General features: G+C 67.1%; 50 protein-coding genes and 2 pseudogenes (2 of these 52 running past the window's edge). 28 read left to right on the top strand and 24 right to left on the bottom strand.

What is annotated here, in order from left to right:
- The 4 genes and pseudogenes from pqqB to pqqE all read left to right on the top strand — a co-directional run.
- A protein-coding gene (gene pqqB / locus LGN10_RS00955) for a pyrroloquinoline quinone biosynthesis protein PqqB (protein WP_059583258.1) crosses the window boundary here: on the top strand, positions 1-287 show its final stretch. The gene continues 637 nt to the left of window position 1, outside the view; only the last 287 of its 924 coding nucleotides appear in the window; its start codon lies off the left edge, out of view; the stop codon is at positions 285-287.
- A 2-nt stretch (positions 288-289) separates the two neighbouring features.
- Complete coding sequence (gene pqqC, locus LGN10_RS00950; RefSeq protein WP_059583257.1) at positions 290-1,009, top strand: pyrroloquinoline-quinone synthase PqqC; 720 nt, start codon at positions 290-292, stop codon at positions 1,007-1,009.
- On the top strand, positions 1,006-1,287 hold the full coding sequence (gene pqqD / locus LGN10_RS00945; protein WP_006480620.1) for a pyrroloquinoline quinone biosynthesis peptide chaperone PqqD: 282 nt from the start codon (positions 1,006-1,008) through the stop codon (positions 1,285-1,287). Before pqqC ends, pqqD begins: the two co-directional genes overlap by 4 nt.
- A 1-nt stretch (position 1,288) precedes the next feature.
- Positions 1,289-2,426, top strand: a pseudogene (gene pqqE, locus LGN10_RS00940) (pyrroloquinoline quinone biosynthesis protein PqqE).
- A gap of 149 nt (positions 2,427-2,575) precedes the next feature.
- On the opposite strand, the gene LGN10_RS00935 reads toward pqqE, so the two are convergent.
- A complete protein-coding gene (locus tag LGN10_RS00935; RefSeq protein WP_012339501.1) occupies positions 2,576-2,914 on the bottom strand; it encodes a helix-turn-helix domain-containing protein in 339 nt (112 codons plus the stop codon).
- Between the two features lie 78 nt (positions 2,915-2,992).
- Between LGN10_RS00935 and LGN10_RS00930 the strand changes: the two are divergent.
- Together LGN10_RS00930 and LGN10_RS00925 are read left to right on the top strand one after the other, a co-directional pair.
- Positions 2,993-3,893, top strand: a pseudogene (locus LGN10_RS00930) (hypothetical protein).
- A 207-nt stretch (positions 3,894-4,100) separates the two neighbouring features.
- A complete protein-coding gene (locus LGN10_RS00925) occupies positions 4,101-4,331 on the top strand; it encodes a hypothetical protein (protein ID WP_059583251.1) in 231 nt (76 codons plus the stop codon).
- 106 nt (positions 4,332-4,437) lie between these two features.
- Here the strand turns inward: LGN10_RS00925 and LGN10_RS00920 are convergent, their stop codons facing one another.
- The 4 genes from LGN10_RS00920 to LGN10_RS00905 form a co-directional block, all read right to left on the bottom strand.
- The gene (locus LGN10_RS00920) at positions 4,438-5,373 is read right to left on the bottom strand and encodes an alpha/beta hydrolase (protein WP_226221245.1); all 936 of its coding nucleotides are present in this window, start codon (positions 5,371-5,373) and stop codon (positions 4,438-4,440) included.
- 108 nt (positions 5,374-5,481) lie between these two features.
- Positions 5,482-6,222 (bottom strand): alpha/beta fold hydrolase, encoded by a 741-nt coding sequence (locus LGN10_RS00915; protein WP_226221243.1) that lies wholly within the window; start codon positions 6,220-6,222, stop codon positions 5,482-5,484.
- Complete coding sequence (locus LGN10_RS00910; RefSeq protein ID WP_226221241.1) at positions 6,219-7,025, bottom strand: DinB family protein; 807 nt, start codon at positions 7,023-7,025, stop codon at positions 6,219-6,221. Before LGN10_RS00910 ends, LGN10_RS00915 begins: the two co-directional genes overlap by 4 nt.
- 111 nt (positions 7,026-7,136) lie before the next feature.
- Positions 7,137-7,568 carry a YciI family protein gene (locus LGN10_RS00905; RefSeq protein WP_060011989.1) on the bottom strand — a complete coding sequence of 144 codons (432 nt, stop codon included), beginning with the start codon at positions 7,566-7,568 and terminating at the stop codon, positions 7,137-7,139.
- A gap of 313 nt (positions 7,569-7,881) precedes the next feature.
- Between LGN10_RS00905 and LGN10_RS00900 the strand changes: the two genes are divergently transcribed.
- The 3 genes from LGN10_RS00900 to LGN10_RS00890 all read left to right on the top strand — a co-directional run bounded on the left by LGN10_RS00900 (position 7,882) and on the right by LGN10_RS00890 (position 9,040).
- Positions 7,882-8,109, top strand: a complete 228-nt coding sequence (locus tag LGN10_RS00900) for a CopG family transcriptional regulator (RefSeq protein ID WP_179231791.1) — start codon at positions 7,882-7,884, stop codon at positions 8,107-8,109.
- A complete protein-coding gene (locus tag LGN10_RS00895) occupies positions 8,106-8,537 on the top strand; it encodes a TA system VapC family ribonuclease toxin (protein WP_059583245.1) in 432 nt (143 codons plus the stop codon). Before LGN10_RS00900 ends, LGN10_RS00895 begins: the two co-directional genes overlap by 4 nt.
- A gap of 272 nt (positions 8,538-8,809) precedes the next feature.
- Complete coding sequence (locus LGN10_RS00890) at positions 8,810-9,040, top strand: hypothetical protein (RefSeq protein WP_059583243.1); 231 nt, start codon at positions 8,810-8,812, stop codon at positions 9,038-9,040.
- 67 nt (positions 9,041-9,107) lie between these two features.
- On the opposite strand, the gene LGN10_RS00885 is transcribed toward LGN10_RS00890, so the two are convergent.
- The 3 genes from LGN10_RS00885 to LGN10_RS00875 form a co-directional block, all read right to left on the bottom strand.
- Entirely contained in the window at positions 9,108-10,532 is a 1,425-nt protein-coding gene (locus tag LGN10_RS00885) for an MFS transporter (RefSeq protein ID WP_226221239.1), read from the bottom strand.
- Positions 10,533-10,693: 161 nt separating this feature from the next.
- On the bottom strand, positions 10,694-11,455 hold the full coding sequence (locus LGN10_RS00880) for an ABC transporter permease (protein ID WP_059583240.1): 762 nt from the start codon (positions 11,453-11,455) through the stop codon (positions 10,694-10,696).
- A 3-nt stretch (positions 11,456-11,458) separates the two neighbouring features.
- On the bottom strand, positions 11,459-12,403 hold the full coding sequence (locus LGN10_RS00875; protein WP_059642345.1) for an ABC transporter ATP-binding protein: 945 nt from the start codon (positions 12,401-12,403) through the stop codon (positions 11,459-11,461).
- Positions 12,404-12,828: 425 nt separating this feature from the next.
- On the opposite strand from LGN10_RS00875, the gene LGN10_RS00870 reads away from it, so the two are divergent.
- From LGN10_RS00870 to LGN10_RS00845, 6 genes are all read left to right on the top strand, one after another.
- Positions 12,829-13,125 carry a cupin domain-containing protein gene (locus LGN10_RS00870; RefSeq protein WP_059583237.1) on the top strand — a complete coding sequence of 99 codons (297 nt, stop codon included), beginning with the start codon at positions 12,829-12,831 and terminating at the stop codon, positions 13,123-13,125.
- A 633-nt stretch (positions 13,126-13,758) separates the two neighbouring features.
- Positions 13,759-15,369, top strand: coding sequence for a DUF2957 domain-containing protein (locus LGN10_RS00865; protein WP_059583235.1), 1,611 nt, complete (start codon positions 13,759-13,761; stop codon positions 15,367-15,369).
- Between the two features lie 71 nt (positions 15,370-15,440).
- A complete protein-coding gene (locus LGN10_RS00860) occupies positions 15,441-16,694 on the top strand; it encodes a DUF2957 domain-containing protein (protein WP_226221237.1) in 1,254 nt (417 codons plus the stop codon).
- Between the two features lie 73 nt (positions 16,695-16,767).
- Positions 16,768-17,592: an OmpW/AlkL family protein gene (locus LGN10_RS00855; protein ID WP_059583231.1), complete on the top strand. Its 825-nt coding sequence runs from the start codon at positions 16,768-16,770 to the stop codon at positions 17,590-17,592.
- A gap of 121 nt (positions 17,593-17,713) precedes the next feature.
- Positions 17,714-18,217 (top strand): hypothetical protein, encoded by a 504-nt coding sequence (locus tag LGN10_RS00850; protein WP_059642351.1) that lies wholly within the window; start codon positions 17,714-17,716, stop codon positions 18,215-18,217.
- Positions 18,218-18,455: 238 nt separating this feature from the next.
- The gene (locus LGN10_RS00845; protein ID WP_226221236.1) at positions 18,456-19,571 is read left to right on the top strand and encodes a hypothetical protein; all 1,116 of its coding nucleotides are present in this window, start codon (positions 18,456-18,458) and stop codon (positions 19,569-19,571) included.
- Between the two features lie 74 nt (positions 19,572-19,645).
- On the opposite strand, the gene betA is transcribed toward LGN10_RS00845, so the two are convergent.
- The 3 genes from betA to betI are packed head-to-tail and all read right to left on the bottom strand — an operon-like array spanning position 19,646 to position 23,449.
- Positions 19,646-21,346: a choline dehydrogenase gene (betA, locus tag LGN10_RS00840; protein ID WP_226221234.1), complete on the bottom strand. Its 1,701-nt coding sequence runs from the start codon at positions 21,344-21,346 to the stop codon at positions 19,646-19,648.
- 16 nt (positions 21,347-21,362) lie between these two features.
- Positions 21,363-22,832 carry a betaine-aldehyde dehydrogenase gene (gene betB, locus LGN10_RS00835; protein WP_059583225.1) on the bottom strand — a complete coding sequence of 490 codons (1,470 nt, stop codon included), beginning with the start codon at positions 22,830-22,832 and terminating at the stop codon, positions 21,363-21,365.
- 32 nt (positions 22,833-22,864) lie between these two features.
- Positions 22,865-23,449: a transcriptional regulator BetI gene (gene betI, locus LGN10_RS00830; RefSeq protein WP_060968412.1), complete on the bottom strand. Its 585-nt coding sequence runs from the start codon at positions 23,447-23,449 to the stop codon at positions 22,865-22,867.
- A gap of 721 nt (positions 23,450-24,170) precedes the next feature.
- Between betI and LGN10_RS00825 the strand changes: the two genes are divergently transcribed.
- From LGN10_RS00825 to fdhA, 8 genes are all read left to right on the top strand, one after another.
- Positions 24,171-25,073 (top strand): alpha/beta fold hydrolase, encoded by a 903-nt coding sequence (locus LGN10_RS00825; protein WP_059642388.1) that lies wholly within the window; start codon positions 24,171-24,173, stop codon positions 25,071-25,073.
- 67 nt (positions 25,074-25,140) lie between these two features.
- On the top strand, positions 25,141-25,710 hold the full coding sequence (locus LGN10_RS00820) for a methyltransferase family protein (protein WP_060011980.1): 570 nt from the start codon (positions 25,141-25,143) through the stop codon (positions 25,708-25,710).
- 16 nt (positions 25,711-25,726) lie between these two features.
- The gene (locus LGN10_RS00815) at positions 25,727-27,010 is read left to right on the top strand and encodes a glycosyltransferase (protein WP_226221232.1); all 1,284 of its coding nucleotides are present in this window, start codon (positions 25,727-25,729) and stop codon (positions 27,008-27,010) included.
- On the top strand, positions 27,007-28,611 hold the full coding sequence (locus LGN10_RS00810; RefSeq protein WP_060011976.1) for a DHA2 family efflux MFS transporter permease subunit: 1,605 nt from the start codon (positions 27,007-27,009) through the stop codon (positions 28,609-28,611). The genes LGN10_RS00815 and LGN10_RS00810 overlap by 4 nt, the downstream gene beginning before the upstream one ends.
- Before the next feature lie 9 nt (positions 28,612-28,620).
- Entirely contained in the window at positions 28,621-29,559 is a 939-nt protein-coding gene (locus tag LGN10_RS00805; RefSeq protein ID WP_226221230.1) for a glycosyltransferase family 2 protein, read from the top strand.
- An 11-nt stretch (positions 29,560-29,570) separates the two neighbouring features.
- The gene (locus tag LGN10_RS00800) at positions 29,571-31,415 is read left to right on the top strand and encodes an efflux transporter outer membrane subunit (RefSeq protein ID WP_226221228.1); all 1,845 of its coding nucleotides are present in this window, start codon (positions 29,571-29,573) and stop codon (positions 31,413-31,415) included.
- 7 nt (positions 31,416-31,422) lie between these two features.
- On the top strand, positions 31,423-32,613 hold the full coding sequence (locus tag LGN10_RS00795) for an HlyD family efflux transporter periplasmic adaptor subunit (RefSeq protein ID WP_226221226.1): 1,191 nt from the start codon (positions 31,423-31,425) through the stop codon (positions 32,611-32,613).
- A 250-nt stretch (positions 32,614-32,863) separates the two neighbouring features.
- Positions 32,864-34,060, top strand: a complete 1,197-nt coding sequence (fdhA, locus tag LGN10_RS00790; protein ID WP_044844368.1) for a formaldehyde dehydrogenase, glutathione-independent — start codon at positions 32,864-32,866, stop codon at positions 34,058-34,060.
- Between the two features lie 164 nt (positions 34,061-34,224).
- Here fdhA and LGN10_RS00785 read toward each other — a convergent pair whose 3' ends face one another.
- Both LGN10_RS00785 and LGN10_RS00780 read right to left on the bottom strand, forming a co-directional pair.
- Positions 34,225-34,983, bottom strand: coding sequence for a hypothetical protein (locus LGN10_RS00785; protein ID WP_226221396.1), 759 nt, complete (start codon positions 34,981-34,983; stop codon positions 34,225-34,227).
- Positions 34,984-35,172: 189 nt separating this feature from the next.
- Positions 35,173-36,594: a PLP-dependent aminotransferase family protein gene (locus LGN10_RS00780; RefSeq protein ID WP_059583210.1), complete on the bottom strand. Its 1,422-nt coding sequence runs from the start codon at positions 36,592-36,594 to the stop codon at positions 35,173-35,175.
- A 266-nt stretch (positions 36,595-36,860) separates the two neighbouring features.
- Here LGN10_RS00780 and LGN10_RS00775 point away from each other — a divergent pair, with 266 nt between their 5' ends.
- Positions 36,861-38,270 (top strand): discoidin domain-containing protein, encoded by a 1,410-nt coding sequence (locus tag LGN10_RS00775; RefSeq protein WP_226221224.1) that lies wholly within the window; start codon positions 36,861-36,863, stop codon positions 38,268-38,270.
- Between the two features lie 124 nt (positions 38,271-38,394).
- On the opposite strand, the gene LGN10_RS00770 is transcribed toward LGN10_RS00775, so the two are convergent.
- From LGN10_RS00770 to LGN10_RS00725, 10 genes are all read right to left on the bottom strand, one after another.
- Positions 38,395-39,492, bottom strand: a complete 1,098-nt coding sequence (locus LGN10_RS00770; protein ID WP_226221223.1) for a glycosyltransferase — start codon at positions 39,490-39,492, stop codon at positions 38,395-38,397.
- Entirely contained in the window at positions 39,489-40,712 is a 1,224-nt protein-coding gene (locus tag LGN10_RS00765; protein WP_226221221.1) for an EpsG family protein, read from the bottom strand. The genes LGN10_RS00770 and LGN10_RS00765 overlap by 4 nt, the downstream gene beginning before the upstream one ends.
- Positions 40,709-41,650, bottom strand: a complete 942-nt coding sequence (locus tag LGN10_RS00760; protein WP_226221219.1) for a glycosyltransferase family 1 protein — start codon at positions 41,648-41,650, stop codon at positions 40,709-40,711. The genes LGN10_RS00765 and LGN10_RS00760 overlap by 4 nt, the downstream gene beginning before the upstream one ends.
- Complete coding sequence (locus LGN10_RS00755; protein ID WP_060968424.1) at positions 41,647-42,177, bottom strand: serine O-acetyltransferase; 531 nt, start codon at positions 42,175-42,177, stop codon at positions 41,647-41,649. Before LGN10_RS00755 ends, LGN10_RS00760 begins: the two co-directional genes overlap by 4 nt.
- A gap of 4 nt (positions 42,178-42,181) precedes the next feature.
- Entirely contained in the window at positions 42,182-43,372 is a 1,191-nt protein-coding gene (locus tag LGN10_RS00750) for a capsular biosynthesis protein (protein ID WP_226221217.1), read from the bottom strand.
- Positions 43,369-44,652: a lipopolysaccharide biosynthesis protein gene (locus LGN10_RS00745; RefSeq protein WP_226221215.1), complete on the bottom strand. Its 1,284-nt coding sequence runs from the start codon at positions 44,650-44,652 to the stop codon at positions 43,369-43,371. Before LGN10_RS00745 ends, LGN10_RS00750 begins: the two co-directional genes overlap by 4 nt.
- Positions 44,649-46,880, bottom strand: coding sequence for a GNVR domain-containing protein (locus LGN10_RS00740; RefSeq protein WP_226221213.1), 2,232 nt, complete (start codon positions 46,878-46,880; stop codon positions 44,649-44,651). The genes LGN10_RS00745 and LGN10_RS00740 overlap by 4 nt, the downstream gene beginning before the upstream one ends.
- A gap of 61 nt (positions 46,881-46,941) precedes the next feature.
- Positions 46,942-48,123, bottom strand: a complete 1,182-nt coding sequence (locus LGN10_RS00735) for a polysaccharide biosynthesis/export family protein (protein WP_226221211.1) — start codon at positions 48,121-48,123, stop codon at positions 46,942-46,944.
- Positions 48,123-49,178: a sugar transferase gene (locus LGN10_RS00730; protein WP_226221207.1), complete on the bottom strand. Its 1,056-nt coding sequence runs from the start codon at positions 49,176-49,178 to the stop codon at positions 48,123-48,125. Before LGN10_RS00730 ends, LGN10_RS00735 begins: the two co-directional genes overlap by 1 nt.
- 247 nt (positions 49,179-49,425) lie before the next feature.
- Entirely contained in the window at positions 49,426-50,316 is an 891-nt protein-coding gene (locus LGN10_RS00725; protein ID WP_226221206.1) for a helix-turn-helix domain-containing protein, read from the bottom strand.
- A 905-nt stretch (positions 50,317-51,221) separates the two neighbouring features.
- Between LGN10_RS00725 and LGN10_RS00720 the strand changes: the two genes are divergently transcribed.
- Positions 51,222-53,090 (top strand): M60 family metallopeptidase, encoded by a 1,869-nt coding sequence (locus LGN10_RS00720; protein ID WP_226221205.1) that lies wholly within the window; start codon positions 51,222-51,224, stop codon positions 53,088-53,090.
- A gap of 46 nt (positions 53,091-53,136) precedes the next feature.
- Here LGN10_RS00720 and LGN10_RS00715 read toward each other — a convergent pair whose 3' ends face one another.
- Positions 53,137-54,264 carry a GlxA family transcriptional regulator gene (locus tag LGN10_RS00715; RefSeq protein WP_226221204.1) on the bottom strand — a complete coding sequence of 376 codons (1,128 nt, stop codon included), beginning with the start codon at positions 54,262-54,264 and terminating at the stop codon, positions 53,137-53,139.
- Between the two features lie 355 nt (positions 54,265-54,619).
- On the opposite strand from LGN10_RS00715, the gene LGN10_RS00710 reads away from it, so the two are divergent.
- The 3 genes from LGN10_RS00710 to LGN10_RS00700 all read left to right on the top strand — a co-directional run.
- Positions 54,620-55,894 carry a serine hydroxymethyltransferase gene (locus LGN10_RS00710; RefSeq protein ID WP_059642373.1) on the top strand — a complete coding sequence of 425 codons (1,275 nt, stop codon included), beginning with the start codon at positions 54,620-54,622 and terminating at the stop codon, positions 55,892-55,894.
- A 38-nt stretch (positions 55,895-55,932) separates the two neighbouring features.
- Positions 55,933-56,904, top strand: coding sequence for a dipeptidase (locus LGN10_RS00705; RefSeq protein WP_034186088.1), 972 nt, complete (start codon positions 55,933-55,935; stop codon positions 56,902-56,904).
- A gap of 138 nt (positions 56,905-57,042) precedes the next feature.
- On the top strand, positions 57,043-57,070 hold the start of the coding sequence (locus LGN10_RS00700; protein ID WP_226221203.1) for a DUF5943 domain-containing protein. The gene runs 506 nt beyond the window's last position; 28 of the gene's 534 nt are visible here — the first part of the coding sequence; it begins with the start codon at positions 57,043-57,045; the stop codon falls past the right edge of the window.

Raw genomic sequence — 57,070 nt, 5'->3', positions numbered from 1 at the left:
GCGCCGATCTGGTGCTGGTGGACGGCACGTTCTGGACCGGGACCGAGATGATCGATCTCGGCCTGTCGGGCAAGCACGCGGCCGACATGGGGCATCTCGCGCAGTGCGCGGAACACGGGCGGCCCGGCATGATCGACTGGCTCGACCGGCTGCCCGCGCGCACGCGCAAGGTGCTCACGCACATCAACAACACGAACCCGATTCTCGATCCGCATTCCGTCGAGCATGCGCACCTGCGCGCGCACGGCATCGACGTCGCGCACGACGGCATGCAATTCCAGGTCTGACGATGAACGCACCGATCCCCGCTACGGCGTTGCACGCGACGCCCTGGACCGCGACCGAATTCGAGGCGCGCCTGCGTGCGCTCGAATCGCGCTATCACATCCATCACCCGTTCAACCGGCGGCTCAACAGCGGCGCCTGTTCGCCCACGCAGATCCGCGGCTGGGTCGCGAACCGCTTCTATTACCAGATCTGCATTCCGCTCAAGGATGCGGCGATCCTGTCGAACTGCCCCGACCGCGAGACGCGGCGCCGCTGGATCCAGCGGCTGATCGACCACGACGGGCAGGGCGACAACGAAGGCGGCATCGAGGCGTGGGTGCGGCTCGGCGAGGCATGCGGTCTGACGCGCGACGAGCTATGGTCGCTCGAACACGTGCTGCCCGGCGTGCGTTTCGCGGTGGATGCGTACGTGAACTTCGCGCGGCGCGCGCCGTGGCAGGAAGCCGTGTGCTCGTCGCTGACCGAGATGTTCGCGCCGCAGATCCATCTCGACCGGCTCGCGGGCTGGCCGTCGCATTACCCGTGGATCGAGCCGGCCGGGCTGCATTATTTCCGCAGCCGCGTGCCGCTCGCGCAGCGCGACGTCGAGCACGGGCTCGCGGTCACGTTGGAGCATTTCACGACACCGGACGCGCAGCAGCGCGCGCTCGGCATCCTGCAATTCAAGCTCGACATCCTGTGGTCGATGCTCGACGCCGTCGAAAAGGCCTATCCGCTATGAACGCGATCGAAGCCGCCAGCGGCGTGCCGCTGCGCCCCTGCCTCAGGGGCATGTACCGCCTCCAATGGGAGGCGGCCCAGGATGCGTACGTGCTCCTCTATCCGGAGGGCATGGTCAAGCTCAATCCGAGCGCGGGGGAGATACTCGCGCGCTGCGACGGCACGCGCGAACTGGACGACATCATCGGCGAGCTCGAGCGCCTGTTCATGCAATCCGATCTCGCGACCGACGTCTACCGCTTCCTCGATCATGCGCGACTGCGCGGCTGGCTCGACTGACATGGCGCCCGACACTTCCCGTCCGTCCGCGCCGCTGTGGCTGCTCGCGGAACTCACGTACCGCTGCCCGCTGCATTGCGCGTTCTGCTACAACCCGGTCGATTTCGCGACGCACGGCGCGGAACTGGACACCGACGCGTGGCGCACGGTCATCAGCGACGCGCGCGCTCGGCGCCGCGCAAATCGGCTTCTCGGGCGGCGAGCCGCTGCAGCGTGGCGACCTCGAGACGCTCGTCGCGCATGCGCGCGGGCTCGGTTTCTATACGAACCTGATCACGTCGGGCATCGGGCTGAACGTCGCGCGCATCGAGCGGCTCAAGGCCGCCGGGCTCGATCATATTCAGTTGTCGCTGCAGGATTCGACGCGCGAGCTGAACGATTTCCTGACCAGCACGCGTACGTTCGAACTGAAACGCGACGTGGCGCGGCTGATCAAGGCGCACGGCTACCCGATGGTGCTCAACTGCGTGCTGCATCGCTACAACCTGCCGCACGTGGGGCAGATCATCGAGATGGCGCTCGATCTCGGCGCCGATTACCTGGAGCTCGCGAACACGCAGTATTACGGCTGGGCGATGCTCAATCGCGATCAACTGATGCCGACCGTCGAGCAGGTGCGCGAGGCCGAGGACACGGTCAACCGCTATCGCAAGCTGATCGGCGAGCGCTGCAAGATCCTGTTCGTCGTGCCCGACTATTTCGAGCGCCGCCCGAAAGCGTGCATGAACGGCTGGGGCTCGGTGTTTCTCGGTGTCGCGCCGGACGGCACCGCGCTGCCGTGCCATGCCGCGCGGTCGCTGCCGGGGCTCGCGTTGCCGAACGTGCGCGACCGGTCGCTGCGGGAAATCTGGTACGACAGCGACGCGTTCAACGCGTTTCGCGGCGACGACTGGATGCGCGAGCCGTGCCGCACGTGCGACGAGCGGCATACGGATCACGGCGGCTGCCGGTGTCAGGCCTACCTGCTGGCCGGCGACCCGAAGGAGGCCGACCCGGTGTGCGCGAAGTCCGCCCATCACGGCCAGGTCGAACAGGCCGTGCAGTTCGCGCGACGTCGCGCGCCGATCGCCGAACAGCCGTTGGTGTTTCGCAGCAAGGAGAATTCGCTCGCGCAATGCGACGCGGCGTGCGAGCGCTGAGGCGCGCGGTCAGGACGAAGGCGGCGGCGCGCGACGCGGTGCTCGCGCGCCGCCGCGCCGCGCAGGGAGAAAACGGCGCGCCGCCGCCGATGCGGGCGCGCGTACCCACCGCATTCAATCTCGATGAATGACCGCGCACGCGCGCGCCATCACCCGTCATCCGCCTTCGCCTGCAAATCCTTCAGCCCCTGAATCACGACCAGCAGCGCGCGCCCGTGCTCGTCCGACCCGTCCCACGCGTCGACGATCGCGTCGCGCAGCAGGTCGTTGTACCGACGGCGCGACGGCTCCGTATCGACACCATAGAAACTGCATAGCTTATTGAATGGCGCGCTGCGGCGCAGCCGGCGCCCGTTCGACAACCGAAGGCGCGACACGGTGGGCTGGCTGACCCCGGAAAGCCTCGCGATTTCGCTGGACGAGCGTGTATCCGCCATCAGGCGGCGCAACAGGTCTTGAACGGGAAAATCTTGGTCCGGGGCTTCCATGCGATGCATTATACCTATACAGTTACGGCTGTTGAATGGGCTTGCTGTCAGCAGCGAGGCTGTATCCCGAGAAAGTTGATGACACTGAAACACCTCCCTCCCACGTTCTGCTGGACCAAGATCGGCACCGAGTCCGGCGAGGAGCTGCCGACCGTCGTACTTCGCAAGGAATGGGAGCGCCGGCTCGGAGGCGGGCGTTTTCTGTGGGGCATCAACCAGCCGCTCGGCAACAGCGCGCAAGTCGCCGCGCATCGCACCGGTTCGCTGCTCGCACTGTTCTCGCCGGTCGCGTCGCGTCCGCGCGCGGGCGAGCGCAAGGACGCATTGCTGTGGAATGCGTGGGTCGACGCAGGCGGGCAGGTGCGGCCGTTGCCGCCGCATACGTTCATCGCCAGCCGCTCGACGCTGCCGTCCGGCCGGCGTCGCGAGCAGCACTACGCGCTCGTGTGCGCGTCGTCCACGGCGCTGACGGTCGGCACGCAGTTGCGCGTGTTTCCCGATCACCTGCGCAGCGTGAGCACCGGCAAGCCGCTGGGCGCCGCCCAGGGGGGCGGCCGTGGTCGACTGCGTCGGGCGTGCGAAGGAACAGACGGGCAAGAGCTATCCGCTCGCGCTGTCGGTCGAGCTCGAAGCGCCGTATTTCGTGCGGCTGGCGCAGCCGTGCGTGCTGAAGGCGCGCGATCTCGCGGAAGTGAACAAGGCCACGCGCGCGGGCGATTTCGATCGCTTCGTCGAACTGGTCGCGCGCTTGCGCGGCCGTTCGCCGACGGACGCCGTGCGCGGCGTCACGCGCGATCTGTTCGACGTGCCGCCGCTCGAAACGGCGGCCGCGTATGTGGCGCCCACGCATGTCGCGCGCATGCGCCACCGGCCGGCGGTCGAGCATCCGCGCGATCTCACCGGCGATCTGTTCGACCTGTCGCCGGGCGAGGTGGCCGCGTTCGCGGGGCTGGCGCATCCGCGCATCGGGCGCGCGTGACGACCCACGCGAAGCCGTTCGCGCAAGAATTTGTTGCAATCTCGCCGTAGCGGTTCGGCGAGCGCGGCGCGACAATCGGCACGAAGCGCGCGGCGCGGCGGCCGATGCGTCGACATGCGACGGGTCGTGGTTCACGCCGCCGACATGCGTACCACGCACACTGGGCGTCGGCGTGCTTCACACTGCAATCCTGAGGGAGGAGTGTCGATGTCGACCCATATCCGTTCGCGGGAAGCGCGGGCCGCACAACGCTTCGTCGAAGCGACGCGCAACGTCGATCAGGCGTTTCGCGCCGTGCGCGGCGAAAGCGACGACGACGGCTCGTCGGCCCACTACGCACGCGCGATGTCGCGTCTCGATCGCGCGCTCGACGAGCTGGCGCGTGCACAGGAATTCTTCGATCGCGTCGTCGGCGCGGATACCGCGCACGGCAACTGACGGCTTCGTCGTTTCTCTTTTTCGCGCGTCGTGCGACGCGCGTTCATCTTCCTGCCGGGCGCGTTGCGCGGCATGCCGGTTCGTCACCCCGTTTCGATTCTCGACGTCAGGCCTTGCGGCCTTCGGCCGGATAGCCGCCTTGAGCGGTTGCCGTGCGTCGGCCCGCACGGGTCATGTCCGGTGCGGACGGCGCGGATGGCGCGGCGCGCGACGCGTAGCCGCGATGCTGGAACGAGGTCGCGAAGAACCGCATCTGGTAGCGGATCGCATTCGCCCAGTAATCCCACGTATGACCGCCCGGGCGCTCCGCATAGTCGTGCGGCACGCCGAGCGCGACGAGCCGTTCGTGCAGCGTGCGGTTCGAGTCGACGAAGGCATCGTCGCGGCCGCAATCGATCGTCAGGTCGAGATGCGCGCGCACGAACGCCCGCGCGTTTTCGACGATCACGTTGCGGTTCCAGAACGACGGATGGCGGCCGGGATCGCCGAACACGTGGTCGATGCCCGGCTCGTTCGCGCAGCAGCGCGGGTCGACCGCGCCGCTGATGCTGCCGACCGCGCCGAACGTGTCGGGCCGGTCGAGCGCGATGCGCAGCGCGCCGAAGCCGCCCATGCTGAGCCCGGTGATCGCGCGCGCGTGCTGGGCCGCGATCGTGCGGAAATGCAGGTCGACATAGGACACGACTTCGTCGCCGACGAAGGTTTCGTAGCGGCTGCCCGAATCGAACGGGCTGTCGATGTACCAGCTTTCGTGCCCGCCGTCGGGCATCACGAGGATCACGCGGTAGCGGTCGGCGAGCGCGGCGATGTGCGTGTTCGACGTCCAGTCGGTATGGTCGCCGCCCGAGCCGTGCAGCAGATAGACGACGGGATAGCGTTCGCCGTGGCGGTCGCGCGCGTAATCGTCGGGCAGCACGATGGTGGCCTTCAGCGTTTCGCTCATCGCGGCGCTCGGAATCGCGACGACCCGCGCATGAAATGCGAAGGCAGGGCTCGTGACGGCGAGCAGCAGGAGCAGCCAGAAGGTACGTGCCAGGTTCATCGATCCTCGCATGTGTCGATCCAGTCCGGCCGGGTGCCGGGAAAACCCTGTTCCGGCGACTCTAGCAACCGTGCCTTTCAACCATATTTCGGCGAATCCTACGGGTTGTCAGGCGGGCGGCTCGCATACGATGCGTGCGATGGCGGCGCGAAACGCGTCAGGTCGCTCGGCCGCGATCAGGTGCCCGCAGCCGGCGATGGTGTCGAAGCCGGCGCAGCGGGCGAGCGCGTGGGCGGGCACGTGCCAGCCCGCGCGCGAGCGTTCGCCGGCGATCAGCCAGACGGGATGACGCTCGAACACCTGCGCGAGCGCCGGCAGGTAGCCCGCCGCGCCCGTCGTCTCGACCACCGATCGGCCCATCGCGCGCAGCGTCGATGCCGGCTGATGCGCAAGCCAGCGGCGTGCGTCGGCGAGCTGGCCCGGCGACGGGTCGTCGATCGCGCCGCGCAGCCAGTCGAGCGGGGCCGCGCGCAGGCCGTCGAGCATCGCATCGGCTTCGTCGGGCGTCATGCGGCCGACCGAGGCCGACCAGAATGCATCGTCCAGCGTGAAATTGCCTTCGACGTTGACGATGCGCCGCACGCGTTCGGGGTGCGCGTGCGCGAACAGCATGGCGATCGCGCCGCCGACCGAATGGCCGACGACGTCGACCGGCTCCATGCCGAAGTGCGTATCGACGGTGTGCCGCACATGCTCGACCTGCGCGGCAAGCGAGATCGCGTCGGGCGGCGTGGTGCGATGCGCGCCGTAGCCGAGCAGGTCGGGGCAGAGGTGCGGGCCGCTCCAGCCGCGCACGTCGAACGTGCCGATGAAGCCGTGAATGAAGACGACGGGCGTGGGCGTGATCATGCGCCGTGTGCTGAAGGCAGGGGCGGCAATTCGAGCTCGGCGAGCAGTTCGTCGAGTTCGAGCATGTGCGTGCGGTCGTGGTCGAGCAACTCGCGCACGAGTTCGTCGAGCGACATGCGGCGGATGCCGTCGCGCAGCCCGCAGCGCGCGAGTTGCGACGGTTCCAGCGCGGCCGCGGCGACGCACAGCGCGGCACGGCCGCTGCGAAACGCCGCGACGGCGAGATCGAGCGGCTGCGCGAGATAGTCGCGTTGCGCGGCCAGCGCGGTGCCGTCGACGGATTCGATCACGGGAAGCTCGGCCGTGCGTACGGCCTCGATACGCGCGGCGAACACCGCATCGAGATCGCGCAGGTGGCACGCATGTTCGACGAGCGAGAAGCCGGTGCCGGCCGGGCGGCAGGTGGCCAGCGCCGCCGGCACATGCGCCGCGCAGGCGGCGAGTCGGGCCGGCATGCGGGCCAGCGCGGCGACGACGTCGGCGAACGGCAGCCGTTGCGGGTGCGCGCTGAACACCGCGCCATAACTGAACAGCGCACCGCCGAGCCGCCCGCGCGCCTGCACGACCTCATGGCCGCGGCGACGCATGACGTCGGCGACCATCGCGCCGCAGAACTGGCGGGCCGTCGTGTCGGCTTCGACTTCGGGGAATTTGCGCGCGATCTCGTCCTGGATCGCGCCGATCGCGGCGACGCCGACGCGCGACAGCGCCGCGAACTCGAGATAGCGTTCGGGCTGCTCGATCAGCGCTTCGAGCTGCGCGCCGAGTGCGGTCAAGCGGAAACGGTCGAAACGGGAATGCATGACGAAGCTCGGCATCGTAACGGTGCAAAACGATACGTTACTATGCCCGGCTTCGTCAACCGGCTCATTCGGGCGCATGCGAGGCTCGCCCGCACCGCCCGCCTGCTCCGCTCAGGGCTTCTGCCGCGCGTCGATGTCCGCGAGGATGCGCGCTTCCTGCTCCTGCAGCTCGGGCGTGAATGCGTCGCCGAAATCCTCGAGCTCGTACAGCGGGCGGATCTCGATGTCGGAGTCGCCGGGCATCGGGTTCGGGCAACGCTTCACCCATTCGACGGCCTCGTCCATCGATTTCACCTGCCACAGCCAGTAGCCCGCGACGAGCTCCTTCGTTTCGGCGAACGGGCCGTCGATGACCGTGCGGTTCTTGCCGGAAAAGTGCACGCGCTTGCCGTGGCTGCTCGGGCGCAACCCGTCGGCGGCGAGCAGGATGCCGGCTTTTGCCAAGTCCTCGTTGAACTGGCCCATCGCGGCCAGCATGTCGGTGTCGGGCATCCGGTCGGATTCGGAATCGGCGGTGGCTTTGACGATGACCATGACGCGCATTGTCGTATCTCCTTGAAAGGGAACGAGGGTGTCTGCCGGCCGGAGGCGGCAAACGCAGGGTTACGACAACACGACGCGCGGCGGCGACGCGAATCGACATCGCGGGAAAAAGTTTTCATCCGCGATGGAAACGGCGATGCCGGCCGCCGCTCTTGCCGCGGACGGCACGCGCACCAGGCACGCTGTGGATCCGATCGGCAAGCTCGCTGCGCGCCGTCACGTTTACAACAACACTGATGCGGGATGCTTGATGTCTGATGCGTCTGCCATATGATAGTGATGCTTGATGTTGGATGCCTATCAGGAGAGAGACATGCGCACCACTCTGGACATTGATGACGACGTCCTCGCCTTCGCACGGGAGCGCGCGAAGCCGGGCGTGAGTATCGGCAAGGTTATTTCCGATCTCGCCCGCGCGGCACTGCAGCGGACGACGAACCAGTCGAACCGCAACGGCTTGCCGTTGATACCGGTCTCCGGGACGGCACGTCCCGTCACGCCCGACATCGTTAATCAACTTCGCGACGATTCACTTGGATGACCTACCTGCTCGACGTCAACGTCCTCATCGCCTTGCTGAATCCTGCGCATGTTCAGCATGAGCCTGCACATGCATGGTTTGGACGGGTAGGTCATTCGGCATGGTCTACCTGCCCGCTCACCGAGAACGGCGTTATTCGGATCATCTGCAATCCGAAATACACGAATACGATGGGCTCGTATATGTCCGTAGCTCCGCTCGTCGCGCAACTGCGGTCGCATGCCGGCCACACTTTCTGGCCGGACGACGTGAGCTTGCTGGACGAACAGCACGTCGACGCCACCCGTTTGCTGTCGTCCGCGCAATTGACCGATACGTACCTGCTGGCGCTGGCTCGCGCGCACAAAGGCAAACTGGCGAATTTTGATCGGCGTCTGGTCGTCGACGCCGTGCCGAATGGCGCCAAGCACCTTGAACTGATTGCTTGACGCTCGATCGGAAAGGGCGCCGTGGCAGCGACGCTTGAACGGGTTGCTGTCGGTTTCTCGCGGTGCCTTCCAGCGGGACGGTCTTGTCCTCGGCGTCCTGAACAGCGCGCCTTTCGCCCGTGCCCTTGTTTGGAAAGTTCGGTAGTGAGGCCGGTGCAGGCCCGTTGCGAGCATGCACGGGCACGAGCGCGCGCGGCGGCGCATACCACTGTCACGGAGCGCCTCGGCAAAACTGGTATGCTGGTCCGCACCACGTTCACGCGGAGGGCGCCATGGCTGTCAAGGAAGTCTCGAAGAAGAAGTACCTGAAAATCCTGAACAAACGCTTGCGCGCGGAGCCGGCGGCCCCGGCCGGCGCATCGTTCGTGTTTTTCCCGCTCGGTGCGAAGGCGAAGCATGCGACGGGCGTCGTGTCCGGCGACGCACGCAGCAAGCGCGAGCTGGCCGTGATGGCGGCGGTCCAGCGCAAGGCGGCCGAAGAGTTCGTCGTCTCGGGCGCCTGACCGGCCCGGCCGGGCACGGCGCCGAACACCCGCCCGCCCCCGAACGGGCTGAAAGCCTGCGCGACGATCAGGACGCCTCGTCTGCCGCCGCCGCCGGATACCGGCCGCTGCCGCCGGCTTCGTCGCCTGCCGCCAGTTGTTCCAATGCGAGGCCCTTCGTCTCGATCCCGAGCGTCCACACGGCGATTGCCGCCGCGACGAACGACAGCGCGCCGAGCGTGAACACGCCGCCCTGGCCGAACACCGGCAGCACGACACCGACCACGTAAGGTCCGATCAGCGAGCCGATGCGGCCGATCGCCGACGCGAAGCCCGACCCCGTCGCGCGTGCGCCGGTCCCGTACAGTTCCGGCGTGTACGTGTACAGCGCCGCCCACATCCCGAACAGGAAGAACTGCATCGCGAGGCCCGTGCCGATCAGCAGCGTCGTGCTGCCGCCGTACAGCGCGCTCTGGCCGTACGCATACGCCATCGCACCGCCGCCGATCAACGACGCGATGCAGGTCGGCTTGCGTCCCCAGCGTTCGACGAGCCACGCGGCGCACAGGAAGCCCGGCACGCCGCCGAGCGAGATCAGCACCGTGTAGAACACCGATTTCGTGACTTCGAAGCCGGCCTGCTGCAGCAGCGCGCCGAGCCATGACGTGAGGCCGTAGAAGCCGAGCAGCGCGAAGAACCACAGCAGCCACACCATCACCGTGCGGCGACGGTACACGCCGCTCCAGATCTCGCGCAGCGCGCCGCGCCCGCGTGCGGCGGCGGGCTCGGCGAGCCGCGACGGCGGCGGCAGCGTCGTGACGCCTGCCGAGCGCATCACCTTCGCCTCGATCGTCTGCATCACCGCGTCGGCTTGCGCGTGCCGGCCCGCATGCTCGAGCCAGCGCGGCGATTCCGGCACGATGCGGCGCACGACCAGCACGAATACGGCCGGAATCGCGAGCAGCGCGAACACGGTGCGCCAGCCGAACTGCGGCAGCACGAAATACGCGACGATGCCGGCCGTGATGAAGCCGAGCGGCCAGAAGCCGTCCATCAGCGCGATCAGGCGGCCGCGCTTCTCGGTCGGCACGAATTCGGACAGCAGCGTCTGCGCGACCGGAAACTCCATTCCCATCCCGATGCCGAGCAGCACGCGATAGACGATCAGCGCGTCGACGCTCTGCGCGGTCGAGCACAGGTACGACGCGGCGCCCCACAGCACCATGCTCCACTGGAACACGGGCCGGCGGCCGAACCGGTCGGCGAGCAGGCCGGCCACGGCCGCGCCGAGCACCATCCCGAAGAAGCTCGCGCTCGCGACGAGGCCGGCGGCGGCCGTCGACAGCCCGAACTCCTTGCGGATCGAGCCCAGCACGAACGTCATCGTGCCGAGGTCGACCGAGTCGAAGAAGAACGCGATCGCGATGATGAAGAAGATGCGCTTGTGATAGCCGGAGAACGGCAGGCGTTCGAGCCGGGCGGCGGCGGAGGCGGGAGCGGTGGCGGCGGGCATGGCGTCCTCTGAAATGAAAAAGGGGCCGCGCAGCGCATGCTCGAGGGCCCCGATGCTTCACGTTCAGTAGACGCGACCACAAACTGCCGCATCAGAGGAAAAGCGCCGCCCGCTTGCCGAAATGCGTCATCGGCGGGCGGCGCGCGCGACGCACGCGTGCGTCAGTTCTTCAGCTTGTACCCGGTGCGGAACATCCACGCGACGACCGCGAGGAGGATCACGAGGAACAGCGCGGTCGCGGCGAGGCTGATCCACACGTGCACGTCGGCGATCCCGTAGAACGACCAGCGGAAACCGCTGATCAGGTAGACGATCGGGTTGAACAGCGTGACGACGCGCCACGCGGGCGGCAGCATGTCGACCGAGTAGAAGCTGCCGCCGAGGAACGTGAGCGGCGTGATGATCAGGAGCGGCACGAGCTGCAGCTTCTCGAAGCTGTCGGCCCAGATGCCGATCACGAAGCCGAACAGGCTGAACGTGACGGCCGTCAGCACGAGGAACAGCACCATCCAGACCGGATGCAGGATGTGCAGCGGCACGAACAGGCCGGCCGTGGCGAGGATGATCACGCCGAGCAGGATCGACTTCGATGCGGCCGCGCCGACGTACGCGATCACGATCTCCCAGTACGAAACGGGCGCGGACAGGATCTCGTAGATCGTGCCGGTGAAGCGCGGGAAGTAGATGCCGAACGACGCGTTCGAGATGCTCTGCGACAGCAGCGACAGCATCACGAGGCCCGGCACGATGAACGATCCGTAGCCGATGCCGTTCACGTCGCTGATGCGCGAGCCGATCGCGGAGCCGAACACGACGAAATACAGCGACGTCGAGATCACCGGCGCGATGATGCTCTGCATCAGCGTGCGGCGCGTGCGGGCCATTTCTGCGCGGTAGATCGCGCGGATTCCATGCCAGTTCATGCGTCAGGCTCCTTGCACGCCGTTGCGGCGGTTGTCGATCAGGCTGACAAAAATGTCCTCGAGCGAGCTCTGCGTCGTATGCAGGTCGCGAAAGCCGATGCCGGCCGAGCCGAGCGCGTTGATGAGCGTCGCGATGCTCGCGTCGTCACGCTGCGAATCGTACGTATAGACGAGCGCGGCGCCGTCTTCCGCGCGTTCGAGCCCGAACGGCGCGAGCGCGGGCGGTACCTCCGCGAGCGGGTGCTCGAGCTGCACGGTGAGCTGCTTCTTGCCGAGCTTGCGCATCAGCTCGCGCTTTTCCTCGACGAGCACGAGCTCGCCGCCGAGGATGATGCCGATCCGGTCGGCCATCTCCTCGGCTTCCTCGATGTAGTGCGTGGTCAGCAGGATCGTCACGCCGCTTTCGCGCAGCGAATCGACGAGCTTCCACATGTCGCGGCGCAGCTCGACGTCGACGCCGGCCGTCGGTTCGTCGAGGAACAGGATGCGCGGCTCGTGCGACAGCGCCTTCGCGATCATCACGCGGCGCTTCATGCCGCCCGACAGCGTCATCAGCTTGTTGTCACGCTTGTCCCACAGCGACAGCGCCTTCAGCGTCTTCTCGATGTACGCGGGATCGGGCGCCTTGCCGAACAGGCCGCGGCTGAACGACACGGTGGCCCAGACGCTTTCGAACGCGTCGGTGGTCAGCTCCTGCGGCACGAGGCCGATCATTTCGCGGGCCGCGCGGTATTGATCGCGGATGTCGTGGCCGCCGACCGTCACGCGGCCTTCGGTCGGCGTGACGATGCCGCAGATCGAGCCGATCAGCGTCGTCTTGCCGGCGCCGTTCGGCCCGAGCAGCGCGAAAATCTCGCCGGGGCGGATGTCGAGGGTCACGTGCTTCAGCGCCTGGAAGCCGGACGCGTAAGTCTTGGAGAGGTCGGAGACGGAAAGGATCGGTTGCATGCTCACGGATGGCACGGCCGCCCGGTGCGACGGCGGGCGCCGCGCGTGCCCGGCGCCGCCGCCGCTGCGCAGCGGCCGGGACCGGGAACGGCATGGCGAACGGGCGTCATGTCGAACGGCAGGGTGGTGCGGGATCGCGGGACCGCCATATTAGCAATCGGCACATCGAAATGCATTCTGATGGAAAAGTCGGGCAGCGTCGGTGCCGGATTTGCGTGGATTACGTGCGGATTTCCCAATGATTCGATGTTTTAGTTGAAAGATGCGAACAATCGGGGTTCTTTTCCGTGTATCGGGCCGCGCCCGGCGTGGCTGCCCGACATGCCGACCGACTGTGCTGCCTGCCGGCCGTCGCGCCGTACCGGGACGGCACATGCGGCGCTCGCGATAATGCGTTCCTTTCATCGTGATAGGGAGCGGCGCGCATGTCCTTGGTCGATTTCAAATCCGTGGCGGACGCACAGGCCGCCGCATGGAAATCCACGATCGTCGGCGAAGTGGGGCCGGCCCGGATCAAGGTATTGCGCATGGATGCGCAGCCTTACCAAGCGGAAGTGCACGACTACAACGAGGGGCTGCTGGTGCTCGACGGCACGCTGATGCTCGAGGTCGACGGAGAAACGGTCGTGGTCGGGGCCGGACAGATGTACCTCGCGCACGCCGGCACGCGCCACGCGGTGCTGCCCGGCAGCCACGGCACGCTCGCGATCATCGACGTGTGAGGTTGCGCCGCAGCATGCGTGCGTGCCGCCCAGGGCCGGCCGGCTTGGCTCGGCGAGGATTGGCGGCTGCCGTTCAAACGCGCGTTCCACGGGCCGGGTATTTGTCTGAGCAAATAAAATGAAGGCCGTTTGAAAATCTGTTAAATACCGTACAAACGCTAGGATTGCGCGGGTTCATTCGTTTGGAACTCTGCATCCATTTACTTGTGGGAATGGTCCGATCATAGTCTCGACGAACGACGCATCACGATAACGAATCAAGCGTACGTATGGAGACCACATCATGAGACGCCTATCCGCCGGGCCAGCCGGACTGCCGTTTCCCGATTTTTCGCCGAATGCAGGCGCGCCGCGGATCGCGTGCCTGCATCGTCGCCTCGCCGTGTAGCGGCAAAGCCGCAGCGGCCAAGCCACTTTCCGTTTCGATCGTTCCGACGGCGCCGTGCCGCATGACGGCGCCGCGGGAGCGCGCTTGTCCGCCGCCGCGGCGTGTGCCGCATGTGCGTGAACGGCATCGCGGCGGCGATGCGCTCACCCATCATGCGCCGCGCGTCCGTGCTGCGGCGCGATACCAACCGGCGGGCCATGCAGCCCGGCCGGACGAGACTTGTCGTACCTGAAAAGGAGGGGTTGATGATTTGCATTCCTGAATGGCGGAAGGCGATCCTGTCGTGTGCGGTGCTGGCGCTGCCGTTCGTCGCCGGTTGCGGCGGCGGCGACGATCCGGGGCCGATCACCGTGCCGCAGTGCTCGGGCAGCGCATGCGGGCCGAGCGGCGCCGACACGACGCCGCCCGTCGTGACGAAGTTGTGTCCGGACGCGCTCGACTACACGACGACGTACACGGGCGGCGCCGGCAGCGGCGAGTACGTGAAGGTGAAGTTCGACACGACGAAGCTCACGTATCAGATGCAGTTCATCGAATCGTCGGTGCCGACCTCGGCAGGGCAAGTCAACGACACGCGCGCGGGCCTGACGATCAGCGGCGCGTTCCACCATCCGACCAATCTTCCGACGGCCGAGCAGAACCGCTGCGCGTTCGTGCTCGACAGCGGCGCGACGAGCGACGGCGCGTATGCGGTGACGATCAACCGTGCGGATCCGCCGATGCTGTTCGTGGGCAACGGCGTGGTGGGCGGCGGGATTCCGGGGGCGACGATCGCGTTCCCGGGCATCGAGATCGTACCGGGCCTGTTCCTCGGCACCGTGCCGTCGCGCACGTTCGACTTCTATCCGTTCATCGGCTTCGTCGAAACGGAAACCGACTTCTCGAAGGTCGCGGGGAACTACAACGAGGTCGGCATTCATCTGTCGCCGCTCGGCGGCAATGGCCAGAGCTCGAGCGGGCCGGTCGGCTGGGAGCCGGACGTCGTCAACTGGAACCAGACGCTCAATGCGGACGGCTCATGCACGATTACCCAGGGCAGCGACTACTCGTGCCAGACGACCGGGTCGCCGTGGGTGCTGCGCAAGAACGCGGACGGGTCGGCCGACAACGTGTTCGTGAGCAGCGCGGTCCCGGACCAGTTCGGCACGCTCGTGTATCCGGTCGCGGGGCAGGGCGCATCGCTCGTGATTGCGCCGAGTCAGGCGAAGGGCATCATGATCGTCGGCAAGCTGAACGGCGTACGCGTGCCGATCGTGATTCGTGTCGGCTACACGCACGTCGATCCGACCAACCTGCTCGCGTCGGTCGCGGATGCCGAAGTCGGGATCTCGATGCTGTCGTCGGCCAGCGCGATCGCGGCGAATTCGCTGAAGGGCGGCTACATCGGCGCGACCAGCGCATCGGCATGCGGCATCGTGACCTCCAACGGGCAGCCGAACGCGATCGCGCTGGCGCGGCCGAGCTTCGATCCGTCCGTCCCGCACCCGGACCTTCCTGGTGCGTTCGTCAACGGCGTGTTCATGTCGGAAGCCGGAAGCTGCAACGACGGTACCGCCGTGTCGACGCTGGCCGCGAACTATACGTCCACGCTGTTCCAGGGCAATACCGCGGCGTTCATCGATCCGCAGACGTCGTCGGTCACCTCGCAGTTCGCGCTGGACTATGCGCAGGCCACGCCCGGCAAGATCAAGGTGACCGCCACGCAGGACTTCAACGCGAAGGGCGCGAACGGCAACGTGGCGATCTTCAGCAAGGGCGACACGGGCTGGCTCGTGACGGCCGGCAACGTCTACGCGATGGTCGTCAACAACAACAAGGTCAATCCGTTCTTCACGGTCGGCGCGTTCGTCCAGTAACCCCGCATTGAACACGTAGCACCGGCGGCGCACGCGTCGCCGCCGGCGAACCGAATTTCAAGAGGATTCCTATGAATTTGAAGCATTGGATGGCCGCGGCGTCGCTCGCGCCCGTGCTGGCCGCATGCGGCGGCGACGGCGACCCGCCGCCCGCGCCGGTGGTCCGGCTGTGCCCGCAGACGATCGACTACAACACGGTGTTCGTCGGCGGCTCGGGGTCGGGCGAGCTCGTGAAAGTACAGCTCGACACGACGAAGATGACGTACCGGATGACCTACCTCGCATCGCCGGTGCCGACCACCACGGGTACCGTGCAGCCGACGCGGGACACCGCACCGGCGAACGTGGTCGACGGCACGCTGGCCGACGAGACGGGGCTGCCGACGGTGAAGCTGAACCAGTGCACGTTCCGGATGCAGAACGCGAGCCTCGACCCGAGCCGGCCCGCGCGGCTGTTCCTCGGCGAAGGCGTGCTGGGCGGCGCGATCCCCGGCGCGACGATCCAGTTCGACGGCGTGATCGGCGTCGGCAAGATTCCGAAGACGACGTTCCCGTACTACCCGTTCATCAGCTTCTCGTCGCTGGAAACCGATCTGACGAAGATCGCCGGCACGTACAACCAGCTCGGCTATCACCAGGTGCCGTCGCAGAACTTCCAGCCGGTGGCGCTCGACCAGACGGTGACGATCAACGCGGACGGCAGCTATACGGAAACCGACAACTTCGGCAAGAAGAACGGCGGGCAGCCGCTTGCGTCGAGCGCGACCGTGAACCAGCCGTTCACGCTGCGCCCCGATGCGCCGGCGTTCCAGTCGTTGAACTACCAGCCGCAGATTCCGCCGACGCTCGCCGCGCTCGATCCGGCGAAGGCCGGCAAGGGGATCCTGATCGTCGGCAAGCTGCGCAACCAGCTCGTGCCGATCTTCATCCGCACCGGCGCCGCGAACGCGGACCTCACGCAGGGCCCGCCGAGCGCGGACGACGAATCGGGCATCTCGTTCCTGAGCCCGCGGACGGCGATCGCGCAGGGTTCGCAGGACGGCGAGTACACGGGCGTGGACAGCGCGTTCAACTACCGCGCGACCGCGCTCGTCGGTGCGCAGGCGACGCTGCTCGATCCGTTCAACGCGTCGCAGGCCGCGCTCACGCGCGCGCTGAACCTCGACTACACGCAGAAGGTGCCGGGCGTCGTGACGACCGTGCATGCGGACGCGGCGTCGGGGCCGGCGACCGGCAAGTTCGTGTTCACCGGCGGCGTGTTCGGGTTCCTCGACATGGCCGATACGCGCAACCCGTACTTCACGGTCGGCGCGTTCGTGCAGTGACCGCGTGTGGATGGAGACATGGCGGCGCCGCGCGCGACTACGCGGCGCCCCGACGGAACGAGGGGGAGACTTCATGAAGAAGCTGATTGTCGCGGGTGTCGTCGCAGGCGCGTCGACGCTCGCATCGGCCCAGCAGGCGGGCGACAACGTCGCGACGCTGGGCTGGCTGCACATCATGCCGCAGGATTCGACCAACGGGCTCACGACGAATCTCGCGAACATGCCGATCAACGGGCCGCTGCGTCTGCCCGGTTCGTTCACGTCGCCGGGCACGAGCCTGACGGTCAACAACGCCGATACGGTCGGCCTCACGCTCACGCACTTCTTCACCGACCACATCGCGGTGACGTCGGTGCTCGGCGTGCCGCCCGAGTTCACGCTGACGGGCCACGGCGTGATCAAGCCACCGGGCCCGGCCGGCGCGCTCGGCAACGTCGACATGGACAAGTCGGCGAACCAGCCGGCCGTGAAGAATGCGCGGCAGTGGAGCCCGACGATCATCCTGCAGTACTACTTCAATTCGCCGACGGCGAGGTTTCGCCCGTTCGTCGGGATCGGCGTGGCCTACAGCTGGTTCAGCAACATCGAACTGAACGGCAACTTCGCGAAGGACATCAACGAGAACCTCGGCAGCGTGCTCGCGGCCGGCGCCGGCAAGCCGGGCGCGACGTCGGTGGAGGGCAAGGCGTCGTCGTCGTTCACGCCGGTCTACAACGTCGGCGCGAGCTACGCGATCGACAAGCACTGGGGACTCACGGCGACGCTGACGTACATGCCGCTGAAGACGTACTCGTCGCTCGTGATCAAGGCGGCCGACGGCTCGACGCTCGCGACCACGCGCACGCGGTTGAAGGCCGACCCGTTGATCACGTTCGTCGGGATTTCCTACAAGTTCTGAGCCGACCGGCGCGCATGACGCGTGCCGGCGGCTTCCTGTGACCAACCGGCCGGATCGTTCCGGCCGGAAGGTCGCGTTCCTGGCGGCGTGCCGCCATTTGTGAAGAGAGGGGGCAGTTCAAATGAGCATTCGCAAAATCGTATCGCTTGTTGCTGCAGTGGCTTTCACCGCGGTTTCGGCCGCGCCTGCTTTCGCCGTCACCGTGTCGCGCGCCGACGGCCAACCGATGAATCCGAACGGCGAGCCTTTCTCGGCGACGGGGCTCACGAACCTCAGCAAGGGATCGATTACCGCATCCTGCAATGCGACGTTCAACGGCACCATCACGTCGACCGGTATCGTCAACATCACCTCGACGACGTTCACGGGCGGCGCGACGTGCGGCCTGATCAGCGGCAGCGCGAGCAGCACGTCGCCGTGGACGGGGCAGGCCGACAGCACGACGCAACTGTCGATCAACAACGTGAAGGTGAACGTCACGCTGCTCGGCACGTGCGGGCCGAGCAAGGTCGTGATGGCGTGGAGCGATGCGAACTCGTCGCTGACGTTCAACAACGCCACGCTGACGCCGGACTGCACGGTGGGCGGCACGATCCTGACGTCGCCGAAGTTCCACGTGCAGTAAGCGGCGCGCGACCGAAGCGGGGACCCGCCGCGCGGGAGGGCCGTGCGTGAGGATCGGGCGGTTCGCACGCGGGTTGTCGCTTTCGCTTCCTCGATGTATTCGCGTCGTCGCGCTTATCCGCGTGACGGCCGGTTGGCCGCCCGTGTCGAGATCCGGCACGGGCGGACCTGCAGGGCAGGCGTGACGCACCGCGCCTCCCGATTCGATTGAAACGAGACTATTCCAATTGGCCGGAACCATGCTTACCGATCCAGCAAAGTATGGCGATGCCCACGGCGCGACGCCCGACCGGCTGCGCACGGCCGCGTGGCTGCAGTACCTGATCGACCATCTCGACACGGCGGCCTGCGCGATGACCGCGAGCGACGCCGGCGACCCGCCCGTCGTCGCGTCGCACGCGCGACGTGCGGGAACTGGCGCGAGCCTCTCCCGCGAAGCGACCGCGGCCCTGCACCGGCTCGTCCCGTGGATCGCGACCGATGGCGGCGGCTGCGCATGCGACCCGGCCGATCCGCTCGGCGCGTGCTCGCACGTGCCTTCCGTCCGGCAACTCGCCGAAGCCGAACGTCGCTGCCCGGGCTCGCGTGCCGTATTCGACACCGCGCACGGCCTGATCGATGCCTGCGCATTCGACGATCCGGACGTCGGCTGGGCCGCGCTCGAACGGATTGCCGATGGCGTCGAATGCAGCGGCGAAGACGCGGGCGCACGCCTCGCGAGCGAACCCGACGGGCAGCGCGACACACCCAATGCGAAGAACCTGGGAGACAGGCTCGCCGCGGTCGTGGCAACGAGCACGGAAGCACCGACTCGTCCCGGCGCCGTCATCGACGCGATCGTGCTGCGCGCATGCGGCCCGCGCGACGATGCGGCGCGCATCGACGAGATGGCCGCATTCGCGATGTTTTCGGCAGAATTAGCCGCGGGCAACGGCGTTTCGGTTCAGGCGTACGGCGGCCGGCACAACCTCGTCGCGCGGGCGATCCGCACGCACCGCGCCGATCTTGCGTCGGTGGACGGGCTGTTCGCCGCGCTATCCGTGTGCCGGCTCGATCGACTGACAGGTGCCGGCAGTTTCTGGGCCTACTACCTGCTGGCGGGCGTCATGATCGCCGCGCCGGCTACGGTGCGGGAAATCGGCCGCGGCTTCCATGGCGACGCATGGCGGGAATGGCTTGATCACGTGCTCGCGTGGCCGGCGGTCAGCCGCTTCGGGCCGAAGGACGATGCGGCGTTCGAGCGCCTGCGCGACGCGATGAGCCTGACGTCGCGCAGGAACCCGATCGTGCGCGCGAAACGGATGCGGGGCGTTTCCGTAACCCGGGCAGGCGGCGCAATCGGGAAGACGCAATGAAACGCGGCTCGGGGCGAGAACGCCGCGAGCCGCGGGGGAGGGTATCGCGGCGCCCGGTGCGGGCGCTGGATCGATCAGACGGTCTCGGGTTGCCGCACGGCCTTCGCGACATTGCGCGCCGGTGCGCCGTTCGCGACGAAGTACGGCACGTCGACCCGCGCGAGCGGCGTGCGGCCGCGGATCTTGTCGGCGATCTTCTCGGCGATCATGATCGTCGGGGCGTTCAGGTTGCCGGTCGTGATGATCGGCATGATCGACGCATCGACGACGCGCAGCCCGTCGAGCCCGTGCACGCGGCCTTCCTCATCGACCACCGCCATGTCGTCGTAACCCATCTTGCACGAGCACGACGGATGGAACGCGGTTTCCGCGCGGGCGCGCACGAATGCGTCGAGTTCCTTGTCGCTCTTGCAGTCGGCGCCCGGGTTCAGCTCGCGGCCGCGATAGCGGTCGAGCGCGGGCTGCCGCATGATCTCGCGCGTCGCGCGGATCGCATCGCGGAACTCGCGCCAGTCGAGCGCTTCGGCCATGTAGTTGAACAGGATGCTCGGGTGATCGTTCGGGTCGCGCGAGCGCAGCTTCACGCGGCCGCGGCTCGGCGAGCGCATCGAGCCGACGTGCGCCTGGAAGCCGTGCATCTCGATCGCGTTCGAGCCGTTGTAGTTGATCGCCACCGGCAGGAAGTGATACTGGATGTTCGGCCACGGGTCGTCGTCGCGCGTGCGGATGAAGCCGCCCGCCTCGAAGTGGTTGCTCGCGCCGAGGCCCGTGCCGTTCAGCATCCATTCGAGGCCGATCTTCGGCTGGTTCCACCACTTGAGCGCCGGGTACAGCGAGACCGGCTCCTTGCACTCGTACTGGATGTACATCTCCAGGTGGTCCTGCAGATTCTGGCCGACGCCGGGCAGATCGAGCACGACGGGAATGTCGAGTTCCTTCAGCCATGCGCCGGGGCCGACGCCCGAGCGCTGCAGCAGTTGCGGCGACGCGATCGCGCCGCTGCACACGAGCACTTCGCGGCGCGCATGCACGGTCGCGCGCTCGGTGCCGCGCAGGTACGTGACGCCCGACGCGCGCTTGCCGTCGAACAGGATGCGGTCGGCGAGCGCATGCGTGACGATTTCGAGGTTCGGCCGCATCTTCGCCTGGTCGAGGTAGCCGCGCGCGGTGCTCGCACGGCGGCCCTTCGGCGTGACGGTGCGGTCCATCGGCCCGAAGCCTTCCTGCTGATAGCCGTTCAGGTCGTCGGTGCGCGGATAGCCGGCCTGAACGCCCGCGGCGACCATCGCTTCGAACAGCGGGTTCACGCCCGGCTTGCTGGTCGTGACCGACACGGGGCCGCTGCCGCCGTGATAGTCGTTCGGGCCGACGTCGCGCGTCTCGGCTTTCTTGAAGTACGGCAGGCAGTCGAGATACGTCCAGTTCTCGAGGCCCTTGTGCGTCGACCAGTTGTCGTAGTCGAGCGCGTTGCCGCGGATGTAGCACATCCCGTTGATCAGCGACGAGCCGCCGAGCCCCTTGCCGCGGCCGCATTCCATCCGGCGGTTGTCCATGTGCGGCTCGGGATCGGTCTCGTATGCCCAGTTGTAGCGGCGGCCCTGCAGCGGGTAGGCGAGGGCGGCCGGCATCTGCGTGCGGAAGTCGAAGCGGTAGTCGGGGCCGCCCGCTTCGAGCAGCAGCACCGTGACGTTCGGATCTTCCGTCAGGCGCGTCGCGAGCACGTTGCCCGCGGAACCTGCGCCGCAGATGATATAGTCGTATTCGCGTGTCGTCATGACGGCTCTCCTTGTATTAGAACACCGGGTTGTAGCGGCCGAGCTCGACCTGCACCGACTTGATTCGAGTGTAGTGCTCGAGCGTCGTGATGCCGTTCTCGCGTCCGACACCCGATTGCTTGTATCCGCCAACCGGCATCTCGGCCGGCGATTCGCCCCACGTGTTGATCCAGCAGATGCCCGCTTCGAGGCGATGGATCGTGCGGTGCGCGCGCGACAGGTTCTCGGTCACGACACCGGCCGCGAGGCCATAGTGCGTGTCGTTCGCACGGGCGATCACTTCGTCCTCCGATTCGAAATCGAGGATGCTCATCACCGGCCCGAAGATTTCCTCGCGCACGATCTTCATGTCGTCGCGGCAATCGCCGAACACGGTCGGCGCGACGTACTGGCCGTTCGCGAAGTGGCCGTCGGTCAGCCGCGTGCCGCCCGCGAGCAGCTTCGCGCCTTCTGCCTTGCCGCTTTCGATGAAGCCGAGCACCTTGTCGAGCTGCGCGGCCGACACGAGCGGGCCGAAGTTGGTGTCGGCGTCGGTCGGCTTGCCGACGCGGATGCGCTTCACGCGTTCGAGCACCTTCTGCGTGAACGCGTCCTTGATCGAGCGGTGCACGAACACGCGCGTGCCGTTCGTGCAGACCTGGCCCGAGCTGAAGAAGTTGGCGGTTACCGCGATGTCGGCCGCGCGGTCGAGGTCCGCATCGTCGAACACGATCAGCGGCGACTTGCCGCCGAGCTCCATCGTCACTTCCTTCAGCGACGATGCGCCGGCGAGCGACATCACCTTCTTGCCGGTTTCGACGCCGCCGGTGAACGACACCTTCGCGATGTCCGGGTGGCCGGTGAGCAGCGCGCCGACCGAGCCGTCCCCCTGCACGACGTTGAACACGCCGGCCGGCACGCCGGCTTCCGTATAGATTTCCGCGAGCTTCAGCGCGGTCAGCGGCGTGACTTCGCTCGGCTTGAACACCATCGCGTTGCCGGCCGCGAGCGCGGGCGCCGTCTTCCAGCAGGCGATCTGGATCGGGTAGTTCCATGCGCCGATGCCCGCGCACACGCCGAGCGGTTCGCGGCGCGTATAGACGAACGACTCGGCGCGCAGCGGCACCTGCAGCCCTTCGATCGCGGTCGCGAGGCCCGCGTAGTACTCGATCACGTCGGCGCCGGTGACGATGTCGACCGCGAGCGTCTCGCCGATCGGCTTGCCGGTGTCGCGCGTTTCGATGGCCGCGAGCTCGTCGTTGCGCTCGCGCAGCAGGTCGACCGCGCGGCGCAGGATGCGCGAGCGCTGCATCGCGGTCATCGCCGCCCATTCGCGCTGGCCTTCCCGCGCGGACGCAACGGCGCGGTCGACGTCGGCCGCGCTCGCCTGCTGCACCTGCGCGAGCAGCTCGCCGGTGGCCGGGTCGAAGGTGTCGAAAGTCTTGCCGCTGGTGGCGTCGACGTAACCGCCGCCGATGTAGAGGCGCTGCAAACCGTATACGGACATGAGGATCTCCTGGTAGGCGACTGCGTGGCGCGTCAGTTGGACGCGAGCAGCAGGTCGATGTAATCGTGGGCGAGCTTCAACGTGGCTCGGGTGTCGATCGGGCCGCCGGCAAGCGCGCCGCGCAGCCACAGGCCGTCGATCAGCGCGGCGAGGCCGCTGGCGGCTTCGCGCGCTTTCGTGCGCGGCAATGCCTTGGCGAATTCGGCGCACAGGTTCGAATGGAGGCGCCGCGTGTTGACGTGCTGCAGCCGCTTGAGCATCGGGTCGTGCATGCTCTGCGACCAGAACGCGAGCCATGTCTTCATCACCGGCGCGCTGACCTGCGTGTCGTCGAAGTTCGCGGCGACGACGGCACGCAACCGGGAACGCGGGTCCTTGCGTGCGGCGGCGCGGCGGCGCGTGGTGGCCGACCAGAGGTCGCGCAGCACGTGCCGCATCGTCGCTTCGAGCAGGCCGTCCTTGTCGCCGAAGTAATGGCTGACGATGCCCGTCGAGATGTTCGCGCGTTGCGCGACCGATGCGAGCGTCGTGCCGGGCAGGCCCGCTTCGTCGATCGAGCGCAGCGTGGCATCGATCAACTGGGCGCGGCGTATCTCCCGCATTCCGACTTTCGGCATCGCGACTCCCCTTCGCCCGGACGGGCCGTTCATGGAAGTCGAGAGCTTAGCGGTTTTTTATTGATTGTTCAATCAACAAAAAATCGGGGCTGAACGGCGGGCCGTGTTCCAAACGGAACGACTCGTCACGCCCGGAGCCATGTGCGAGTGCGGAAAAACGAATTGAAAGAAGGTTAATTAAATTTGAATCTGTTTAAAACGCGCCGTGAAAAAATGATGCAATGCGGAGGACCGTTTCTGCGCTCGATTTCATTACAGGGCGAAAGAATGTCGAGGTCTGTAATATTATTCACGATGTGAAATTGCCAAATCGGATTGTGAATTCTTGCGGTTTTGTGAATGTCGTTTGAATTCGGTGATTTAAACTCAATAAGTAGTTGAAAAATAAGTACAAATATGGATTTTTCGGCGCTAAGGAGCGTTGCGCGCAAACGATTGCGATCGTCCTCGGATGGATTCCGCATACCATAGAAATCGATAAATCAATTTGAATTCGGCGTATTTCATGGTCGAGTAGAGGGATTTTTGGAATGACTTGAGTGGGCAATGTCGACCGTATTAGTATGGCGCCGCACCACGAGGAATGAATGGCGCCGCGGGCGATTGCCGCGGTGCGTCGGCAATCGCGCGCGTCGATCGATCGCGTACGGACCCGGCGCCGACCATTGTGCACCTGCAGCATGCCGCGACGTCGAGACGCCGCACTCACCGGAGAACGACGATGCCGACCGAAAAACACGTGGTCCCGCTGCCGAACGGTCTGAAGGTCTACGTCGAACGGAACGTGTTCGACCCGGCCTTCGACACGGCGATGCTCGTCAACGGCGCGCTCGCGACGACCGCGTCGTTCGGCCAGACCGTCCAGTATCTCGGCGAGCGGATGAACACGATCTGCTTCGATTTGCCGTATGCGGGGCAGTCGCGGCAGCACAACCCCGGCTGCTCCATCCTGACCAAGGACGACGAAGCCGCGATCCTCCAGTACCTGGTCGAGCGCTTCGCGCCGGCGTTCCTCGTGTCGGTGTCGTGGGGCGGCGTCGCGTCGCTGTTCGCGCTCGCGCGCGGCTGCCCGAGCGTGCGGCGCGCGGCGATCTGTTCGTTCTCGCCATTCCTGAACGACGCGATGGTGGACTACGTGACGCGCGCCCGCGATCACATCGCGGCCGGCGAGAACCTGAAGGCCGCGCAGTTGCTGAACGACACCGTCGGCCGCTATCTGCCGCGCATCATGAAGCTGTACAACTACCGGTATCTCACGCGCTTGCCGCGCGACGAGCAGGACCAGGTCGCGTTCCACGTCGACCAGATCCTGTCGCTGCAGCCCGAGCGCTATTTCAGCGAGTTCGCGAACATCGGCTGCGAGCTGCTGTTCCTGAACGGCGAGCGCGACGAATACACGACGCCGGCCGACGTGCGGCAACTCGGCGCGCACGTGGCGCGCGCGCGGTTCGCGACGGTGCCGGACGCGGGCCACTTCCTCGACATCGAAGGCCGGGCGCAGCGCGAGTCCACCCGTACCGCGCTGCTCGAGTTCTTCTGCGGCGAGGCATCTGCCGCGGCCGGCGTCGCACGTGCCGCCGCGCACGCGTGCGTGCCCGCGCCGATGCATGCGCTTTCGTCGTGACGCCATCCGTCGTGCAGCGGGCGCGTCCCGCGCATCCGAATTCCCATCCCAACGAGGCAGGCCAGCCGTGAATATCGTTCAGACCATCGCCATCGTCGTTCCGTGGGCCGCGTGGCTCGCGTACTGGATCGCCACGTCGCAGGGCGTCAAGACGACCGTGCGCAAGGAGGCGTCGCGCTCGCGCACGCTGCAGTCGATTCCGCTGATCGTGGGCGGCGCGTTGATCATCCTGCCCGATCCGTCGTGGCAGGCGCTCACGCCCGACTGGCAGCGCTTCGGGCTGCAGGCGCAGTGCGGGCTCGCGGTGCTGGTGGCCGGCCTGCTGTTTTCGGTATGGGCGCGGCTGCACCTCGGCACGAACTGGAGCGTGTCGGTCACGCTGAAGGAAAACCACGAACTCGTCCGTACGGGGCCGTATGCGCTCGTGCGTCACCCGATCTACACCGGCTGCCTGATCGCGCTGGTCGGCGCCGCGTTGATCGGCGGCGAATGGCGCGGCGCGATCGGCGTGCTGCTGGTGTTCGCGTCGCTCGCGTACAAGGTGCGCGTCGAGGAGAGCTGGCTGACCGGGCATTTCGGGCCGGCCTATACGCAGTACCGCCGCGAGGTCGCGGCGCTGATCCCCGGCTTCTACTGACCCCGCGAGGCGCGCGATGGCGAAGATGATCGTGACCGCGATCGGTTCGGCGGGCGACGTGCATCCGCTGCTCGGCATCGCGCACACGCTCGCCGCGCGCGGCCACGAGGTCGTGTTCTGCACGCATGCGCCGTTCGAGGCGGCCGTGCGCCGCTGCGGCTTCGCGTTCGTGCCGGTCGGCACCGCGGCCGACTACGACGCGGCGATGGCGAACCCGGCGCTGTGGGATCCGCGGACGTCGTTCCGCACGCTGTGGCAGGTGATCGCGCCGACGCTGCGCCCGCATTACGACACGCTGCGCGCGCTGACCGATGCCGACACGGTGCTGGTCGGCACGCTGTGGGCGTTCTCCGCGCGCTTCATGCAGGAGCTGCACGGCACGCCGTACGTGTCGGTGCAGGTGTCGCCGTCGACGCTGCTGTCCGCGCATGCACCGCCGACCCACCCGCGCCTGACGATACCCGCGCGCTGGCCGTTGCCGGTGAAGTCGGCGCTGATGACGCTGATCGAGCGCCAGGTGCTGGACCGCGTGTGCGGCCCGGCGCTCGACGCGGTGCGCCGCGGGCTCGGGCTCGCGCCCGCGCGGCGCGTGCTCGGCCGCTGGCTGCATTCGACCGACGGCGTGCTGTGTCTGTTTCCCGGCTGGTTCGCGCCGCCGCAGCCCGACTGGCCGTCGAATCATCTGCAAAGCGGTTTTCCGCTGTTCAACGATATCGCGACACCCGACGACGATGTGGCAGTCGATGCGTTTCTCGCGGCCGGCGAAGCCCCGGTCGTGTTCACGGCCGGTTCGACGCTCGTCGATCATGCGGCCTATGCGCGCGCGGTGGCGCAGGCGCTGCGCGCGACCGGCGCGCGCGGGATCCTGCTGACGCCGCACGATGCGGCGCAGGACGGCGACCGGCTGCTCGTGCGCCGCTTCGTGCCGATGCGCACGCTGCTGCCGCGTTGCCGCGCGCTCGTACATCACGGCGGGATCGGCACGGCGGCGCTCGCGTGCGAAGCCGGCATCGTGCAGGTCGTTACGCCGTTCGCGCACGATCAGTTCGACAACGCGCAACGCGTCGTCGCGAACGGCTGCGGCCTGCGTGTCGACGGCCCGCTCGACGGCGCGCGGCTCGGCGCGGCGCTCGCGCGCGTGCTCGACGAACCCGCGTTCGCGGTGCATGTGGAGCGCACGCGCGCGCTGCTCGCGGCCGCGCCGGACGGCTGCGGCGCGGCCGCCGATTTCATCGAACGGTTCGTGCCGAAGCGCGGACGAGCGGCCGCGCGGGCCGATGTCGCGGTGGCCGGCGCATGAGCGCCGCGTCGCCGCTTCACGACGGGGCCGCCGCGCCGCCGGCGTTCGACGTGCCGCCCGCGACGGCCGCGCAGCCGGCCACGCAGCCGGTGCGCGGCATCCGGCTCGCGCTGCTGACGTTCGCGCTGTCGCTCGCGACGTTCATCGAAGTGCTCGACTCGACCGTGACGAACGTCGCGGTGCCGGCGATCTCCGGCAGTCTCGGCGTATCGAACAGCCAGGGCACGTGGGTGATCAGCTCGTATTCGGTCGCGGCCGCGATCGCCGTGCCGCTCACCGGCTGGCTCGCACGCCGCGTCGGCGAACTGCGGCTGTTCGTCGGCGCGGTGCTGCTGTTCACGCTGACGTCGCTGATGTGCGGGCTCGCGCGCGACCTGCACGTGCTCGTGATCTGCCGCGCGCTGCAGGGCCTGTGTTCGGGGCCGATGGTGCCGCTGTCGCAGACGATCCTGCTGCGCGCCTTTCCTCCGGCCAAACGTACGATCGCGCTCGCACTATGGGCGATGACGGTGCTGCTCGCGCCGATCTTCGGGCCGGTGGTCGGCGGCTGGATCGTCGACAACTTTTCGTGGCCGTGGATCTTCCTGATCAACTTGCCGATCGGGTTGTTCTCGTTCGCGGTGTGCACCGCGATGCTGCGCCCCGACGCGCAGCGCGGCGCGGCGGGCCCGATCGACGTGCCGGGCATCGTGCTGCTCGTGATCGGCGTCGGCTCGCTGCAGGCGATGCTCGATCTCGGCCACGACCGCGGCTGGTTCGATTCGCCGCTGATCGTCACGCTCGCGGTGGTCGCGGCGCTTGCGATCGTGTCGCTGCTGATCTGGGAAGCGGGCGAAGCGCATCCGGTGGTCGACCTGAGCCTGTTTCGCGACCGCACGTTCTCGTTCTGCGTGCTGATCATCTCGCTCGGCATGATGAGCTTCTCCGTGGTCGGCGTGGTGTTTCCGCTGTGGATGCAGGCCGTGATGGGCTACAACGCGTTTCATGCGGGGCTCGCGACCGCGTCGCTCGGCGTGCTCGCGCTCGTGTTCTCGATCCTCGTCGGGCTGCATGCGCACCGTTTCGACGCACGCGTGCTCGCGACGTTCGGCTTTCTCGTGTTCGCGGCCGTGCTCGCGTGGGACGCGCATTTCACGCTGAAGATGACGTTCGCGCAGATCGCAGCACCCGGGCTGATCCAGGGGATCGGGCTGCCGTGCTTCTTCATTCCGCTGACCGCCGCGACGCTGTCGCGCATTCCGGACGACCGGCTCGCCGCCGCGTCGAGCCTGTCGAATTTCCTGCGCACGCTGTCGGCCGCGTTCGGCACCGCGATGAGCGTGACGCTGTGGGACAACCGCGCGACCTATCACTACGACGTCGTGTCCCAATCGGTCACGCATGCGTCGGCGAACACGCACCGCTTCGTGCATGCGCTGAACGCGATGGGCGTGGACGGCGTGCGCGAGCTGACGACGCTGCATCACGTCGTGATGCAGCAGGCCTACATGATGGCGACCAACGACATGTTCTGGATGGCGAGCATGACGTGTCTCGCGCTCGCCGCGATGATGTGGCTGACGCGGCCGAAACGCGGCGCGGCCGCATCGTTCGGACATTGAGAAGAGACCATGACGACACTCGGCGCACTCGTGATCCTGTATCACCCTAGCGACGCACAGCTCGACGCGCTGCGCGCGTGGCGGCACGCGTGCGATGCGCTGCTCGTCGTCGACAACACGCCGCAGACCGATGCACGGGTGCGCGACCTGTGCGCGCGTGAAGACATCGCGCTGCTGCATCACGGCAATCGCGGCGGCATCGCGGGCGCGTACAACGCAGGGCTCGCGGCGCTGTTTCGCGACCGCGTCGATGCGGTCGCGCTGTTCGACCAGGATTCGTCGGTGCCGGCCGCGTATTTCCCGACGATGCGCGAGGTCTGCGCGGGGCTTGGCGGGCGCGCGTTCCTCGCCGGCCCGCGCATCTTCGACGAGAACGCGCGCAGCTTCCTGCCGGAACTCGCGACGAACGGCATCGGCCTGCGCCGCCTGCGCATCGAACCGGGCGCGCCGATGCAGCGCTGCGCGTTCCTGATTTCGTCGGGCTGCGTCGTGTCGCGCGATGCGTTCGACGTGCTTGGCCGCTTCGACGAGACGCTGTTCATCGATCACGTCGATACCGAATACAGCTTCCGCGCGCTGTCGCGCAACGTGCCGCTCTATGTCGTGCCGTCGCTGGTGCTGTCGCACCGGATCGGCGCGAAACGGCGGCACGCGATCGGCCCTTTTGAAATGACGTCGATGAACCATTCATGGCAACGGCGCTACTACAGCGCGCGCAATGCGGTGCAGCTCGGGATGCAGTACGGGCTGCGTTTTCCGGTGGCGCTCGTGCCGAACCTGCTGACCGTGTGGCAGGTGGTGCAGATCGCGCTCGTCGAGCGCGACAAGCGCGCGAAGCTGGCCGGCATCCTGTTCGGCGTCGCGGACGGCCTGTTCGGCCGGCTCGGCCCGCTCGAGCGCACGCGGCCGCGTCTGGCCGCGCGGGCGCAGCGCGTTCGGCAGGGGTGACGATGCGTCGGATGAAGCAAGCGGCGGGTTCGCCGCGTGGCGTGAAGGGCGGCGCGATGATCGCGGCCGCCGCGGCATTGCTCGCGTTGGGCGGATGCGTGCCGTCGGGCTTCCTGCCGTCGCTGTCGCTGCGCGCGCCGGCCGACGATGCGCTCGTGCATACCGCCGGCCCCGGCGCGAACGGCGCGTGGCCGGCGCCCGACTGGGTGAAGCAGCTACAGGATCCGCAGCTCGACGACCTGGTGGCCGAGGCGTCGCGGAACAGTCCCGATGTGCAGGTTGCACAGGGGCGGTTGCGTATCGCGCAGGCGCAGCTTCAGCAGTTCGATTCGCTGACCGGGCTGACGGGCACGGCCGGCGCGACGATCAGCCGCGCGCGGATGCCGAAGCCCGGCGACATCGCCGACGTGACGGCCGGCGGCTATCGCGTGCCGGTACAGATTTTCGGCGATCCGAACGTGTCGCCGTCGTCGATCTTCGTCGGACTGAACTACCAGCTCGACCTGTGGGGCAAGAACCGCGCGGCGACGAAGAGCCTGATGTCGTTGCGCGACGCCGCCGGCGTCGAGGCCGAACAGGTGCGGCTCACGCTCGCCGTCGCGATCGTCACCGTGTATTGCCAGCTCGATCAGGCGTATGCGGTGCGCGACCTGTTGCAGCAGAAGCTGAAGATCAGCCAGCGCGTGACGGCCGTGCTGCGCGAGCGCACCGCGCGTGGCCTCGACAATGCGTACGACGCGAGCGACGCGGCGATCAAGCGCAGCCGCCTGCTCGAACAGATCGCGCTGAACGACGAGCAGATCAAGCTCGCGCAACTGCAACTCGGCGTGCTGTCGGGCCGCGGCCCGGAGCGCGGGCTCGCGCTGCAGCGGCCGCGCGTGGGCGCGTTCGCGGGCGGCGCGCTGCCCGCCCGGCTGCCGGCCGATCTGCTCGGCCGCCGGCCCGACATCGTCGCCGCGCGGCTGCGGGTCGAGGCCGCGTTCGCGAACGCCGACTCGACGCGCGCGCAGTTCTATCCGGATGTGAACCTCGTCGCGCTCGGCGGCGTGTTCGCGCTGACGCCCGCGTCGCTGTTCTCGCGCGATTCGCTCGCCGGCTCCGTCGGCCCCGCGATCTCGCTGCCGATCTTCGATCGCGGCCGGCTGAAGGCGAAGCTCGGCGCGGACGTCGCGCAGGCCGACGTCGCGATCGGGCTGTACAACAAGACCGTCGACGACGCGCTCGGGCAGGTCGCGCAACTCGTCACGTCGCTGCAGACGTCGCAGACGCTCGTCGCGCAGCAGCAGGATGCGGTCGCGGCCGCGCAGAAGATCGTGCAGATCGCGGCGGACCGGCATCGGCGCGGCGTGCTGATGCAGAAGGACGTCGATGTCGCGGATCTCACGCTGATCGACGAGCGCGCGCAGATGATCGCGTTGCTCGGCAAGCAGCGGACGCTGCGCGTTGGGCTGATCTGCGCGCTGGGCGGCGGGTTCGATGCGGGCGCAACGGTCGCGCAGGCGCAAGCGCCGGCCGTGCGGCGGGCGCGCAGCGGGGCGGCGGCCGGACGCGGCGCGCCGGCCGCCGTGGCCGCGAACCGGGTAGCGGTAGCCGGCCCGTCGAACGACTCGCCCGCGCGGAGCGCCACGGTTTCACCGGCCGCCGCCACGACGAGGGCCGTGTCCACGCCTGAATCCGCACGACGCGACGACACCACGCGCCCGTCCACGGTCGGTGCGACCCACTCCGACGCGACGCCGCGTGGCACCCCCGTTCTCGCACGTACGGCCTCGGCGAGTCCGATGTCGGGCCCGGCGCCGATGCCCGCGATTCCCGTGTTCCAGCACGATCGTCTGATCGTCACGCAGAGCGACTGATGAACTGATGCACCACGACAACCTTCATTCCGCCGCGTCGCCGGCCGCGCTGAACGACCCGGCCCTCGATGCACGCCGCGCGACGCGCCGCAAGCGCTTCACCGTGTTCCTCGCGATCGTGCTGCTGGCCGCGATCGCGTGGATCGCGTACTGGCTGTCGAGCGCCCGCTATGACGAAGACACCGACGACGCGTACGTCGCGGGCAGCATCGTCCAGGTCGCCGCGCAGATTCCGGGCACCGTGACCGACGTGCAGGTCGCCGATACGCAGGCCGTGCGCGCGGGGCAGACGCTCGTGAAGCTCGATGACACCGAGGCGTCCGTCGCGTTCGCGCAGGCGAAGGCGCAGCTCGCGCAGGCGGTGCGGCAGGTCGCGAACGCGAAGATCTCGAACACGATGTACGTCGAGGCCGTGAATGCGCGCCGCGCCGACCTGTCGCTGGCGCAGCGCGCGCTGGCCGCGCGCTCGGGCGCATCGGTCGAAATCGTCGCGCCCGAAGAACTGGCGCGGGCCCGCGCGGCGGTGGCCGGCGCGCAGGCGAACCTCGCGGCCGCGCAGGCGCAGCTCGACGCGGCGCGCGCGCTCGGCAGCAAGCTGCCCGTCGACGAAAGCCCGGCCGTCGTGCAGGCGGCTGCGCAATTCAAGCTCGCGTACCGGAACCTGAAGCGCACGACGATCGTCGCGCCGGTCGACGGCACGATCGGGCAGCGCTCGGTGCAGGTCGGCCAGCAGGTCGGGCCCGGTGTGCCGCTGATGTCGATCGTGCAGCTCGACCGGCTGTGGGTCGAGGCGAATTTCAAGGAAGGGCAGATTCGCCACATGCGCGTCGGGCAGCCGGTCGAGGTCGTGTCGGATCTCTACGGCTCGCGCGTCGCCTATCGCGGCCGCGTGCAGGGCTTCTCGGCGGGCACGGGCAGCGCGTTCTCGATGCTGCCGTCGCAGAACGCGGCCGGCAACTGGATCAAGGTCGTGCAGCGCGTGCCGGTCGTGATCGCGCTCGATCCGCGCGACCTCGCCGCGCATCCGCTGCGCGTCGGGCTGTCGATGCGCGCGACGGTCGACACGCACGACCGCAACGGCCACGCGCTCGACAGCGAGCCGCCGACGCCGGCCGTCAGCACGCGCGTGCACGACGGCGTCGCGAGCGATGCGGAGGCCGCCGCCGCCGCGATCATCCGCGAGAATCAGCGCGGGTAGCGCCCGCCGTCGCGGCGGCGGCAGGCCGCGAGGGCTGGTCCGACCCCGGTGCGTTTCTCACCTGGGGCGTCCCCGTCGTTTCCCGCCCGACTTTCGTATTTCGCCATCGATGTCGGCGCCGATCAAACGCATGTCGCGTTTGAGACATCGGCGCCCCTGCCTCCCGGACTACTCTCGAACAGCACGTTGCGTGTGCGCCGCATGAGCCGGCGCGCCGCCGCGCCATCCAACGAGACATGGAGACAATACGATGAGCAGCAATCGAGGTGTCGTCTATCTTGGGCCGGGCAAGGTCGAAGTCCAGAAAATCGATTATCCGAAGATGGTCGACCCGACCGGCCGCGCGATCGGCCACGGCGTGATCCTGAAGGTGGTCAGCACGAACATCTGCGGCTCCGACCAGCATATGGTGCGCGGCCGCACGACCGCGCCGATCGGCCTCGTGCTCGGTCACGAGATCACCGGTGAAGTGGTCGAAGTGGGCCGCGACGTCGAGACGCTGAAGATCGGCGATCTCGTGTCGGTGCCGTTCAACGTCGCGTGCGGCCGCTGCGCGATGTGCAAGGACACGCATACGGGCGTGTGCCTGAACGTGAACCCGTCGCGTGCGGGCGGCGCGTACGGCTACGTCGACATGGGCGGCTGGATCGGCGGCCAGGCCGAATACGTGCTCGTGCCGTATGCCGATTTCAACCTGCTGAAATTCCCGGATCGCGATCAGGCGATGGCGAAGATCCGCGATCTGACCTGCCTGTCCGACATTCTGCCGACCGGTTATCACGGTGCGGTGAGCGCGGGCGTGAAGCCCGGTTCGACGGTCTATATCGCGGGCGCGGGCCCGGTCGGCATGGCGGCGGCCGCATCGGCGCGCCTGCTCGGCGCGGCCGTGACGATCGTCGGCGACATGAATGCGGAACGCCTCGCGCACGCACGGGCGATGGGGTTCGAGACGGTCGACCTGTCGAAGGACGCGTCGCTCGGCGAGCAGATCGAGCAGATCCTCGGCGTGCCCGAGATCGACTGCGCGGTCGATTGCGTCGGCTTCGAGGCGCACGGCCACGGTTCATCGGGCCATTCGGAGGAAGCGCCCGCGACGGTGCTGAACTCGCTGATGGAGATCACGCGCCCGGCCGGCGCGATCGGCATCCCGGGCCTGTACGTGACGGACGATCCGGGCGCGAAGGACAAGGCCGCGCAGCACGGCAGCCTGAGCATCCGCTTCGGCCTCGGCTGGGCGAAGTCGCATTCGTTCTTCACGGGCCAGACGCCGGTGCTCAAGTACAACCGCAACCTGATGCAGGCGATCCTGTTCGACCGGCTGCCGATCGCAAAGATCGTCAACGTCGAAGTGATTTCGCTCGACCAGGCGCCGGAAGGCTACAAGAAGTTCGACGGCGGCGCGCCGCGCAAATTCGTCATCGATCCGCACGGGTTGCTGGCGGCGTGATGCGCTGGCGTTCGACACGCGACGCGTGACGCGAGAACGGGCGGCTCCGGAAACGGGCCGCCCGTTTTTCGTTGCGGGAGCGAAGGGCAGCGCAACGCGGCGACCGGCGACCCGGATCGTGCGGCGTCGCGGCGATCGTCGTCGCGCGCGGGCCCGGGCCACGCTCAGTGACCGCGATAGAGCTTCGCGATTTCGGCGTGGCTGGCCGCGACGCGACGTGCACGCCCGGTGTGCGCGCTGACGCGGCGGATCGCGCGCGTGCGATGGGCGGTGTCGCGGTTGCCTTTCCAGTCGGCCTCGCGGACTGCGCCGGCGCGCGTCCGGTCAGGCACGCGCAACGACGGCGCGGCTTGCGCAACCGCCATCGGGCGAGTGGGTTTGACGGCGACCGGGGCGCCCTGCTGCGGATCGGCCGCCACTTGCGTTGCATCGGGCGAATGGAACGGGTAGACGGGTGCGGGCAAGACGGGCAGGAACGGATCGCTCGACGCGGGCAACCCGGTTTCGGTCGCGACGGCGGCCGGCGCACCGGACCCGCGACAAACGGGATCGGCCTTGCAGGTCTGGTCGACCGTCACGTAGCCGCCGACGAGCAGCACGAGCGTGAGGATGCTCAGGATCGGCGCGCTCGACGCGCGCGGCCGCTGGAAAGCCGCGTTGCGCAGTGCGCGGGCGACGCGCGACGACCACGTGTGGAACGACCGCGGCGCGTACGCGGCGTGTGCGTCGGCCGGTCGGCGATCGATCGGCTCGAACGGCCCGTTCCATTGACCGCAGACGGGGCAGTGCTCGAGTGCGCGGAACGCGACGAAGCCGCATTCGCGGCAGCGGCAGCACGTCGCGTGCCGCGATTCGGCGCGCGCATTCAGCACGGCACGCCACGCATCGCGCGCGCGGACGCTTCGATTGGGCAGGACGCGCATCGTCAGCAACCGATGAACGCTATCGTCGGGCTGCACATCGACGGTCGTTCGCATGCGGCGTTCATGAGATTCTCCATAACATCGGACGCTTGGAACCCGTTCGTCCGCGGCTGCCTTCCGCTTCATTGTTTGTCGCTCGCGCGCGAAACGCAAGGCGCTTCTCGCGCGTCGCGTGCCGCTCGTTTCGTGCTAACCGCCGTGCCGCTGCCGCGCCGCGAGCGTGCCGAGCGTCTCCAGTGCGCGCTCGACCGCCGGCGTCCACGGCCGCCCGTAGTTGAGTCGCACATAGCGGCGAAAGCCGCCGGTCGCGGAGAAGAGCGGCCCGGGCGCGATGCTGACGCCGCTTTCCATCGCATCGCCGAACAGGTGCATCGCATCCACGTGCGGCGGCAACTCGATCCACAGGAAATACCCGCCGCGCGGCGCGAACACTTCGGTGTCCGCCGGAAAATACGCGCGCACGGCCGACAACATCTGCGCCTGGTGCGCGGCGAGATTGCGCCGCAGCTTGCGCAGGAACCGGTCGTATGCGCCGTCGCGCAGGTAGCTCGAAATCGCCATCTGCGCGGGGACGTCGGCGGCCGGCGCGCTCGCGCCTTTGGCCTGCCGGATCTGCCCCACGAAGCGACCGGCCGCGACCCAGCCGATCCGGAAGCCGGGCGCGAGGCACTTCGAGAACGACCCGCAATGCAGGACGAGCCCGTTATCGTCATACAGTTTCGCGGGGCGTGTGGGCGCCGTGCCGAACTGCAGTTCGCCATACACGTCGTCCTCGATCAGCGGCACGCCGCGCGACGCGAGCAGGTCGATCAGCGCGCGCTTGCGCTCGTCGGTCAGCGTCGCGCCGGTGGGATTGTGGAGCGACGTCATGAACCAGCACGCGCGCACCGGATGCGTATCGAGCGCCTCGGCGAGCGCGTCCAGGTCGAGGCCCGTGCGCGGGTCGACCGGAATCTCGACGGCCTTCAGGTGCAGGCACTGGACGGCCTGCAACACCGCGTGGAATGCCGGCCGCTCGATCGCGACGATGTCGCCCGGACGTGTCAGCGCCTGCAGACTGAGCGTCAGCGCTTCGATCGCCCCCGTCGTGATGACGATTTCCTCCAGCGGCAGCGACGCACCCGCGTTCAGGTAGCGCAACGCGATCTGACGGCGCAGCGGGTCGTAGCCGGGCGGCAGGCCCTCCAGCAGTTTCGTGCGATCCATGTGGCGGGCGGCCGACGCCACGTGACGCCACAGGCTGCTCATCGGAAACAGCGAATAGCTCGCGAATGCCGAGCCGAGCGGCACGATGTCGTCGCACTTGAGCGAATCGAGCAGGCGGGGCAGCGCGTCATCGTCGTCGGCTTGCACGGCGGCCGGCTTGCGCGGCGGATCGCGGCCGAACCGTACGTGCTTGTCCGCGAGATTCGCGACGAAATAGCCGGAGCGCGCCCGCGCGACGATCAGGCCCTCGCTTTCGAGCGCGTAGTACGCACGAAACACCGTGGACGGGCTCACCCGATATGCGCGGCATGCCGCGCGCACGGTAGGGATGCGCGCGCCGGCCGCCAGGTCGCCGCGCCGGATGGCGTCGGCGATCGTCTTTGCCAGCACCGCATAGCGCTTCATGCGTGCCCTCCGGCCGTTGGACCTCGATGACAAAGAGTAGTACGGCAGCCGTCACGTGCAAGCGCGCCCCATATCGCTGATCCGCATGTTTTGTGAGCGCTCTGATCCTGTTCTTTCGTCTGACAAGCGGGCATCCTCTCGCAAGCTTTGTTCCCGCTGTCCGACCGATACGGAATTCACGCTGCCCGACCGCGAATCCGTGACGCCCGCGCGTGTCGCGCGAGTCCTTTTCTGCGGCGTCCTTACCTTACCCGAAAGCATCCAGCGTGAAACTGAAGACCCTCGTCGCCGGCCTCGTGGCCGGTATCGCCCTCAACCTGTTCGGCGGCGTCGCAGCCGCAGCCTGCGTCAACAATCCCGCCGCCCAGCCGAACGCGACGTTCCCCGCCGCGCTCACCGGCAAGCTCGTCTATCACAGCTACGTCAAGTACGGCGACGGTACGAGCCAGCTTTTCCTCTACGACTTCGCCGCCCATACGCTGACGCAGCTCAGCAAGAGCGCGTGGGGCATCACCGATCCGATGAACGGCGTGTTCAGTCCTGACGGCAAGTGGCTCGCGTTCATGGGCATCAGCAACGGCGCATGGAACGTGTTCATGCTGCAGCTCGGCGCGGGCACGCCGCCCGTCAACATGACGCACAGCACGGGCGCCACGCGCAACGAGGATCCGAAGTTCAGCACGGACGGCAAGACGCTCGTGTTCAAGCAGAACGGCGACGTCAAGCAGGCGACGCTGTCGTACACGAGCGCGGGCCCGGTGTTCACGTCGGTGGTGAGCCTGACGAACGCACCGGCCGGCGCCGAGTACTCGATGCCGTTCCTCGCGCCGGACGCGAGCGCCGTGTACTACGCGACCGGCACCGGCGCGAACATGGGGCTGATGAAGCGCACGCTCGCGACCGGCGCGACCGCCGTGTTCGATCGTCCGGCCGGGCTGCAGACGTACTACCCGACCGTGCGTGCGGACGGCATGGTGTACTACGCACGCTGGAAGGACAGCGGCGGGGCCGACCAGATCTATGCGAAGACGGCCGACCCGGCCTCGACGCCGAGCGCGCTCGCGCTCAACGACTGCATGAGCAACAACTCGGATCCGACGCCGGTCAGCGGTACGAACTACCTGTTCTTCTCGTCGACGACGGCGGGCGGCTATCAGCTGTACGTCGGCGACGTGACGACCGGGCAGCGCTGGAGCCTGTCGCAGTTCGGCGTGAATGCCGACGCGACGAAGGCGAAGCTCGGCGCGAACTACTACGGCGGCCCGGCCGTTACACGCACGCTGCTGTCGCAGGGGCGGCCGGCCGCGGCGTCGGCGAGCTACAACGCGTCGCTCACGCCGGACAAGGCCTTCGACGGCAACACGACGAGCACGCGCTGGGATTCGCCGGAAGGCGCGGGTGTCGATCCACAATGGATCTCGGTCGATCTCGGCGCGACGAAGGCCATCAACAGCATCGATCTGTACTGGGATGCGGGTGCGCTCGTCTACCAGATCCAGACGTCGAACGACAACGCGAACTGGACGACGATCTACTCGACGAGCAACGGCGTGTCGTACGGGCATGTGACGCTGCCGAACCTGAAGGCGCAGGGCCGCTACGTGCGGATGCTGGGCACGAAGCGGGCGACGCAGTGGGGGTATTCGCTCGACGAAATGCAGGTGTGGGGATCGTAAGCACCGGGCGAAGCGAAAGAGAAAGCGGACCGCATGCCGTCGAACCGGTTCGCCGAGCCGGACGGCGGCCTGCGCAGCACATGCAGGTGTGGGGCCGCCAACGAGACGGTACGGCGTCGACACATCAGCCGGGCGGCGACTCGTCGGCCGCGTCCGACGCGGCCCGTCCGTTGTAAAGCGCGGCGAGCTGTCGGAAAAATCGCGCGTCGCCGAACCGCACGCGGGCCGCGCGGCGAGCGGAGGCGCCGATCGCTTCGCACGCGCGCGGATCACCGGCAAGCCGTGCGAGCAGCGAGATGGCTTCGTCGGCAGTATCGAACAGTTCGCCCGTGCGGGCCGGATCGACGACGTCGACATTGCCGGCACAGCGCGTCGCGACGACTGGAAGACCGCATGCCATGGCCTCGATCACCGCGATCGGCATGCCTTCCCACGACGACGTCGACAGATAGATGTCGGCGCCGGCGAGCTGCGTCGCGACGGCGTCGTGCGGGAGCCAGCCGGTGACGCGCACGCCGGCCGCCGCGAGCCGAAGCCTGAGCGCCGGCTCACCGTCGCCGATCCACGTGAAATGGACGCGCGAGCCCCGCATGCGCTCCGCGATGTCGGCGAACAGGCCCGGATTTTTTTGTGGGCGGATGCCGCCGACCGTCACGATCTCGCACGCGTCGGTCGCGGCGCGGCGATGTAACGGTGCCGCCCGATAGTCGGTTGCGTTCTCCAGCAGTTCGACCGGCTGCATGAGGCACGACCGGATCGCGCGTTGCTCGCTGGCCGAGCACGCAACGTACAGGCAGCGCCTGACCGACGCGATGCGCTCGAGCATCACGAAAAGATGCCGCGTTGCCACCGACAGATCGCGGCGCATGAACGCGATGCAATGGGGGCTGTAAAGCAATCGCGTCTCGCCAAGCGCGCCCAGTGCGGCGATACGGCCGAGAAATCCCGCGCGGGACGAGTGCAGATGGACGACGTCCGGTTGCAGTCGGATGAGCATGCGGCGCAACGTCACGATCGACGTCAGGTCGCGTATGCTCGTCATTTGCACGCGGTGCAGCGCCACGCGCCGGTCGAACAGCGCGTCCAGTGCGGCGGGCGTCTCCGCGCGGCGCGAGTAGATGACATGCACGTCGTGCCCTTGCGAGGCGAAGCGGTTCGCGATCAGCCGGACGATCGATAGCGTGCCGGTCGCGCTCGACTCGACGATCTGGACGATTTTCATTCGAATTCCATCAGGAGATCGTGGTACAGATTGAACAGGCTCGATGTGAGGTACGCGTGGACGTTCCCCCGAAACAGCAACGGCTGGTTGTCGAGATTCTTTGCGAAGCCATATGCACCATAGCCGAGCGCGCCGCACAGCACGAACGCCTTGAACGGTCCACGGCGGATCTGCGACACGATGAGCGACAGCGTCATCAGCGCGATCACGAAGAAATAGATATAGACGCGCTCATAGACCTTCGTCATGTGCCGGGTGGCGACGAGCGCGACCGCCGCAACCGTGAGTGCGAGCAGGTAACGCTGCGTGGTGTCGATGGTTCGACGATCCGCCGCCGCCGGCCGCGGCCGGTTGCATTGCCACAATGCCCAGCACAGCGCGTAGAGCATGCATGCGAAAAGCGTCACGTTGAGCGTGTTGCCGCTTTCCCACGACGTGTACAGGCCGACCTTGCCGGACAAATACGAATCCGCCTTGTCGGGCGAGACAAGCGCGCTCCAGTCGCGACCCGACGCGACTATCGCGAGCACGCCCGCCGCCACCCCGACAGGTGCTGTCGGGCGCCCGACGCGGCACAGCAGCACGTATGGCACGGCGACCGCCAGCGCGGGAAGATGTGCGAGGCCGGCCAACGTCGCGTGGCAGGCGGCCTCCAACCGGCCACGCGACGATATCATCAGAAAAATGAACGGCAGCGCCATCGCCTGTCGAATCAGGTTCGCGTACGTACCGAAAAACGACGAAGCCGACAGGAACAGCAGCACGAAGAGCGGCAGCGCCCGATATCCGGCTTGCCACACGGCGATCAGAAGCAGCCCGAAGTAAACGTCGAACAGTACGAGAAATGCGCGGTCGTTGATGCCGAACAGCGTCGCCGCGGCATGAAGCGACGCGAACGACAGCAGCTCTGGCTGTTTGGCGAGGAACAGGTCGACGCCGAATGCGCGCATGTCGGCCATGAAGCCGAGATATTGCGGCTTGTCGTTGCCGAGCGTCGGTATCGGCAGCTTCAGCGCCACGAGCGGGCCGAGAACGACGAGCGCCGCGACGCACAGTACGGCGACCGCCGGCCGGGCCGGGTCCCGATCGCAGCCGACGAGCGTCAGAATCAGCAAGTAGCCGGCGAACGCCCAGAACGGCAACCACAGCGCCGCGATACATGCGCCGGCCGTCCATGCGAGTACGACGGCGTTGAACGTCGACGCCGTACCGTGCCTCATTGCCTGCTCCCGCGCGCGGCGGATGATTGGAGCCATTCGGCGACGCCGGACGCATCGATGACCGTGGGCCACGCCATATGCCGAAGACGCGCGGGGTCGTTCGGCTGAATCGAAGGGAGAGAGGCGGGCAGATCGTCGAATATCGCATTGCCTGCCATATGGCAGCGGATGCCGAGCAGCCGCGACAGCGTGGCGTGGGTCGCCGAACCGTTGCAGAGAATGCGCTTGCCGAGCGCCGCGTACTCGAGCAGTTTGGTCGGCGTCTGATAGCAGTGCGGGCGATGTGTCGGGAAATAGCACACCGCGTAGTCAGAGCGCGCGACCACACACAGCGCGTCGCGCTGGGGCAAGCGGCCGGCGAACGTAATGCCCGAAACGTTCGCGAACCGGGCGCGGATGCGCGGATCCGGTTCGCCGACGAGCACGAGCGTGTCCGCGGGCGAGCTGCGGTACTGTTGATACGCGCGCAGGACGTCGTCGAAGCGGCGCTCGACGCTCATCTCGCCGATATAGCAGAAGCGGCCGGCAGGTCCGGCGGGAATCGGTTCGTTCGCGAGCGCGAAGATCCAGTCCGGGACGCCCATCGGCAACAGACATGCCGGCGCGCCATCGCGAAACGCGAGCGTGTCGCGGAGTCGTTCGTTCTGAAAGATGCGCAGATCGGGCGTGGGCTGCCGATGGCGCTTGATCCAGTCCTTCACCGGCGCCAGCCGCCCGATCGACAACGATCGGTAATCGTGAATCACGAGGCGGGCGCGCAGCGCGCGCGGATAGAAGCCCATGATGCACCAGAGGATCCAGTCGCCCGGCGCGGCGAGCCGCGCGTGATCGTCGGGACGTCCGGATGCGACCTCGAAGCCGCGTGCGGTGAAGTACATGGTGTACGCATCGATTTCCGGGTAGTGCGCACGGCCCGGATGCAGGATGTAGATTTTCATCGTGCCGATTCCCGATGCACGATCACGCGTGCGGGTACGCCGATCGCGACGCCGCCGTCCGGAACGTCACGAACGACCACCGCGCCGGCGCCGATTCTCGCGCCGCTGCCGATCCGGACATGGCCGAGCACAATGCTGTTCGCGCCGAATTCGACGTCGTCGCCGACGATCGGCACACCGCTCGTCGACCCGTCCGCGCGCAGCGTGTTGCCGATCGTGACGCCGTGCCTGAGCACACAGCGCTCGCCGATCACGCAGAATCCGTTGACGACGAGCCCCGTGCCGTGAAAGAGCGTGAGCCCGCGGCCGATGCGGGTCTTGACCGGGATCTCGACGCCCATCAGCCAGTCGCACAGCACGACGTAAAGCGCGATGAGTGGTGCACCGGCAATACGTGTCGCGGTGTTGCGGCATGCAAGATAATGCGCGACCCGGAAGAACAGGACGATGCAGCGCGTCTTGACGAAGCGATTCCGGCGGTACTCGTCGATCATGGTGCCGACGGTGGTGCGAAGCGTGGTCGACATGGCATCAATCCAGCGAAAGAATGCGGCGTGCGGCCTGTGCCGGAATGGCGCGGGCGCCGAAATAATCGACGCCGTCGATCAGGAACGCGTGGATGTAGCGCAGCAGCCGATCGCGATCGAACGATCGGTAGAAGCAGCGCCCGAGCGGCACGACGCGCTTGCCGTACAACATCGCTTCGAGTCCGACGGTCGAGTTGATCGTGACGACGAGGCGGGCGTGCTTCACGAGGTCGACGGTTTTCGAGGTCGCGACATAAAAACCGTGACGTCGTTTCAGGTCGAGCACGGCATCGACCAGGGCTGCATTGCGTTCGGCCGGATGCACCTTGACGATCAGCGCCGCATCCTCATGGGCGGCGTAACGCAGCGCAATGTCGATTGCCTCCAGATTGTCCACTTCCGAATGCAGTTTCAGCTGCGTATCGTCCGACACCTGAAGCGGGAGGAACACGTAGCGCCGCGCGGCGAGCTCGTCGGCGTCCGGCGCGATGGTATGTCTGACGTCGACCGTTGCCGGGCGCGTGACGATCGCGTCCCGGGCGTTGCGCCCGACGCCGCGCGTGGCCAGTTTCATGCCGTAGTTCACCGTGGATTGCAGGATTGCGTGCAGTGAGGTGCCCGCTTGCGGCAGCGGGCGAGCCTTGTCACGCTCGTAGCGCGCGAGCCAGTCGCGATGCTGGTGTTCGTCCGGAAGCGGGAGATGGTCGAGTGCTGACGGGCAGCGTGCGATCGACGAACGGGCGTTGACGCCAAGCGTATCGGCGAACAGCTTGTCGGGCAAGTTCGAGATCTCCAGGAATTTCATCGGCACGCGGCGTTCGGCACAGACGTGGGCGATCGCCCGGCACACGAGCTGCTGACCGTTCCACATCACGCATTGCGCGATACGTTCGGTCGCGAGCAGCGTGGCGATGGTTCTGACGATGCCGGCCGATTCGCGCCCCGCCCGTTCGGAAGAAACCCGGCCATTGAGTACTTCGATCGCATCGTCGCAGCGCCAGTCCGAGTCGTCGGCGAGTGCGGCGGTCCGGCGATCCGAACGCAGGTAAACGGAACGGAAACCGGCTCGCAGAATCAGAAAATGCGCGAGCGGTTCGCTGGTGGCGAACGCGATCGGGAATTCGTCGCGCGCCGCCGCGGCAAGCCGGATCATGAAGCGATAGCGCTGCATCGAATCCACTACGAGCAGTCTCATTGTTGTCCTCCGTCAGGAATCGTTGCGTATCGGTGCGTCAGTGCGATGCCGAGCGCCATCATCGCGGTGCCGGAAAGGGCGAACAGGCTCAGGCTCGAGGCGAGCGACAACGCATGCCGGTGGGCGACCAGCAGCGTGCAGATCAACACGGCGCCGCACGAAAGCTGAAACAGAAAATCCGCGCGCTGTGCGCGAACGGCGAGAAATATTTGCGATAACGGCACGTAGACGATCTGCAGCGCGAATAGGGGAATGAGGCGGAACTGAAGATCCGCCGCGGGCAGCCATGCTTCTCCGATGCACAGCAGGACGAGCGGGCGGAACAGGGTGGCTGCGCCCAGCGCATAGAACAGCGCGATCGCGAACAGCACGCGTGCGTGGCGCGCGTAGGCCATGCGCAACGTGCGACCGCCATCGGCGCACGCGATCGCGGCAAGCGCGTCGCGGCGAAAGACCTGGCCGAGTGCGGCGCCGATCAATGAAACGGGAAAGAAACCGAACCGCCAGGCCGCGGCGAATTGGCCGGCTTCCTCCGCGGGAAACCACAGCGGAACCGTGATCGACAGTACATGGGTCAGCACGGCCGCGCACAGCGTGGCGGGCAGGATATAGGCGGGGAAGCGGCGATGCGTGCGGAAGAATCCCGTGTCGATACGAAGCGGATAACCGCACCGCCGGCCATGCCGGAAAATCGCCGCCAGCATGACGAATGCGACCGGAATGCCCGTCAGCACGTAGAGGTCGAACGGATCGGGCCGTGTATCAAGGCCAGCTTTCGGCAGTGCGAGCAACGCGACGGCAGCCAGCGCATTGACGGCGATCTTCGCCGCGGCTATCCACGCATAACCGCGCAGGCTGCCGAGATATCCGTTCGCCGCGAGCTGCAGGTTGACTGTCAGTGCGAACGCGATCAGCGCCGCGGATGCGGGATATCCGGCAACGTACGACATCGCGAACCAGCAGCCCGCGACGCAGGCGGCGAATGCGACGAGGGTCACGAGCGCTTCGAACGAGCGCCGCGGATCGTGGCTCAGGCATGCAAGATCGTAGCGTAGCGTCAGCAACGTACCGGCGAGCGTGCCGGTTGCCAGCTGGAAGTTGAATACTCCGAGGACGTCCGGGCCATAATTGCGCGCGACGTACGTGAGGTACGCGAAAAACGCGGCCTGTGCGACGACCGTGCCTGCGATGGAAGTCGCCGATTCCCGGAACTGCGATCCGGTTGCCGTGGTGGCGGCCGATACCACGGCGCCGATGCGGGAAGGGGCGCGAGATGTCATGACTTCGGTTCGCGGTATCGGGCGCGTCCGGCGCGAACGTGCGGGGCGGGCGTGACGTCGGGCCGCCTGTGCGGCATGCGCGGGTGGACGCCGTTCAGGACGATGCCGCCGATGTTCGCCCCGCTCGACGTCAATCGGTCGACCGCGTCTTCCAGTTGATTCAGCGTCGTGCGCCCGGCGTGCGCGACGAGCAGCGTCGTGTCCGCGACGCTGGCGAGTGCCGCGGCATCCGGTGCGGTGAGCGCCGGGCCGCACGCGATCAGCACGGCGTCGTAGTCGCGTGCGAATGCCGCGATGCGCTGCCAGACCGGCCGGCTCGTCAACCGGTCGGCCGCATGACCGCCGGTCGTGCCTGCCGTCAGCAAGTCGATGCCGTTCACGACGTCGCGAATCACGAGATCCGCCGGCATGCGGCCATCGGCGGCGATCTCCGACAGTCCGGGCGCACGGCCATGACCGCACGCGCGGCTCAGGCCGCCGCTGCGCATGTCGCCGTCGAGCACCAGCACACGGGCCGCCGCCGCCGCGTAGATCCGTGCGAGACGCATGACGACGAAGCGCGCGCCGGCGCGTTCGGCGGCGTCGGTCACGGCGACGATGCGATGCCCCGGCCCAGGGCGGAGATGCTCGAGCATCACGCGCAACGCGCGCAGGCTGTCGATCGCCGGATCGTCGTCGCGCCCGATCGCACGGCATGCCGGTGCATGTCCGGCGGCGCCCGCGAACGTTGGCGCGCACGCACTGAACGGCACGCTGACCAGCACGCGGACACCGACGCGATGCTCGATCGCCCGCGGGTCGGTCACACCGCGGCGCAGCAGCGCGCCGGCGATCGTGCCCACGCAGCCCGCGACGAGGCCAAACAGCGCCGATGCGATGACGATCAGCTTCTTTCTCGGACCGATCGGCTCCTCGGGTACGTCCGCGACATCGACGAGGCGTACGTTGCCGATTTTGCCCGCGCGCACCAGCTGGAGCTGCTGAATATTGTTCAGCAGCGCGGTGTAGAGGTCGGTATTGACCTTGACGTCGAGCATGCGGCGCAGCACCTGCTGCTGAAGATCGGGCAGGCGCCGGATTTTTTCCTCGGCCCGCCTTCGATCGCGATCGAGAACCGAGAGTTGGCGATCGATGGCGAGCACGTCAGCATGACCGGGCGCGTAGCGCGACAACAGCGTTTCGCGGCGTTGCCGGAGCTCGATCAGGCGCGACGCGTCGTCGGCCGCGTGGATCAGCGCGATCCTCGCTTCCTCGGCGAGATCGACGCTTCCCTGCTGGTTGCGCAGCGCGGTAAGGCGCGCTTCGGATTCGGTCAGTTGTGCTTTCAGGAACGGCTCCTGCCGCTCGAGGAACGACAGCGAGCGGGCCGCCTCGAGCGCCCGTTGCTCGGTGTTCAGCGCGACATACTGGCGACCGATCTCGTTCAATACTCGCGTGACGAGCACCGGATCGGTGCCGCGCAGCGTCGCGAAGATGACATCCGATTGCTTGACCTTTTCCCAGGCGTTCAAATCGGCGCGCAGCCGTTCGATGGTGCGGGTGCGCGAATGGCGCGCCAGCATGAAGCGGGCACCGGCGCGCGCATCGAGCGAGGCGACGTGCAGCACGATCTCGCCGCCCTGAACCGGAAATCGTTCAGGTCGCCCGATCCGCCCGTGGACGGGTGCGGGCAGCCCGGGTCCGGCGACCCGATAGCGGTCCGCGCCGAGCCGCGTCAGGGTGAAGCGCTGGTCGAGATACGCGTGCGGTATGTCGAACCCGGCGACGTCGATGCGTTCCTGCGCCCATGTGTAGCCGCCGTAACCGAACATGCCCGGCTCGGACAGGCCGGCAGTCTGTCGCGCGATCCATTCGCCGACGAGCGGGAAGCGTTCCGGCCGCGCGTCGATGAACAGGTTCAGCGCATCCACCGTGCGGGACAGGACGAGGCGGGAGGCCAGAATCTGGGTTTCGGCCGCCGCGGTCGATTTGACGTCGAACAGTGTGTAGATTTCGCCCAGCAGGCCGCGCGCGGCCCCCGCCTCGCTGCTGTCGACGATCTGGACGAGAATTTCCGCCTGATAGACCGACGGTGCGGCGACGATGTAGGCCGCGCCGGCCAATAGCGACGCGCATAGCGTGGCCGCGATCGTCCGTCTGTGGTCGAACAGCATTTCGAGTGTCGCGACGAATCGCGTGCCATCGGAAAACCGCTCTCGGGCGCCACGGCCGTCGCGCGTTTCGGTCATCGTCGCGCTCCCGGTTGGGCGACCGGCCGGCGCGTCGTGCGATACGAATCGGGTAAGCGCTTCATTTGGTTGCGATCGCTGCCGTCAAGCCTGCGTTGATCGCTGGCATCAACAGGCTCAGCACGCGATTGATCCGGACGAGGCCGCCGCCGTCGACGTAGACGATGTCCTGCGGTTCGAGCTCGAACTGATTCGCGAGTACCAGTGCGACCGGCGACGTCGCGTCGAGTCGATAGATGTCCGGCGTCGTGCGCGACGAGCCGCGGATGACGTACAACTGCGCGGCATCCGCGGTCGACTGGTTCATGCTGCCGGCCTGAGCGAGCGCATCGCTGAGCGTGAGCCGGCCGTTGCGGGACGGCACGGCCCGCCCCGGCTTGTTGACCTCGCCCAATACAAATACCGCGGCATCGTCGCGCGACGCAATGCGCAGCCGATCGCCGTCCTGCATCGCGATGCGAGCCGGATCGAGGTCGGGGCGCGCCGCGCCGGACAAATCGAGCCGCACCTCATTGCCGTCGCGGACGATGAAGATGCGGCTCTGGTCGGCCTGCGCGGAAAAGCCGCCGGCGCGGCCGATCGCATCGTGCAGCGTCGTGCGCGTATCGTTCAGCGCATACGAACCGGGCTCGCGAACTTCGCCTTCGACATAGATGCGCTTTGACCGGAACGACGCGACGCGCACCGTGACTTGCGGATTGCGGAACCATTGCGCGAGCCGTCCGGCGAGCAGCGCGCGAATGTCGCCGACCGTTCGTCCCGCCACGTGCAGTGTGCCGGCATAAGGAAACTGCAGCGTGCCGTCGGGGTCGACGACGAAACCGCCGGGCGCGTCGGCGGGGCGTGCCGGCGCCGACGAGTGGGGGCCGAATGCCTGCGCGAGTTCCGGATGATCCCATACGACGATTTGCAGCACGTCGCCGTCGCCGACCCGGTAGCCGGCGTCCGAGTCGGCCAGCAGGCGCGCGGCGTCCGACGCGGCGCGCCGGCTGTCGCGCCGCGTGGCGCGAATCAGTTCCGCGCCGATGTCATGAACGGCAACGGGAACCGGCGTGGGCGCGTTCGCCGGCACGTGATCGCGCGATGTGGCCGAAGTGTCCGGGGCGGCGGCGTTCGCCGCGATCGTCGGCGGCAACTGCATGCGCATGCCCGGCGCGGCGATACATCCCGCCAGCACCGCGCTCGCGACCGACAGCGCGATCGAGCGGTACGGCAGTCGGTTCTTGCTTGCGGGCGACGCCATCAATATGCACCCGTGCCGCGAACGACCACACCTACGGTCTTGAACAGAATGTGCAGATCGCCGCCCATCGACCACGTGCGCACGTAGCGCACGTCGAGCGCGACGCGCGATGCGTAGCCGATGTCGTTGCGACCGCTGATTTGCCACAGGCCCGTCATGCCCGGCCGCACGGCGAGGTAGTACGCAATGTCCGAACCGTAGCGCGACAGCTCCGCGCTGACGACCGGGCGCGGGCCGACGAGGCTCATGTCGCCGCGTATGACGTTGATGAGTTGCGGCAGCTCGTCGAGACTCGTGCGTCGCAGAATGCGTCCGGCCGTCGTGATGCGGGTGTCGCGTTTCAGCTTGAATTCGCGCGCCCATTCGGCGCGTGCCTGCGGATCGGTTTCCAGTAGCCTTTTAAGGTGCCGCTCCGCATCCGGCCTCATCGTGCGAAATTTCAGGCACCGGAAGGGGCGCCCGCGAAGCCCGATCCGCACGTGAGCATACAGGCACGGGCCGCCATCGAGCCGGACCGCAATCGCAATGACGGCAAGCACGGGCGAGAGCAATACGACGAGGACGATCGCGGCGATCAGGTCGAATACGCGTTTTGCGAGGCCGCCCACATGCGACGCGCGCTGGACGCGCGCCGCGGTCGTCGCGATGGCGCAGCCGCGATTCGTCGACGATGTGATCGGCGTGCGGTGCTGACCGGTGTCGAAGCCGGCGAGCGCGAGCGCACGTATGGTAAGCAGGCCGATACAGGTGGCCAGTGTCCAGCACGCGAACCACGCCGACGGCAGCGTACGTTCGTGATTCAGCGCGAGCAGCAGCGCGACGCAGCAGCCTTGCACGACGCCCCATGCGACGACGGTGCTGCTTAGCAGTCGCGCGGCGGACCGTCGCCGATCGTGCGTGTAAAGTCCAAACGCGGGAAAGACCGACAGCGAGAATGCGGCCGCGAGCGCGACTGGCATGCCGTCGACCCACGCGTCGGTTTCCGCGTCGATGCCGACGGCGACGGGCGCGACGGCGCCGGAAACGATCATCGACAGATCGACGATGCGTGGCATGACGGAAGGGCGAGAACGGATCGGGTCCATCGGTTGTGCTCCTGCAGAAAGCGCGCTCCGATCACCGGGTGACCGCGACCCTGTCTGCCGCGTGAAGCGACGTCGAGCATGGCGGGTCGCGGCAATCGCGTTGGAGATCGATACGGCGCGGGCCGGCGCCGGGCAAACGGCGCCGGGCATTCGCGAATCGGCCGGACAGCGATCGATCGCGATCGACGCGGAACCGGACCGATCTGCGTTTCGGCGCTTACCGGACGGCGGAATCGACGGGCGCGCGCGTCGTGTGCCGATACTCGGTTGGTGACATCTCCAGGTACTGGCGAAAGATCCTTGCCATCTGGTTTCCGCGGCTGAAGCCGGTGCGCCGGGCGATCTTGTCTGCCGGAAGGTCGCTATGCGTGAGCATCTGGCAGGCTTCGTCGAGGCGGACGCGTCGGACGAATTCCGACGGCACGACGCCAATTTCCTGCTTGAAGCGCCGCACGAAATTCCGCTCGCTCATCCGGGCGACCGCCGCGGCCTCCGCGATCGAGATGCGCCTGGTGTGGTTTTCTCGCAGCCAGCTCGCGGACCGATGGATCCGGCGGCTGACGTTCGCATCGCGCGTTGCCGCGCTGCCGCGGTCCATGATCGTGGGCAGTGTGCCGATGCACGCGTCGCGTTTTCCGCTGTCGACATCGCGGGCGGCCGGCGCGTTGCCTGCCGCATGGAAAGCCGGGCCGGTTGCGGGCGCGACGTCGCATGTATTGTCGGCGGCGTCGGGCGAACCGAGCAGGGTGACGGGCGGACGCGGCCGGCCCGGCATGCAGGCGTCGTCCACGGGTTCGAACGCGACGATGCACGTGAGGTGCTTGGCCTGAGTCGACAGCCGTTGTGTCCATACCGGTATGCCGGACGATGAGCGTACCGGGCCGCCCGTCGTCGAGAGCATCACGAATTCATATTCCGTCGGCCGGCTGGCCGACGCAGGGTCCTCGGCGTCGAGCCGCAACAGTGTCAGACAGAACCCCTCGACCTGTGTCAGCGAAAAGCCTTCGCGCAAAAACGCACCAACCCCGGCGCGCTGTCCGGTCATGTCCGCCTCGCTTGGACTGCCGTCCGGAACGTAGTGATGGCCGGCAACGACATCGTCGATCATGTCGCCATTCCTCTCTAGTTAGAATTCGAGCCGATCATATTCGGCGTGCATGGAAACGCAATGGCTGCTTATCGTTTTGTCGGTTTCGGGTACGAAGATGGCGGATTTCGTTTTGTAACGGGTGTATTTTTGTTTGCGATCCTATATAACTTAATCGTCGCATATACTTAATAGGTGAATTATCTCGAAATTGACGCGAGCCAATTTTCATTTCATGAGCGGGGTCGCGTTGAAATGCCGGATAAAGTCATTGCGGGATGAATAGGGGGCATGGCGGAATTTGTCGCGTGCACGGCTGCTCGTCGTTGGCCGACGGGCCGTGTGCCAGAAATTCGGGCGTCGGGCAATGATCCGGCTCGCATTTGCGTCAATCTGGTAATCGAGAGAGCCGGCGAACGACTCGACAGCAGCACGGCATTCGCTCGCCACGTATTTTTCTCCGGGCGGGCCGAACGATGAGTGGACGGGCGTTCGGCCCGGTTGCGCCAATCTTGTGGCCGTTAACGGTGGACGACTTTAATTTTGGCGGAAACCCAATATCGATTTCGAACTTGTCTCATATTGTCCGATGGATCGAATCGGTAATCTTCATGTGGCGTGGAATATCGTCGGTGCGTCGCTTGATTGGCGGCGTGAATTTGGGCCACTACGGGGATAGTCGAACGATCATGAACCAGCATCCATGTCGTCGGGCACGCCGCGCCGTGTGCGTGACCATCGTCGCGGCAACGTCGTTTTTCGTTTCGTCCATTCCGGCCGCCGCGCCGCGCGGGCCGCTCCCGGGCGGATGCGAGCCCGCGCTCCGCCAGTACGGCGATCCCGCCGAACTGCAGCGCGGACAACGGCGCGCGTTTCTGACGAGCCCGGTGCAGTCAACGGGTTTCTGGGCGCCGCGAGATGCCGCGTTGACGATTCAGGTTACGTATTGCGGGCCGCCACCCGAACGGCCGCCGGAAGTCTGGATCGAGTCGGTCGCGAGCCACGATCACCCGGCCGTCACGAGACAGCGGTACGTGCTTCGTACCGGGCTGAATACCGTTGCCGTCGAGCGCGGCGGCGTGATTTACTTCGTCGCGCGCAGTTGGCCCGGCGCGGGCCACGTCGCGGTCCGGCTGGTTGGCGGCGGGCGTCCGATCGCCCGATTCGTGCTCGGACGGGATCGGGTGATCGACTGGCCGGCGATACTGAACCGCGCGTCGGGCGAAGCCTACGCGGAACTCGTGGGAAGGAGCATGATCGTGACGATGCCGTTCGCGCTGGTGCGGGATCATGTCGCCGATCCGGAGCGCTTGCTCAACCGCTGGGATCAGATCGTTTCGCTCGCGGAGCAGCAATACGGTCTGGCGCGCGGCAACGTGTACCCGGGAAGCGCTACGCCGTTTCGTCACCACTTCGTCACGCTGCCGGACGCGGCGACAGGCAACGCGTCGGCGATGGATTACTGGCTCGGCGTGCGTACGCGCGATGCACGGGCCGCGTTGAACGTCGACGAGCTGGTGCGCGATGGCTGGACACCATGGTTGCAACTGGGCGTCCATTACCGGATGCCGGCAATGTCGTGGAGCGGCCAGCAGGACGCGGCGAGCCTGCTGACGCCGCTGTATGTGCAGCGCGCGCTCGGCCAGCCGTCGAAGCTCGTGGTCGAACGCGTGTGGGACAAGGTGCGCGCGCATCTGGACGGTTCGCAGGGCGATTACGATGCGCTGCGCGATCCGCTCGTGCGCGCGGCGATGCTGTGGCAACTCGATCTTGCGTTCGGGCAGGATTTTCACGCGCGGCTGGCGCAGCGTTACCGGTTGTTCGCCGCGGCTGAATTGCCGGTGAGCGACCAGCAGAAGCGTCGGACGTTCGTCGTCGAAGCGAGCCGCGTGGCGGGACGCGACCTGTTGCCGTTCTTCGACAAATGGCGTTTGCGCGTCGATGCGAAGACACGCGCGGACGTCGCGGCGTTGCAGCTCGCTTTCCTCGACAAGCCCGTCTGGGACAACCGGGACGATGCCGTGTCGCACACCTACACGCTTGCCGAACAGGCGCCGGCGGGACGCATCGTGATGCCGCGGGCCGTGATCGGCGGCCGCGGTTTTACCGTCGACGCGGAAGTCTCCAACGCGAACGGCCGTCCGCTTCAATATAAGTGGGATATTCCGCCCGGCTTTCGCGCATCGGCGGCGGCGGGCCCGCGCGTCATGCTGACCGCGCCCGTCGATGCGCTGCCCGGCGCACTCGCGCCGATTCGCGTGACCGTCACCGACGGCCGTGCCGCGACGACGCTGGGCGGCTCGATCCAGATCATCGGCGACGGCGGTCCGCTGTATGACGCGATGATGATCGGTGCATTCGGCAATGGCGTGCTACGGCAGTGGAGCGGCAATCGGCGCGGCACGGCAGGCGACCTGTACGTGTATTCGAATCCGTACCGGGTCACGCGCGACTACTTTCGGTTGATTGCTCCGGAATACGGCTATTTCCCGATCGATGGGACGAGCAACGCAGCGTGGCGCTACCTCGGCAGCTATAACGGAGAATCGTATTCGCCGTCGCGTGCGTTCGATCTGACGGTGCTCGCGAAGCAGCGCAAGGCGGCAATGCGCACATGGAGCGACTCGCGAGCCGGCGTGATCGGCGACATATACGGCTACGACAATCCGTATCGCAGTACCCGCGATTACTTCAGGCTCCTGAATGCCCGTTTCGGCTATTTCCCGGTCGACTGGACGAGCAACGCGGACTGGCAATATCTTGGTAGCTACGACGGCAGCCGGTATCGCCGGTAGATCGGGCGGGCAGGCGCAGCACGCGTTCGTATTGCGCGGGGCTCGTTCACGCAGGAGCGTGAAGCGGGCCCGCGTGCGACGCCAGCCGCGGCGAGCTTGCCGACTGCCCCTGCGCGAGCGGCGCCACCTGCTTGCGGCGCTCACGCGTCGGCGCGACGCCGAACGCGTCACGGTAGCTCTTGCTGAAGTGGCATGCCGACTGGAAGCCGCACGCCATCGTGATGTGCATGATCGACATGTCGGTCTGCAGCAGCAACTCGCGCGCCCGGCGCAGCCGCAGCGTCAGGTAGTAGTGCGTCGGCGTCATCCCGAGGTGCTCGCGGAAGAGGCGCTGCAACTGCCGCTGCGACATGTTCGCGAGCCGCGCGAGCTCCTCGCGCGACAGCGGCTCCTCGATGTTGTTCTCCATCAGCGAGATCACTTCGAACAGCGACTTGTTCGCCGAGCCCAGGCGCGCGACGAGCGGCATGCGCTGTTGTGCGCTCGTATCGCGCACGTGTTCGACGATGAACTGCTCGGCGATCTGCGTGACGCGCGCGGTGCCCACGCGCGCGGCAATCAGGTTCAGCATCATGTCGAGCGGCGCGACGCCGCCCGTGCACGTGATGCGGTCGCGGTCGATCACGAACAGTTCCTTCAGGAAGCGCGTGTCCGGAAACTCTTCCTTCAGCGCCGACATGTTCTCCCAGTGGATCGCGCACGCGTAGCCCGCGAGCAGCCCCGATTTCGCGAGCGCATAGGTGCCCGTGCACAGGCTGCCGAGCGGGATGCCGGAGCGCGCGAAGCGGCGCAGTGCCGACAGATGGGCGGGCGTGGTCGCGCGCTGCACGTCGACGCCGCCGCACACGAACACGATGTCGGGTTGTCCCACGCACTCGGCCGGGCCCGTGTCGACCGTCAGGCCGTTGCTCGCCGTGACCGGGCCGCCGTCCGGGCTGATCACCGACCAGCGATAGAGCGGCTGGCCGCTCAGGTAGTTCGCCATCCGAAGCACCTCGATCGCATTGGTGAACGCGATCATCGTGAAGTTCGGTAAAGGCATGAACGCGAAGTGGGACAGCGACGCTGTGCGGTCGGGCGACATGGGGAGCGTTCCTTGAATCTCTAATAGCTTTTGGCCCGGGGCACGAATCGGGCTGCGGTATTGTGTGAGCGAGTGCAACAAGCGTGCCATACGGCTAAACCCTAGCTCCATACGTTGTCTGGGCATCGGCGCGTTGCTGCACTGCACCGTATCCGGGAGACGGCGCACTCGAACGTGCGGCAAACGCACTGCCGGTGTGCGTGTCCATAGGTGAACGTCCAATACCGTTTCGAGCGGCCGTACCGAAAAGCACGACCGGTCACTTGTATAAAACGGACGCGCATGGCGGAAAAGGCAAAGAACGCGTCTAAATTCATCAATCCGCCGAAAATCCGAACGACAAGAATAGAGCCGTCGGCAGCCTTGCACTGGACGAGCGGCAAACCCAGGCACGGCGGGCCCTGAGCTTCGGTTGCAGCCCTTTATTCTTCGTCACGGACGCACTATGTCGAACACCCAGCCTTTCTTCTCGCAGCCCCTTGCCGAGCGCGACGCGCCGGTGCGCAGCGCCATCCTGAAGGAACTCGAGCGTCAGCAGTCGCAGGTCGAGCTGATCGCGTCGGAAAACATCGTGTCGCGCGCCGTGCTCGAGGCGCAGGGCTCGGTACTGACCAACAAGTACGCGGAAGGCTATCCCGGCAAGCGCTACTACGGCGGCTGCGAATTCGCCGATGAGGTCGAGGCGCTCGCGATCGATCGCGTGAAGCAGATCTTCAACGCCGGCTACGCGAACGTGCAGCCGCACTCGGGCGCGCAGGCGAACGGCTCGGTGATGCTCGCGCTGGCCAAGCCGGGCGACACGGTGCTCGGCATGTCGCTGGATGCCGGCGGCCACCTGACGCACGGCGCGAAGCCGGCACTGTCGGGCAAGTGGTTCAACGCGGTCCAGTACGGCGTGAACCGCGACACGCTGCGCATCGACTACGATCAGGTCGAGGCGCTCGCCCACGAGCACAAGCCGAACCTCATCATCGCCGGCTTCTCGGCGTACCCGCGCGCGCTCGACTTCGCACGCTTTCGCGCGATCGCCGACAGCGTCGGCGCGAAGCTGATGGTCGACATGGCGCACATCGCGGGCGTGATCGCCGCGGGTCGCCACGCGAACCCGGTCGAGCACGCGCACGTCGTCACGTCGACCACGCACAAGACGCTGCGCGGCCCGCGCGGCGGCTTCGTGCTGACCAACGACGAGGAGATCGCGAAGAAGATCAACTCGGCCGTGTTCCCCGGCCTGCAGGGCGGCCCGCTGATGCACGTAATCGCCGGCAAGGCCGTCGCGTTCGGCGAAGTGCTGCATGCGGATTTCAAGACCTACATCGACAACGTGCTCGCGAACGCGCAGGCGCTCGGCGAAGTGCTGAAGGCCGGCGGCGTCGATCTCGTCACGGGCGGCACCGACAACCATCTGCTGCTGGTGGACCTGCGCCCGAAGGGCCTGAAGGGTGCGCCGGTCGAGCAGGCGCTGGAACGCGCGGGCATCACCTGCAACAAGAACGGCATCCCGTTCGACACCGAGAAGCCGACCGTCACGTCGGGCATTCGCCTCGGCACGCCGGCCGGCACGACGCGCGGTTTCGGCGTCGCGGAGTTCCGCGAGATCGGCCGCCTGATCCTCGAAGTGTTCGACGCGCTGCGGGCGAACCCCGAGGGCGACCCGGCAACCGAGCAGCGCGTGCGCCGCGAGATCTTCGCGCTCTGCGAGCGCTTCCCGATCTACTGATCGACCCCACAAGAACAGTCACACGAGCGAGAGCAGATATGAGCACGCTGCATCAGGACAGCATCATCATCGACGGACTGAACATCTCGAAGTTCGAGAAGCCGGTGTTCGAGGACATGCGCAAGGGTGGTATCACGGCCGCGAACTGCACGGTGTCGGTGTGGGAGAACTTCACCAAGACCGTCGACAACATCGGCGTGATGAAGAAGAAGATCCGCGACAACGGCGAGCTGCTGACGCTCGTGCGCACGACGGACGACATCTTCCGCGCGAAGAAGGAAGGCAAGACCGGGATCATCCTCGGCTTCCAGAACGCGCATGCGTTCGAGGACAACCTCGGCTACATCGAGGCGTTCGCCGACATGGGCGTGCGCGTCGTGCAGCTTTGCTACAACACGCAGAACCTCGTCGGCACCGGCTGCTACGAGCGCGACGGCGGGCTGTCGGATTTCGGCCGCGAAGTGATCACCGAGATGAACCGCGTCGGCATCATGGTCGACCTGTCGCATGTGGGCGGCAACACGTCGTCGGAAGCGATCGCGTTCTCGAAGAAGCCGGTGTGCTACTCGCACTGCCTGCCGTCGGGCCTGAAGGAGCATCCGCGCAACAAGAGCGACGCGCAACTGAAGGAGATCGCCGATGCGGGCGGCTTCGTCGGCGTGACGATGTTCGCGCCGTTCCTGAAGCGCGGCATCGAAGCGAACATCGACGACTACATCGAGGCGATCGACTACGTCGTGAACCTGATCGGCGAGGACGCGGTCGGCATCGGCACGGACTTCACGCAGGATTTCGCGAAGGAATTCTTCGACATGCTCACGCATGACAAGGGCCGCTATCGCCAGCTGACGAACTTCGGCAAGGTGATCAACCCGGACGGCATCCGCACGATCGGCGAATTCCCGAACCTGACCGCCGCGATGGAACGTCACGGCTGGAAGGAGTCGCGCATCCGCAAGATCATGGGCGAGAACTGGGTACGCGTGTTCAAGGACGTGTGGGGCGCGTAAGCGCCCGCCGAGCCGAACCGCTCCCTTCGTTTCAACATAAAAAAATCGGGACGTGCCAGCGCTTGCCGCGCGGGCACGCGGACGATGTCGCGCCTGCGCGCCGAGCCGCGCGGCCACTTTCCTCACGGAGTCACCACGATGCAACCGCAACTGCCGATCAACGTCG

The sequence above is a fragment of the Burkholderia sp. AU32262 genome, assembly GCF_020419985.1.
Taxonomy (GTDB): Bacteria; Pseudomonadota; Gammaproteobacteria; order Burkholderiales; family Burkholderiaceae; genus Burkholderia; species Burkholderia semiarida.
Note: the sequence above shows the minus strand (reverse complement) of the source record. Positions and strands in the feature narration are given on the sequence as shown.

What these genes read in the sequence shown, in the direction of transcription:
- LGN10_RS00750 (WP_226221217.1), bottom strand. Translation starts at nt 43,372, where the DNA reads ATGAGACTGCTCGTAGTGGATTCGATGCAGCGCTATCGCTTCATGATC.
- LGN10_RS00905 (WP_060011989.1), bottom strand. Translation starts at nt 7,568, where the DNA reads ATGCGCGTCATGGTCATCGTCAAAGCCACCGCCGATTCCGAATCCGAC.
- LGN10_RS00815 (WP_226221232.1), top strand. Translation starts at nt 25,727, where the DNA reads ATGGCGAAGATGATCGTGACCGCGATCGGTTCGGCGGGCGACGTGCAT.
- LGN10_RS00915 (WP_226221243.1), bottom strand. Translation starts at nt 6,222, where the DNA reads ATGATCACGCCCACGCCCGTCGTCTTCATTCACGGCTTCATCGGCACG.
- LGN10_RS00885 (WP_226221239.1), bottom strand. Translation starts at nt 10,532, where the DNA reads ATGCCCGCCGCCACCGCTCCCGCCTCCGCCGCCGCCCGGCTCGAACGC.
- LGN10_RS00855 (WP_059583231.1), top strand. Translation starts at nt 16,768, where the DNA reads ATGAAGAAGCTGATTGTCGCGGGTGTCGTCGCAGGCGCGTCGACGCTC.
- LGN10_RS00785 (WP_226221396.1), bottom strand. Translation starts at nt 34,983, where the DNA reads ATGCGCGTCCTGCCCAATCGAAGCGTCCGCGCGCGCGATGCGTGGCGT.
- LGN10_RS00935 (WP_012339501.1), bottom strand. Translation starts at nt 2,914, where the DNA reads ATGGAAGCCCCGGACCAAGATTTTCCCGTTCAAGACCTGTTGCGCCGC.
- LGN10_RS00865 (WP_059583235.1), top strand. Translation starts at nt 13,759, where the DNA reads ATGATTTGCATTCCTGAATGGCGGAAGGCGATCCTGTCGTGTGCGGTG.
- LGN10_RS00735 (WP_226221211.1), bottom strand. Translation starts at nt 48,123, where the DNA reads ATGGCGTCGCCCGCAAGCAAGAACCGACTGCCGTACCGCTCGATCGCG.
- LGN10_RS00745 (WP_226221215.1), bottom strand. Translation starts at nt 44,652, where the DNA reads ATGACATCTCGCGCCCCTTCCCGCATCGGCGCCGTGGTATCGGCCGCC.
- LGN10_RS00910 (WP_226221241.1), bottom strand. Translation starts at nt 7,025, where the DNA reads ATGCATTCCCGTTTCGACCGTTTCCGCTTGACCGCACTCGGCGCGCAG.
- LGN10_RS00875 (WP_059642345.1), bottom strand. Translation starts at nt 12,403, where the DNA reads ATGCAACCGATCCTTTCCGTCTCCGACCTCTCCAAGACTTACGCGTCC.
- LGN10_RS00895 (WP_059583245.1), top strand. Translation starts at nt 8,106, where the DNA reads ATGACCTACCTGCTCGACGTCAACGTCCTCATCGCCTTGCTGAATCCT.
- LGN10_RS00825 (WP_059642388.1), top strand. Translation starts at nt 24,171, where the DNA reads ATGCCGACCGAAAAACACGTGGTCCCGCTGCCGAACGGTCTGAAGGTC.
- LGN10_RS00810 (WP_060011976.1), top strand. Translation starts at nt 27,007, where the DNA reads ATGAGCGCCGCGTCGCCGCTTCACGACGGGGCCGCCGCGCCGCCGGCG.
- pqqC (WP_059583257.1), top strand. Translation starts at nt 290, where the DNA reads ATGAACGCACCGATCCCCGCTACGGCGTTGCACGCGACGCCCTGGACC.
- LGN10_RS00780 (WP_059583210.1), bottom strand. Translation starts at nt 36,594, where the DNA reads ATGAAGCGCTATGCGGTGCTGGCAAAGACGATCGCCGACGCCATCCGG.
- betA (WP_226221234.1), bottom strand. Translation starts at nt 21,346, where the DNA reads ATGACGACACGCGAATACGACTATATCATCTGCGGCGCAGGTTCCGCG.
- LGN10_RS00845 (WP_226221236.1), top strand. Translation starts at nt 18,456, where the DNA reads ATGCTTACCGATCCAGCAAAGTATGGCGATGCCCACGGCGCGACGCCC.
- LGN10_RS00920 (WP_226221245.1), bottom strand. Translation starts at nt 5,373, where the DNA reads ATGAACCTGGCACGTACCTTCTGGCTGCTCCTGCTGCTCGCCGTCACG.
- betI (WP_060968412.1), bottom strand. Translation starts at nt 23,449, where the DNA reads ATGCCGAAAGTCGGAATGCGGGAGATACGCCGCGCCCAGTTGATCGAT.
- LGN10_RS00800 (WP_226221228.1), top strand. Translation starts at nt 29,571, where the DNA reads ATGAAGCAAGCGGCGGGTTCGCCGCGTGGCGTGAAGGGCGGCGCGATG.
- LGN10_RS00880 (WP_059583240.1), bottom strand. Translation starts at nt 11,455, where the DNA reads ATGAACTGGCATGGAATCCGCGCGATCTACCGCGCAGAAATGGCCCGC.
- LGN10_RS00755 (WP_060968424.1), bottom strand. Translation starts at nt 42,177, where the DNA reads ATGTCGACCACGCTTCGCACCACCGTCGGCACCATGATCGACGAGTAC.
- fdhA (WP_044844368.1), top strand. Translation starts at nt 32,864, where the DNA reads ATGAGCAGCAATCGAGGTGTCGTCTATCTTGGGCCGGGCAAGGTCGAA.
- LGN10_RS00850 (WP_059642351.1), top strand. Translation starts at nt 17,714, where the DNA reads ATGAGCATTCGCAAAATCGTATCGCTTGTTGCTGCAGTGGCTTTCACC.
- LGN10_RS00900 (WP_179231791.1), top strand. Translation starts at nt 7,882, where the DNA reads ATGCGCACCACTCTGGACATTGATGACGACGTCCTCGCCTTCGCACGG.
- pqqD (WP_006480620.1), top strand. Translation starts at nt 1,006, where the DNA reads ATGAACGCGATCGAAGCCGCCAGCGGCGTGCCGCTGCGCCCCTGCCTC.
- LGN10_RS00925 (WP_059583251.1), top strand. Translation starts at nt 4,101, where the DNA reads ATGTCGACCCATATCCGTTCGCGGGAAGCGCGGGCCGCACAACGCTTC.
- LGN10_RS00765 (WP_226221221.1), bottom strand. Translation starts at nt 40,712, where the DNA reads ATGAGGCACGGTACGGCGTCGACGTTCAACGCCGTCGTACTCGCATGG.
- LGN10_RS00705 (WP_034186088.1), top strand. Translation starts at nt 55,933, where the DNA reads ATGAGCACGCTGCATCAGGACAGCATCATCATCGACGGACTGAACATC.
- LGN10_RS00760 (WP_226221219.1), bottom strand. Translation starts at nt 41,650, where the DNA reads ATGAAAATCTACATCCTGCATCCGGGCCGTGCGCACTACCCGGAAATC.
- LGN10_RS00860 (WP_226221237.1), top strand. Translation starts at nt 15,441, where the DNA reads ATGAATTTGAAGCATTGGATGGCCGCGGCGTCGCTCGCGCCCGTGCTG.
- LGN10_RS00710 (WP_059642373.1), top strand. Translation starts at nt 54,620, where the DNA reads ATGTCGAACACCCAGCCTTTCTTCTCGCAGCCCCTTGCCGAGCGCGAC.
- betB (WP_059583225.1), bottom strand. Translation starts at nt 22,832, where the DNA reads ATGTCCGTATACGGTTTGCAGCGCCTCTACATCGGCGGCGGTTACGTC.
- LGN10_RS00805 (WP_226221230.1), top strand. Translation starts at nt 28,621, where the DNA reads ATGACGACACTCGGCGCACTCGTGATCCTGTATCACCCTAGCGACGCA.
- LGN10_RS00795 (WP_226221226.1), top strand. Translation starts at nt 31,423, where the DNA reads ATGCACCACGACAACCTTCATTCCGCCGCGTCGCCGGCCGCGCTGAAC.
- LGN10_RS00890 (WP_059583243.1), top strand. Translation starts at nt 8,810, where the DNA reads ATGGCTGTCAAGGAAGTCTCGAAGAAGAAGTACCTGAAAATCCTGAAC.
- LGN10_RS00725 (WP_226221206.1), bottom strand. Translation starts at nt 50,316, where the DNA reads ATGATCGACGATGTCGTTGCCGGCCATCACTACGTTCCGGACGGCAGT.
- LGN10_RS00870 (WP_059583237.1), top strand. Translation starts at nt 12,829, where the DNA reads ATGTCCTTGGTCGATTTCAAATCCGTGGCGGACGCACAGGCCGCCGCA.
- LGN10_RS00740 (WP_226221213.1), bottom strand. Translation starts at nt 46,880, where the DNA reads ATGACCGAAACGCGCGACGGCCGTGGCGCCCGAGAGCGGTTTTCCGAT.
- LGN10_RS00715 (WP_226221204.1), bottom strand. Translation starts at nt 54,264, where the DNA reads ATGGCACGCTTGTTGCACTCGCTCACACAATACCGCAGCCCGATTCGT.
- LGN10_RS00770 (WP_226221223.1), bottom strand. Translation starts at nt 39,492, where the DNA reads ATGAAAATCGTCCAGATCGTCGAGTCGAGCGCGACCGGCACGCTATCG.
- LGN10_RS00730 (WP_226221207.1), bottom strand. Translation starts at nt 49,178, where the DNA reads ATGCCACGCATCGTCGATCTGTCGATGATCGTTTCCGGCGCCGTCGCG.